This window comes from Roseibacterium elongatum DSM 19469 (assembly GCF_000590925.1).
In the GTDB taxonomy this organism is placed as follows: Bacteria; Pseudomonadota; Alphaproteobacteria; order Rhodobacterales; family Rhodobacteraceae; genus Roseibacterium; species Roseibacterium elongatum.
The window spans coordinates 725001-780213 of record NZ_CP004372.1 but is presented as its reverse complement, the minus strand read 5'-3'; the positions used below and the strand labels follow the sequence as shown (position 1 = coordinate 780213).

The window sequence follows — 55213 nt, the reverse complement described above, 5'->3', positions numbered from 1 at the left end:
CCTGCGCCCCTTGTGGCGGTTGAAGATCACCTTCAGACCGGAGAGACCCTGTTTCAACGGCATTGCCGTGCGTGCCATGGCCCCGATGCCCGGCGCGGTGCCAGCGGCGATATTCGTGGTTTGGGCGAAGGCACCCTGCGCATGGCCCTGGGCGGGATCGAGTCGATGCCCGAGTTCGATTTCGACGATGCCGAGGTCGGCGCATTGGTTGCGTATCTTGCCCGGCTGGCCGAGGCCGACTGAAAAAACGCCCCCGGATGGAGATCCGGGGGCGCCTTGCTGTTAGGGATGTTGCGGGGTCAGCCGACGAGCCCGTTATCGTCGCGGCGCACCGTCACGATGGCCGAACGGGGCAGGCTGCCCTCACCATCGGGGAAGGGCGCATCGGGGTGCTGGATGCCCACGAACATCGTGCGACGATCCGACGACCAGGTCAGGCCGGTCACTTCGCAGCCGTTCGGCCCGGTCAGGAAACGCTCGATCCGGCCCGTCACAGGGTCACCCGCCAGCATCTGGTTGTTGCCCATGCCGGCAAAATCGCCTTCGTTGCTGTCGTCGCCATCGGTCTGAATCCAGATCAGGCCGGTCGAATCGATCTGCATCCCGTCGGGCGAGTTGAACAGGTTGCCCGCGTTGATGTTCGCTGTTCCGGCATAGGGGCCGTCGGCGTGCACCTCGGGGTTGCCGGCCATCACGTAGAGATCCCATGAGAAACCCTCGGCCCCGTGGTCGCCGCCCACCGGGCGCCAGCGCACGATCTGGCCGAAGCGGTTGGTGTCGCGCGGGTTGACGGCGTTGACGCTCATCGGGTCGCCGCCGGCATTGGTGCGCACCGTTCCGTCATCGTTCAACAGGCCGCGACGCGAGTTGTTGGTCAGGCAGCAATACGCCTCGGAAGCGTTCGGGTGAACGGCGATCCACTCGGGGCGGTCCATCGTCGTGGCGCCCACGGCCGAGGCTGCGGTGCGGGTGAACACGGCGATATGGGCCACGTCCATGCCGGTGGTGGCCGGCGTCAGCGGCACCCAGCGCCCGGTCATGTCGTCGTCGAACACGGCGACCGACAGCTCTCCCTCGCTCAGCAGGGTCGAGGTGTCTTCACCGGGGACATAGGCATCGCGGCTGACCCAGCGATACATGAACTCGCCGCGTTCATCGTCGCCCATGTAGACCACCACGCGGCCATCGGCGGCGATGGCATAGGCGGCGTTCTCGTGCTTGAAGCGGCCAAGCGCGGTGTGTTTGACCGGGGTGGCGTCGGGGTTGGCCGGGTCGATCTCGACGACGTAGCCGACGCGATGCGGCTCGTTCGGGTTTGCCGAGGTGTCAAAGCGCGCATCCCACAGGTGGTAATCGTAGCCCCAGCCATCGGCGCCGATGCCGTAGCGGCGGTATCCGGCGGCCACGGTTTCGTCGGCGGGGATGTCGCCGGTGGCGCCGAAGTAGCCGTTGAAGTTTTCCTCGCAGGTCAGGTAGGTGCCCCAGGGCGTGCGGCCCGACCCACAGTTGTTCATCGTCCCCAGCGACGCCATGCCGGTCGGGTCGGCCTCGGTTTGCAGCAGCGGGTGACCGGCGGCGGGGCCGTCAAAGGTCATCGGGCTGTTGTGGTGGATACGGCGGTTGTAGGGGCTGTCGATGACGACGGACCAGCCGGATTCGTCTTCGGCCACTTCCATGACGGTGACGCCCTGCAGGTGCTGCAGGATGCGCACGTCATCGAGGCTGCCGGGGGTGCCGCCGTCGGTGTGGGGCAGGTTCACGTCGCGGTTGGTGTATTCGCTGTTGACGACAAGGATCTCGCGGCCATCGACATTGAACAGTTCCATGCCGTCGGTGTTCTCGCCGAAGACACGCTCGGACATATCGACGCTGACGCCGGCCTGCGGATCCCATGCGCCCTCGGCGTCGGAAAACAGCGGGTCGCCCCAACGCACCAGAACGTCCCAGCTATAGCCCTCGGGGACATGGATGGTGTTGTCGATCTGGGCCGCGATCGGCGCGAAGGGAAAGCGCGACACGGGCTGGGCCATGGCGGTCGTGCCCTTGAGCATGCCGGCGCCCATCACGGCCGCGCCCGAGCCGAAGGCCAGAACGCCGCCCAGGAAGCCGCGGCGCGAGATCGCGCGCTCGACCACGCGGTCGAACTCCTGCACCTCGGGCCGGGGGAAATTGAGTTCGTCCCAATCGTCGGCGGACATTTTGGTGGTGTCGATATCTTTCATCGGAAAGCCTCCTCAGGTCTGGCGTTCGAAGCTGGAGCCCGATGTCTGACCGCGATCTGTAAACCTTTTATGGCGAAGCGCCGTGGTGGGACGCCCGTCTCGGCGAAAAAGTGCAGGCGCCTGCCTGTCGGGCGAAATGCCGGGTTGCGGTGGATGCCACACTGACCGAAAAGTGAGCGACGCGGGACTTGTCCACAGGAACCTGAGCGCTGAAAAGAGAGTTGCTTTTCAGAGCGATTCCAACGTTTGACTAAAGGAGGTGAGGGATGCTGACTCGCCGTCATTTCATCATCACGTCCGCGGCCCTGTTTTCAGGGCCTCTCGCCGCGCCGGTCTGGGCCCAGGACGCTGTCGATTTCGATTTTGACGAACAGGTCGAACGCCCCGATCCTATGGGGGACAATCCCTGGGGTCTGCATCCGCGTTTCATGCCGACGCGTGTGGCGCATCGTGCCGGTCTGCGCCCGGGTGACATCCATGTCGATCCGGTGCCGAAATACCTCTATCACATTGGCGACGATGGCACGGCCATGCGTTACGGCGTGGCGGTCGGACGCTCGGGCCTGCAAAGCCCGGGCAGCTACACGATCCGCCGCAAGGTCGAATGGCCCAGCTGGACGCCGACCGCAAACATGATCGCCCGTGAACCCGACGTTTACGGCCAGTTCGCCGGCGGTGTGCCCGGCGGCCCCGAGAACCCGTTGGGCGCGCGGGCCCTGTACCTCTACCGCGGCAATGTGGACAGCTACCTGCGCATCCACGGCACGCCGCAGCCCTGGTCGATCGGCACCTCGGCCAGCTCGGGCTGTGTTCGGTTGGTGAACGACCATGTCATGCAGCTCTATGAACAGGTCGATTTGGGAACGCGCGTGACGTTGCATTCGCCGCGCTGAGATCGGCCAAATCACCGGACAAGAAAAAAGGACCCCCAATCGGGAGCCTTTTGTGGTCTGGCGGGCCCGCGCCCTGCGCGCAGGCCCGGCGATCCGGGGTCAGCCCGGCATTTTCGTCATGCGCAGATAGGGCAGCTTGGCGTCGATTTCGCCGAACTTGGCCTTGGCAGCCTCATCGTCCAGCGACAGGGCCACGATCACGTCTTGGCCATGCACCCAGTTGGCGGGCGTGGCGATCGGCGTTTGATAGGTCGCCTGCAGCGCATCGAGGGCGCGCAGCACCTCGGCAAAGTTGCGGCCCACCGACATCGGGTAGGACATCATCAACTGCACCTTCTTGTCGGGCGAGACGATGAAGACGACGCGCACACTGGCCGAGTCGGCGGCGGTGCGACCGTCGGGCAGGTAGGCCTCGGCCGGCAGCATATCGAGCGCCTTGGACACCTCCAGCGACTCGTCGGCAATGATCGGAAAGGCCGCGTCCGTGCCGGCATAGCTTTCGATATCGGCCTTCCATTCCTTGTGCTCGGCCACGGCATCGACGGACAGGCCGATGACCTTGGTGTTGCGCTTGGCCCATTCATCGGCCAGCTGCGCGACGGCACCGAACTCGGTCGTGCAGACCGGCGTGAAATCCTTGGGGTGCGAGAACAGGATCATCCACTGGTCGCCGATGTAGTCATGCATCGAGATCGTGCCCTGATCGGTTTCGACGGTAAGATCCGGAAAGGTATCGTTGATACGCAGTGCCACGGTGGGCCTCCTGTTTGTTACCACTGTCAAACGCTAGTATAGGTACGCGATGTGACGGTTGCACGGGGCTCGATCTGGAATCGTTCCAGAAAAGGATGTGCATAATGCCGCACCTGCGAAATCGGCCCGCCCATCCTGCATGCCGGCCGATGCCGAAACGGGCGGTCGCGGTCAACCCGGCTTGCGGCCGGCGCGCGGCGGTGACAGGTTCGCGCCAAGGACAAGGGAGACAAGCATGCCCAACAGCACAGATTTCTACATCAACGGCCAATGGGTCGCGCCGATCCGGCCCAAGGACTTCCCGGTCATCAACCCCGCCACCGAAGAGGTCTGCGCCACGATCAGCCTTGGCGAAGAGGAAGACACGAACGCCGCCGTCGCCGCTGCCTCGGCCGCGTTCGAGGGCTGGGCGGCCACCGATCCGGCCGAGCGGATCGCCGCGGTCGAGCGGTTGCTGGACATCTACAAGCGACGTGCCGAGGATATGGCGCAGGCGATCAGCCTCGAGATGGGGGCCCCCATCGACCTGGCGCGGCAACAGCAGGTGGGCGCGGGCGCATGGCATCTGGACGGGTTCATCAAGGCGGCAAAAGCCTTTGACTGGGACCGCCCCCTGGGCGACTGGGCACCGGGCGAGCGCATCCTGCATGAGCCGATCGGCGTGTGCGCGCTGATCACGCCGTGGAACTGGCCGATGAACCAGATCACGCTCAAGGTCGCGCCGGCCCTTCTGGCTGGCTGCACGATGGTGCTGAAGCCCTCGGAAATCGCGCCACTTTCCGGTCTGCTCTTTGCCGAGATGGTGGACGAGGCCGGGGTGCCCGCGGGGGTGTTCAACCTCGTGAACGGGGACGGGCCCGGCGTGGGCAGCACCCTGTCCGCGCATCCCGAGATCGACATGGTCAGCTTCACCGGCTCGACCCGCGCGGGGCGCCTGATCTCAAAGGCGGCCGCCGACACGATCAAGCGCGTCAGCCTGGAACTGGGTGGCAAGGGTGCCAACATCATCTTTGCCGATGCCAATGAAAAAGCGGTCAAGCAGGGTGTGATCCGTTGTTTCCGCAACACCGGCCAAAGCTGCAATGCGCCCACCCGGATGCTGGTCGAGCGGTCGCGCTATGACGAGGCGGTCGAACAGGCCGCCGAGGCCGCCGCCAAGGTCGAGGTCGGCCCGTCGAGCGAAGAGGGGCGTCATATCGGCCCTGCGGTCAGCGAGACCCAGTATGAAAAGATCCAGGACCTGATCCAGAAAGGCATCGACGAAGGCGCGCGCCTGATCGCGGGCGGAACCGGACGGCCCGAGCATCTGAACCGCGGCTATTTCATCCGCCCCACGGTGTTTGCCGATGTCACCCCGGACATGTCGATCTACCGCGAGGAGATCTTTGGCCCGGTCCTGTCGATCATGCCCTTCGACAGCGAAGAGGATGCCGTGCGCATCGCCAATGACACCGATTACGGCCTGACGAATTACATCCAGACCGGCGACAAGGACAAATTGCGCCGCGTCGCGCGCCGCTTGCGCTCGGGCATGGTCGAGGGCAATGGCAAGGGCTTCGGGCAGGGCAGCCCGTTCGGCGGCTACAAACAGTCGGGCAACGGGCGCGAAGGCGGGGTGTTCGGACTGCACGAGTTCATGGAGGTCAAGGCCGTCAGCGACTGGGACTGAACCCTCGCATTCATGCGGCCCTGTCGGGATGATCCCGCCGGCGGGGCCGTTTCGGAAAAACTCATCGCAGCCGCGCTTAGAACGGCACGGCTGCGCGAAACAGCATGCCCACCCCGCCCTCGGGATGCCGTAGTTTCAGGCTTTCGGCATGGAGCATGAGGCGCGGGAAATCTCGGGCCGGCCCCTCGGCATAGAACGGGTCGCCCAGGATCGGGTGACCGAGTTCCTTCATGTGAACGCGCAGTTGATGTGAGCGTCCCGTCAACGGAAACAGGCGAATGCGGGTGGTGCCATCTTCGTGCCGGACGACGCGCCAATCGGTTTTGGCGGGTTTGCCGTTTTCGAAATCGACATGCTGTTTCGGACGGTTGGGCCAATCCACGATCAGGGGCAGATCGACGGTGCCCGTCTTTTCCGCCACCGCGCCCCAGACGCGCGCATGGTAGGTCTTTTTCACATGCCGCCGCTCGAATTGCAGGCCGAGATGGCGTTGGGCCGCCGGGCTGCGGGCAAAGACCATCACACCGGACGTATCCATATCGAGGCGGTGGACCAGCAACGCCTCGGGGAAGGCCGCCTGCAGGCGCGACATCAGGCAGTCGGACAGGTGCGCGCCCCGACCGGGCACCGACAACAGGCCCGCCGGTTTGTTCACGAGGATCAGCGCCGCATCCTCGTGCAGGATGTCCAGTGGCGTGTCGGGGGGGCTGTAGATGAAATCTGTCATCGCCGCCTATGTGGCGCGCCGGACGTCAAAAGCCAAGGCGCTGCGGCTCAGGTCGTGCCCTCGCGCGCGAGGGCGAACGCGGCCTGCAAGACCTCCATGTCGCCGATATGGTTGGTCAGGATCAGGATGAGTTGTGCGTTGAGTGCATTGGACTGCGCCTCGTCCAGCCCCTCATGGGCAGCCAGCAGGGCAGCATAGAACCCGTCGGGGTCCTCGATGTTCGGGGTCGTGATCAGGCTCATGCGCGCGTCCCCAGCAGTTTCGAGACCTCGGCGCGGATGGCGTTGGCATCGGCGGCGGTCCAGCGGGCCGCCACGATCTGATCCGGCCGGATCAGGTAGACGGCGCTTTCGGCGTCGCCCAGATAGCGCGCCCGCACCTCCGGCGTGCCGGGCAGGTGCAAGCTATCGATACCGTCGAGATCGGCGATGTCCGTATTGATCAGCAACAGGGTCACCTTGCCGCCAAGGCGGTCCATCAGCCAGCCATTGCCCATGGGGGCATCCGGCGCAACGCTGCCCGGGCACGCGCCGACGGGCAGGGTCGGCGCATCGGGTGCATCGGGCATCGGGTAGATGCAGGGCCGCGACAGACGGCCGGAGTTGACCAGCGGACGCGCAAAGGCGACTTTGCCGGCAAGGGCAAGCACCTGATCGCGAAACAGCCGCTCGGCCCCCGCGCGCGGCGTCATGAACCGCGTCGTGCGCGCTGAATTGCGGATGTTTTCATCGGCCCCGAAGGTGCGTTCCCGGTCATAACCTTCCAGCAGCTCGGCCGGGCTGTCCCCCTTGAGTACGGCGGCCAGACGCCAGCCGAGCGCATCGACATCCTGCAGGCCGCCATTGCCCCCACGCGCGCCGAAGGGGCTGACGACATGGGCGCTGTCGCCCACGAAAATCACCCGGTCATGGACAAAGCGCGCAAGGCGGCGGCATTGGAACGTGTAGACGCTGACCCAGTCGAGGCGGAAATCCGCATGGCCGACAACCCGCTCTATGCGCGGGATGACGACCTCGGGTTGACGCTCGGCCTCGGGGTCGGCGTCCCAGCCCAGTTGCAGGTCGATGCGATAGATGTTGTCCGGCTGCTTGTGCAGAAGGGCCGATTGACCGGCGTGAAAGGGCGGCTCGAACCAGAACCACCGCTCGCTCGGGAAATCGGCTGTCATCTCGATATCGGCGATGAGAAAGCGTTCCTCGAACAACTCTCCCTCGAAATCGAGGCCCATCATGCCCCGGATCGGCGACTTTGCCCCGTCACAGGCCAGCAGGTAGTCGGCGACCAGTGCATAGGAGCCGTCCGGGGTGTCGATCTCGACCTGAACGCCATCCTCGGTCTGACCAAGTCCGGTCACCGTGTTCTTGAAACGCAGATCGACAAGGTCATTGGCCCGGCATTCTTCTACAAGAAACTGCTCGACATAGTATTGCTGCAGGTTCACGAAGGCCGGCATCTTGTGCCCGTCTTCCGGCAGAAGATCGAAGTTGAAGATCTCTTCTTCGCCGTGAAATGTGCGCCCGATCTTCCAGGTGACGCCCTTGGCCGCGATGCGCGCGCCCACCCCCAGCCGGTCGAGGATTTCCAGCGACCTTTTCGACCAGCAGATCGCGCGGCTGCCCACGGACACGACATTGTTGTCGTCCAGCACGACCGAGGCGATCCCATGCCCGGCAAGGTCCAGCGCGGCAGCAAGGCCGATCGGCCCCGCCCCCACGATCACGACCGGGTGCCGCGGCTCGGGGCCCTGCAGACCCGGCGGGGGAACATAGGGAAAGGGCTGGTAGTCATAGGGCATCGCTTACCCCTCCTGCACGAAGGCCTGCGTCGCCACCATCACCAGCAAGGCCACGCTGAGAAACAACAGGGTCTTGCGTTCGGATCGATACTCGGGGTCTTTCAGCCATGGACCGGCCTCGCGCAGCGCCTCTCCCATCGGCGGGGTATCGTCGCCTGTCCGTTGCGCGGCGCGCTCGCGCAGCACGGACAGCGTTCGGAGCATCATCCCCGCCCAAAGCAGGACCACCACACCCATCGTTACCCATCGTATCACCTGTCCAGTGCCCATGTTGCCTCCGCTACCTTTTGCGCGATGTCCAAAGTTGCCGTCCCGACCAGATGGCCGACCCTCCAAAGAATGCGCCTGAGATCAACCCGATCTCAAGTGACGCGATGCCGCCGATCCCGTTTGTCGCATAGGCCAGAGCCAACAGGACCAGTCCCGCCAGACTGATGGCCAGGCGCAGCTTGACCTCGCCACGGGTGGGGCCGAACCGGCTCATCCGTGATACTCGTGTGCGCTGGGGTGGCGGTCATGGACGAGGTGGAATTCGTCCAGTTGCGGCGGGGCCACGCCGAGCGATTGCACCTGCACATGCGCCTGTCCCCGATGGTGAATCTGGTGCTGGAACAGGTGCAGCAGCAGGGCGTCCACCCGTTCCTCGACGGGGCCGTCGCGGCGTTCGGTCACCCGATGCTCGCCAAGGGTCGCGTCCGTCAGTCCGTGACAGAACCGCGCCAGCCGCAGATCGGCCGCCCCTTGCAAGGCCCCCAGGGCGGCGGGATTGGTGACCGGATCGCGGTCATACACGCCACGGCCCATCCCGCCCGCTTCCAAGGCATCGAGGTAATAGAGATCGACCTCGTGGATATGGTTCAGCGTCTGGCAGAGCGACGGGAAAAACCCCGGTGCGGGCGCTGTGAAATCGGCCTCGGGCAGGTCCGTCAACGCATGGTACAGGCGCGCATTGGCCCAGGCGTTGTTCAGCGCCATCAGGGCGTAGGGATGGGCCGATTTCGCGCTCACCTTACGGCTCCTTATCCCTGCAGGTCCGCCCACATCTGCGCGTCGCGGTCCGCGGTCCAGATGCGGGGTGTTTCGATGCCGCGTGCCTCGTCATAGGCGCGGGCGACGTTGAAGGGCAGGCAATGCTCGTAGATCGCGAAGTCGCTGAATTTCGGGTCGCAGGCGGCGCGCACGGCGTCCCAGGCCTCCTTGAGCGACCCGCCCCTGGCCGCAACGCGCGCGGCTGGCGCATATGTGCTTTCCACGAAGTCACGGGTCGACGCGATCGCGGCCGACACCATCGCATCGCCGACAAGCGCGTCGCCCCGGCCCGGTGCAATCGCACGCGGCTGGAAGGAAGCGATATTGTCCAGCGTGTCGCCCCATTCGGTCAGATGCCCGTCGCCGCAATAGCAGGCCGAATGATATTCGACGATGTCGCCGGTGAACATCACCTCGTCGTCGGGCACCCAGATCACCGCGTCGCCGGCGGTGTGGGCGCGCCCGAGCTTCATGATATCGACCCGCCGATTGCCCAGATAGACGGTCATCGCCTCGGAAAAGGTGGTGGTGGGGTAGGTCAGGCCGGGGATTTCCTCGTGCCCTTCGAACAGGCGGGGAAAGCGGGCGAACTCGCTGTCCCAGTCTTCCTGCCCCCGTTCGACCACCATGCCGCGGGCGGCGTCCGACATGATGACCTGATCCGCCCCATAGGCCGAGGCACCCAGCACCCGCACGGCGTGATAATGCGTCAGGACAAGGTGGCTGATCGGCTTGTCGGTCACGCTGCGCACGCACTCGATGACCTTGCGGGCCAGCCGTGGTGTCGCCTGCGCCTCGACGATCATGACGCTGTCGTCGCCGATGATGACGCCGGTGTTCGGGTCCCCCTCGGCGGTGAAGGCATAGAGCCCGTCACCGATCTGATCGAAGGAGATCGTCTTCTCGGTCATGTCGCCTGCACTGGCAAAGGCCTTGGCCATGTCTTTTCCTCTTTCCTCGCGTGCGCGTCACATCGCTGGCTGTGTCTGTGGTTGGGGTCGCAGTTCCATGCCGTCATGCCCGATCTCGATCGGGCCATCGAAATGGCCGGCCATGGAGGCGTGCCAATCGGCGTCGCTGATGCCGGGGTCATCGGCGGGCACCAGATGGTGCAAGACCAGCCGCCCGGCGCCCGCAGTCTGCGCAATGCGGGCGGCATCGCGCGCCTCGGTGTGGCTGCGGACGATATGCTCTTTCAGGCGGGCGCCGTTGCCCGTTTTCGCGACCAGACGGTCGACACCGGCCGCGAGCATCGCCTCGTGGATCAGGATATCGGTGCCCTTGGCGAAGTCAGCCAGCGGCGGGAAATGGCAGGTGTCGGACGAAAAGGTGACCGACCAGCGCGCGCTGTCGAACCGCAGCGCGAAACAGTCGGTGACAGGAGGATGATCGACACGCAAGGCGCGCACCGACAGGCCGTTAACGGGCAAGGGTCCCTCGGCATATTCCACAACATGTGCCAGCTTGCGCAGATCGGGTCGGCCTTCATCCTCGATGCGCAGGTCGATGTCATAGGCCAGCGAGGCGCAGAAGCCGTCCCACACCGCCTGCGTGCCCTTGGGGCCGAAGACCGTGACGGGCGTGGCCAAGCCGGTCGTCCAGGCCGTGTGCAGCAGAGGCCCAAGTTCCAGCACATGATCGGAATGCAGATGCGTGATTAAGATCAGGTCGAGCGATTTCAGCGACACGCCCGCCTCGACCAACCCCTTGGTCACGCCCAACCCGCAATCGATCACGCACAGCCGCCCGCCGATCTGCAACAGCGATGCGGTGGGCATCGGTCCACCGGGACGGATCGCGGGGCCGCCCTTGGTGCCCAGCAGAACCAGCCGATCAGTTGCGCCTTCGGTCATGTGATCCCTCGCGTCATTTCTTGCCCGGCGTACCGTCGAACTTTTTCTCCAGCGATGTCCAGCAGTCGATGTAATCGTCCTGCAAGGGCGCCTCGGTCGCAGCAAAGCGGGTCAGGTGCTGGGGAAAGCGGGTTTCGAACATGAAGGACATGGTGTTGTCCAGCTTGTGCGGGGCCAGTTCGGCATTCGACGCCCCCTCGAACGCGTCGCGGTCGGGGCCGTGGGGAAGCATCATGTTGTGCAGGCTCATGCCGCCGGGAACGAAACCTTGGGGCTTGGCGTCGTACTGGCCATAGATATTGCCCATCAGTTCGGACATGATGTTCTTGTGATACCAGGGCGGGCGGAACGTATCCTCGGCCACCATCCAGCGTTCGCGGAACAGCACGAAATCGATATTCGCCGTGCCCGGCACGCCCGAGGGCGCGGTCAGCACGGTAAAGATCGACGGGTCGGGGTGGTCGAAAAGGACGGCGCCGACCGGGCAATAGGTTGTCAGGTCGTATTTCACCGGCGCGTAGTTGCCGTGCCACGCGACCACGTCGAGCGGCGAATGCCCGATCGCGGTGCGGTGGAACTGGCCACACCATTTCACCGTCACAGTGGACGGCACCTCGCGATCCTCGAACGCGGCGACGGGCGTCTTGAAATCGCGCCGGTTGGCCATGCAGTTCGCCCCGATGGGCCCGCGCCCCGGCAGCTCGAACTTTTGGCCGTAATTCTCGCAGACGAAACCGCGCGCAGGGCCGTCGATCACCTCGACCCGATAGAGCAGCCCACGCGGAATGATCGCGATCTCTTGCGGGGCAAGGTCGATGATCCCCAACTCGGTATAGAATCGCAGCCGCCCTTCCTGTGGAACGATCAGGATCTCGCTGTCGGCGGAGTAGAAATAGTCATCCACCATCGAGGCGGTCACCAGGTAGATATGCGAAGCCATGCCGACCTGCGTGTTCACATCGCCCGCGGTGGTCATGGTGCGCATGCCCGTCAGCCACGTCAGCCGTTCGTCCGAATGGGGCACCGGGTCCCAGCGGTACTGACCCAGCGAGATCACGTCAGGGTCGACGCAAGGCGCGGTATTCCAATAGGGCAGGTCGATCTTTTCGAACCGGCGCGAATGCTTGACCGATGGCCGGATGCGATAGCACCAGGTGCGCTCGTTCTGATGGCTGGGCGCGGTAAAGGCCGTGCCCGACAATTGTTCGCCATAAAGGCCGTAGTTGCACTTCTGCGGGCTGTTCATCCCTTGCGGCAGGGCGTCGGGAAGGGCCTCGGTCTCGAAATCGTTGCCAAAGCCCGGCATATAGCCGGGATGTGTGCCCTGGCTGCGTTGATCCTGTACCATCGGGCGCGGCGTGGTCTGGTCAGTCATCTCGGGGCCTCGCGATCATTGTGACGTGTACCGGGCATCTGTTGCCACATGCTCATTGCATATGCAACGATGCATGTGCTTGCAATCGATGACAACCGCGTCAGGGTGAGGCGATATCGCTTCGAGGGCAACATGACGTTTTTGATGAACCCGTGGCGCGGCGCGGCGCTGCCGCCAGGTCTGGCCGCCATTCCGGGGGATGTGGCCGATGATCCGACCGGCGTCGAGACGCTTTTGGCCCGGTGTCCTGCTCATGCCGAAACGCCACTGGTGGCGATGGATCGCCTTGCCGCGGGGATCGGCCTCAGGGCGCTCCACGTCAAGGATGAACGCGCGCGCATGGGGCTTGGCAGCTTCAAGGCCCTTGGGGCCGCCCATGTCATTGCCCGCGACGCCGCCGCCGTGATGGGGAATGACCCGGCCACGGCGCTGGCCGGCCGTACCTATGTCGCGGCCTCGGCGGGCAATCACGGGGTGTCACTGGCGGCCGGCGCCCGCGTGTTCGGGGCGCTGGCGGTGATTTACCTGTCCGAGACGGTGCCACCGGCCTTTGCCGATCATCTGCGGGCCAAGGGGGCCGACGTCGTGATCGAAGGGGCGGATTACGCGGCCTCGATGGACGCGGCGGCGGCGCGCGCGCAGGTCGAGGGATGGACGCTTTTGTCCGATTCCACCTGGGAGGGGTATCAGGTCGGGCATGGCGTCATGGAAGGGTACCTCGTCATGGCGGCCGAGGCGGCGCGCCAGATTCCGTCGCCGCCGACGCATATCTTCCTGCAGGCCGGGGTTGGCGGGTTGGCTGCGGCCTGTGCGGCCCATGCGCGTCGCGTTTGGGGGGAAGCACCCAGGATCACCGTGGTCGAGCCCGAGGCGGCCAGGACGCTGATGGCCTCGATCGCGGCCGGCGCGCCCACCCATGCCGCCGGGCCGGTCAGCATAATGGGCCGCCTCGATTGCAAGGACCCCTCGCACATGGCCCTGAAATCCCTGGCTCAGACCGCCGATGCCTTCATGACGGTGACGGATGCGGAATGCGCGGCGGCCATCGCACGACTGGCCCCCTTTGGCATGGCGACGTCGCCCTCGGGCGGGGCGGGGTTTGCCGGGGTGCTCCATGCGCCGCGGGACCTGTTGGGGCTGGGCCCCGACGCGCGGGTGCTGATCTACCTGTCCGAGGGGCCTGTCGATGCCTGATTTCGCGCCCGAGGAATACGCGCAGCGCGTGGCCCGCGCGCAGGACGGCATGGCACGGGCGGGTATCGACGCCCTGCTGGTGACGACCGAGGCCGAACTGCGCTATTTCACAGGCTTTCGAACAGCGTTCTGGCAAAGCCCGACACGGCCATGGTTTCTGGTTTTGCCCGCCCGTGGGCAGCCCATCGCGATCATTCCCACAATCGGGGTGGCGTTGATGGCCGCAACCGGGCTGACGGATATCCGCCCGTTCGACAGCCCGGCCCCCGATGCACCGCATATCCCGATCCTGCGCCAGGCTCTGGCCGGGGTCGGAACCATCGGAATGCCAATGGGCGCTGAGTCCGCGTTGCGCATGCCGCTGGCCGAATTCGAGGCGCTGCGGGCCTCGCTGCGGGCCGACTGGGTCGATGCCACCCCACTCATCCGGGGATTGCGCATGATCAAGTCGCCGGCCGAGCAACAGGCGCTGCGCGATATCTGCACCATCGGCAGCCGTGCCTTCGCGCGCGCGCCCGAGCTGTTTCACATCGGTCAGCCGTTGGAGGCGGCTTTTCGCGCCTTCCGCATCGCGCTGTTGCAGGACGGGGCCGAGGAGGTGCCCTATCTCGTTGGCGCGGCCGATCAGGGGGGCTATGGGGATGTGATCTCGCCACCCTCGGGCCGTCCCCTCGCCGAAGGTGACATCCTGATGCTGGACACCGGTGCCAGCAAGCTGGGGTATTTCTGCGATTTCGACCGAAACTGGGCCATCGCTCACGCCAGCCCAAGGGCGATGGACGCCCACGCACGGCTTTTCGCAGCGACCGAGGCTGCCCTTGCCGCGCTGCGTCCCGGCATGACCGCGGCGGCGCTTCATGCCGTGATGGCGCAGAGCCTGGGCCATGCCTCGGCGGTCGGGCGCCTGGGGCATGGACTGGGCATGCAACTGACCGAATGGCCCTCACTCGCGCCGCATGATGACACGATCCTGAGACCGGGGATGGTTTTGACGCTGGAACCCAGCCTGGAAATCGCAGCGGGCAAGATGATGGTGCACGAAGAGAACGTGTTGCTGACCGAAGATGGCGTCGAGTTGCTGAGCGCACGCACGCCGCCTGACTTGCCGGTGATCGGATGAGCGACGCCTTGCCATATGAAACCGACGGCGGCGCGGGCACGCGCGGGCGTTTTGGCCTGATCGTGCTCAGCACCGATGAGACGCTGGAGGTCGAGGCGCGCGCCGTGCTGCATCGTCCGGGCCTGGCGCTTTATCATGCGCGTATCCCCGCACATGCCTTGGTCACGCCGGACACCTTGCGCCTGATGGAGGCGCAACTGCCCGACACGGCGGGCCGGCTTCCCGCCGGCCTTGACGCGATCGGCTATGCCTGCACCTCGGGGGCGACGGTCATCGGCCCCGACCGGGTGCGGGAACTGGTGCAATCGCGCCATCCCGCCACGCCGGTCACCAACCCGATCACGGCGGTCATCGCGGCGCTACAGGCCCTGAATGCGCGCCGTATCGCCCTCGTCACGCCCTATGTGGCCGAGGTCAATGCCCCGATCCGCGCGATCCTGCGCGATCACGGAATCGACACGATCACGGTGCGGTCGTTTGAACAGAAAGAGGATTGGACCGTCGCACGGATTTCCGAAGCTTCGACGCTGGCGGCCCTCACACAGGCGGGGCAGAGCGGCGCTGACGCGATCTTTGCCAGTTGCACCAACCTGCGCAGTTTCGGCATTCTTGACGAGGCCGAGCGCGCGACAGGGTTGCCTGTGGTCACGTCGAACCAGGCGTTGTTGTGGCACATGTCGAAAGTGACCGGTGTCACCGCCGATAACGGTGGCCCCGGGCGATTATTCGCGCTGTGACGGGACTGGTCGTCAGATGCCGATAAAGGGCTGTGCGATGCGCGGCAGCAATCCCTGGAATTTCAGCCGTGCATCCGTTGCCACCAGGCAGATGCAATCCTCCCCATCATCGTCGGCAACGGGTGTGTGGTGCGTTTCCTGATCGGCCACCTCGAGATCACCGCGCACGAAATGCCCATCTTCCGAGCTGTAGCCCCCCTGCAAGACCAGGGTCAGCTCCATGCCGCGATGACTGTGTTCGGGCATCGCCTGGCCCGCCGGAATATGGAGCAACCGCACACTCGCCTCGCTGTTGGACTGCAAAACGGACTGTTTGGCGCCCCGGGCGACGTTGCGCCATTTCACGCTGTCCGAATCGCCGCCCACGATCGCCCGCAAGGGCGCAGGGAAAACACCATCCTTCGGCATTGGCTGCGCCTCGCGCGGCGGGGCGGCACCGATCATCGCCAGCGTCTTTTCAAGGCTGTCCTCGGCAACGTCGGCCTTGTCCATATCTTCGAGTACGGCGCCGCCAACGGCCTCGAAACTTGCAAGACGTGCGCGTGCATCGTCGCTGAGCGAGACATGCGTCGAAATCACCACATCGAACGCCTCGGGCAGGGCGCCGGTGGCATAGCCCATCAAAAGGCTATCGGGAACGGTATGGGTCACGTCAATCATCTCGGTGTCAGCTCATCGCGTGGCGCAGTCTTTCGAGGGCCAACCTAATCCGCGACTTGATCGTGCCAAGGGGCAGACCGGTCTCGGCGGCGATCTCGGAATGGGTGAGATCGCCAAAGTAGGCGCGTTCGATCAGACGGCGCTGTTTTTCAGGAAGCTGGCGAATCGCATCCGCCAACCTTGCGCTATCTTGCTGAAGTGCCATCACGTCGGCCTGGTCGGGCTCGGCCTCGGGACCCCAGGGAAGATCCTCGGGCTCGGGGCGGGCGTATTTCCGGATCAGGTCGATCTTGCGGTTGCGCGCAATCGTGAAGATCCAGGTCGCCACCGACGCGCGTGCCGGGTCATACATATGTGCCTTCTGCCACAAGGTGGCCATCACATCCTGCATGCACTCTTCGGCGAGGCTGTCGTCCGCGCCGGACTTGATCAAGAACCCTTTCACGCGCGGGGCGAAATGCCGGAACACGTCGGCAAAGGCCACCTTGTCCTCGTCTTTCGCGATCGCCGTGATGCGGGAAACCCAATATGCTTCGGTCACTTCAACTGTCGCCACCGTTTGGTCACGCCTTTCGCGGCAACGGGCAACCATCGCATCCGCGTCGCGCGCGGCCGAGGCTGTGTCACCTGTCTGGTTGACGTGGTCATTCGATACCAACATACGACTTATACGGTGGTTCTCCTAATCTGGATCACACAAATTTTTCAACCGAAAGGGAATGTCGTTTTTCGGCCATCCGTCTGGCCGGGCTTGATTTTTCTTTGATCCGGGCGGGCACGGGCCGCGTATTCGTCCGGTAAACTGCAAAATAATCGGGATCGGGGATCACCACGTGCCTTTTGAAACAACCACAGCCGCGCCCAAGCGCATCGCCGTCATCGGAGCAGGAATTTCGGGGATGGCCGCGGCCTATCATCTGGCGACGGATCATGCCGTGACGCTGTTCGAGGCCGAAGGCCGGCTGGGCGGGCATGCGCGCACGGTCGTTGCCGGCAGGAATGGCGATCAACCCGTCGATACCGGCTTTATCGTTTTCAACTACGTCAACTATCCGCATCTGACCAAGCTTTTTGCCGAGTTGGACGTGCCGGTCGTCAAGTCGGACATGAGCTTTGCCGCGTCGATCGGCGGCGGACGCGTCGAATATGGCTTGCGCAACCTTCAGGCGCTGTTCGCGCAGAAATCGAACCTGGCGCGGCCGGGCTTTCTGCGGATGATCGGCGATCTGCTGCGATTCAACGCCGAGGCCGAAAAGGTCGCCACCGACTCGACCGTCACCCTGGGCGAGTTGATGGATCAGATGCGTATGGGCCGCTGGTTCCGCGACTATTACCTGACGCCGGTGTCCGGGGCGATCTGGTCGACCCCGAAAGAAGAGATCATGGACTTCCCGGCGCAGGCGCTTGTCCGGTTCTTTCGCAACCACAACCTGTTGCAGGCCTCGGGGCAGCATCAGTGGTGGACGGTGCAGGGCGGCTCGGTTGAATATGTCACGCGCCTCGAGCAGGCGATGCGCCGGCGCGGTGTCGACATTCGCGTCGCCGCCCCGGTGGACAAGGTGCGCCGTCTGCCCGGCGGCATCGAGGTGATCCGCGAGGGCCACCCCGAGGCCTTCGACGAGGTCGTGTTCGCCACCCATTCCGACATTACGCTTGGCCTGCTGGCCGACCCGACGGCCGCGGAAACGGCCGCGCTGGGGGCCGTGCGCTACCAGCCGAACGAGGCCGTGCTGCACGCCGATACGCGCGCGATGCCCACGCGGCGCGCGACGTGGTCGAGCTGGAACTATACCGAACGTCCGGGCCACGAGGGCGGGCCGATCGACCTGACCTACTGGATGAACTGCCTGCAGCCGATCCCCGAAAGCGATCCGCTTTTCGTCACGCTGAACAGCCGCGCACCGATAGATGACAAGCTGATTTACGATACGGTCACTTTCGCGCACCCGGTCTACGATCTGGCGGCGCTGGCCGCTCAGGGCACCATCCGCGAGATGAACGGGGCGAATGCCACCTGGTTCTGCGGGGCGTGGATGAAGAACGGCTTCCACGAAGACGGCTATGCCAGCGCCATGGACGTCGTCGAGGGCATGGCGCAGCGCGACTCGCGCCTGATGGTGGCCTGATGGGCCGCGTCGATCACATCCCCGGCGAGACATTTCACGGCCGCCGTGGGGCCGTCGAGAATGCGTTCAAATACGGGATCGACTACGTTCTTCTCGATGCCGAAGAGGACAGGCCACGCGCGCCCTGGCTGTTCGGGCGCAACCGGGCGGGGTTCTTGTCGTTGCAGGACCGCGATCATGGCGGCCCCGCCAAGCAGGGGCGCGGCGCCGTCTGGGCGCGCGAGGTTCTGGCAAGCCACGGCCTGGCCGACGTGACGGATGGCAAGCTGATGCTTTTGGCGCAGCCGCGCACGTTGGGGCATGTCTTCAATCCGGTCAGCTTCTGGTTGGCCCATGACCGGCCCGGCCGCCTGCGCGCCGTGATCGCCGAGGTGTCCAACACGTTCGGCGATCGGCATTCCTACCTCTGCGCCCATGACGATCACCGGCCGATCACGCGCGAGGATACGCTGCGCGCGACGAAAATCTTTCACGTCTCGCCGTTCCAGCCCATCGAGGGGGGCTATACCTTTCGCTTCGACATCCGCAGCGACCGGGTCGGGGTCTGGATCGACTATGCCACCGGAAACGAAGGGCTTTACGCGACCCTGACCGGCAAGCGCCGGGCGTTGACGACCGGGGCGATCCTGCGGGCCGCGTTGCGGCGGCCGTTCGGGGCGCGTCGGGTGTTTGCATTGATCCACTGGCAGGCGCTGATCCTGTGGTGGAAGGGGGCCCCCTACCGCGACCGGCCCGAACCGCCGGGTCACGAGGTGTCGTGACACGGCAATCTGCACGGGCGCGGGGGCCGAACCTTGCGGGATATGCAACCTTCGCGGCCATGCTGTCGGCGGCGGGGCTGCCCATCTATATCCACGCACCGAAATTCTACGTCGATGAATATGGCGTCGGGCTGACGGCCCTGGCGGGTGTGTTGTTCGGCTTGCGCCTTCTGGATGTGGTGCAGGATCCGGCGCTGGCCTGGGTGGCCAGCCGCCTGCGGGCGCGGCGCGGCCGTGCCGTGGCCGTCGGCGGGGCGGTGCTGGCCGTCTCGATGCTGGCGCTGTTTGCGGTGCCGCCGCCGGTGCCGCCGCTGCTGTGGTTCGCGCTGACGATGACGGGGTTGTTCTCGGCGTTTTCGTTCCTGACCATCTGCCTCTATTCCGAAGGGGTCCAGACCGCCGGCGGATTGGGCGAGGCCGGGCACCTGCGGCTGGCCGCCTGGCGCGAGACCGGGGCCCTCCTGGGGGTGTGTGCGGCCGCGGTCGCGCCGAGCCTGCTGCTTGGCACCCCTGCGCCCTATGCCGGGTTCGCCGCCGGGTTCGCGGCGCTGTGCCTGCTGGCCGTCTGGCTGATGCGGGCGGAATGGGGCCAGGCGGCGGCCATCGCGCCGTCTGGGTTCAGGGCGATCCTGGGTGATGGCATTGCGCGGCGTCTGCTGCTCATCGCGTTGCTGAACGCGGCCCCGGTGGCCGTGTCCTCGACGCTGTTCCTGTTCTATGTCGAAAGCGTGCTTGACGCGCCGGGGTGGGAAGGGCCGCTCTTGATCCTGTTCTTTCTGTCGGCGGCGGTGTCGACCCCGGCCTGGAGCAAGGCGGCCCGCCGGGTGGGGGCGCGGCCCATGCTGATCCTCGGCATGGTGCTGGCCATCGCCAGTTTCTCGACCGTGCTGTTGCTGGAGGCGGGCGACGTGGCCCTGTTTGCCGTTGTCTGCCTTGTGTCCGGTATCGCGATCGGGGCCGATTTCGCCTTGCTGCCCGCCCTCTTTGCCCGGCGCATGGCGCAGGTCGCCCCCGAGGCGGCGGCGGGGTTCGGCCTGTGGTCCTTTGTGCAGAAGGCGACCTTGGCCCTGGCGGCGATCGTCCTGCTGCCCGCGTTGGAGGCGGCTGGCTTTGCGCCCGGCGCGCCCAACGACGCGGCGGCCTTGCAAATGCTCACCTCGCTCTATGCTTTGGTACCATGCGTCTTGAAACTGGGGGCGCTGGGGCTTTTGTCGATGACACGCCTGCCCCCGGACAGGGCGCAAACGGTTTAGCAACAAGGATCAAGCGCGATGCGGGATTGGAATGGCAAACGCTACTGGCTGATTGGCGCGTCCGAGGGGCTGGGCCGGTCCCTGGCCCATCAGATGAGCCGCGCCGGCGTCGACCTGATCGTGTCGGCCCGTTCGGAAGAGCGATTGCAGGAGCTTGTCGCGGAGCTTCCTGGCCGGGCCTCCTACGTTCCGATCGACATCGCCGACCGGGACAATGTGCGCGCCGCCGCCGAAGAGGTGGGAGAGATCGACGGCATCGTCTTTCTGGCCGGGGTCTATTGGCCCATCGCGGCAACCGGGTGGGATGCCGACAAGGTCGAGGCCATGTTCGACATCAACCTGACGGGCGCCGTGCGGGTGCTTGGGCAGGTCGTGCCGCGCTTTGTCGAAAAGGGTGCGGGTCATATCGTTCTGACCGGCAGCCTGTCTGCCTATCGCGGGCTGCCGGGCGCGATAGGCTATTCTGCGTCGAAGGCGGGGCTGTTCAGTCTGGCCGAGTCGCTCCATGGCGATTTGCGGGGAACGCAGATCGAGACCCAGATCATCAACCCGGGCTTCATTCGGACGCGGCTGACCGACAAGAACGATTTCGAGATGCCCGCCATCCTCGAACCCGAGGAGGCCGGACGCGTCTTTTTCGAAAAGATGTCGTCGGGCCGGTTCGCGACGCATTTTCCCTGGGGGTTCGGGATGATCTTTCGTATCAGCCAGTTGATGCCGGATTGGCTGTATTTTCCACTGTTCTTCCGCCGAGGGGGTTAACCGCGTTTGCGGCAGATCAAGGCGACAGGCGGTGGCGACGTCTGATATGAAGGTCGCAAAAGGAGGACGCGCAACATGGAGATTTCCGTTCGCAAGGTGGCCCAGGTCATCGTGATGGGCCGTGAGCTGGACCGTGCCGAGGGCGAGCTGAGAGCGTTCATCGACCGGTTGAACGAGGATGAGGCCGCGGATCTCGTGGCGCTGTTCTGGATCGGCCGGGGATCGTTCGACGCCGAGGATTGGGCCGAGGCGGTGGAGACCGCGCGTGCCGAGGCGACCGTACCGACGGCCGATTACCTGCTGGGCAGCCCGCACTTCTCGGACCATCTCGAGGCGGGTTGCGATGCGATGGGCATCGACATCACCGACGAGGAAGATGGCCTGATGTAGGCCCGTGCCCCGAGGGGTTGCGCCGCGCCTGCGCGCGTCGTCCGGGGGGAGGCGCGGGTTCACGCCCCGTTGGGGCGATCACCTGCGCCTTGTGCCTGCGGCACGCATATTTGAAGGATAAAGATGGGGCGGGTCGGAGTGTCGGCCCGCCATTTTGCAAGGGTGATGGCCGGGTCAGGCCGTGTGATCCACGATTGCCAGATGCTGGGCGAGGGTTCCGACCGTGCCCAGCCATTCCGCGACCAGGGTCGGGTCCGAGGGCGCGGCCTGCACACCGGGGGCGAGGCGCCCGTTCAGGGCGGCATCGACGGCCAGAGAGACCGGGATCGACACGAGGCGCGCCATCGCGCTGCCCCGCTCGTCGCCCCAGGCATCCATGACGTAGGTCTTGTTCCAGACCGTTTCGCCGTCCTTTTCGGCGGTGAGGCCCACGCACATGACGACGCGATCGGCTTCGCCTGCGTCGTAGGCGTTTTCGGCCCAGAAGGTATCGGACATCTCTTGCAGACGGGCATCGCCCTCGGGGCCGGAGAGGGTTTCGATTTCGGCGAAGACATCGGCCCAGGCCGCGCTCCAGCCGTTCAGGCGCAGGGTGCCCCGTACGAACTGATCCACGCGCCAGTCCTCTCCGAACCCGTATTCGGCCATGAAGGGCAGGGAATCGCGGTTGGGATAGACCTCGAAGCTTTCGGGGAGGGCCAGGGGCGCATCATAGCGCGAGACCGCGTTCCATGGACGATCGACATTCCACTCGGCGCCATCCTTGAGAGAGCGCGAGGGCGAGCGCAAGGCTTTGAGCACCCCCAGCGGCGACCAGCTGAACTTGTACCGGAACGGGTTGGGTTGTTTGGGGATGCCGCCGCAATACGAGATGAAGCGATGGGTGTTGGCCGGATCGAATGCCGCGCTGGCGCGGTATTCGGCCATCAGGGCATGGGCCATCAGGTGATCGATGCCGGGGTCGAGCCCCACCTCGTTGACCAGCGCCACGCCTGCCCGTGTCGCCTCGGCGTCGAGCGCCCGCATCTCGGGGGCGATATAACTGGACGAGACGAAATGCGCCCCCTTGGCGATGCAGGCCTTGGCGACCGGTACATGCCAGTCGCCGGGCAGCATCGACACGGCCACATCGCCGGGGTTCAACGCGGCTTGCAACGCGTCCAGGTCGAAGGGCCGGATATCGCCGGTCAGGTCGCCCACGGCCTGTTGCGCCTTTTCGACGGTTCGGTTCCAGACCGTTACCTCGTGCCCGGCCTCGATCAGGCGTCGCAGCCCCGGCACCGCGGACAGGCCCGTTCCGCACCAATGGATCGTCATGGTTCGACTCCTTTTCAAAGAGTTGCGATATGCGTGTCGAAAACTGCTCTGGCGCGGCCCCAGACCCCTTGGTCCAGCGCGTCCAACGTTTTCAGCGACGGCAGCAATTGGCCGGCGTAATCCCGTGCGCTTTCGACAGGCAAAAGCGAGGGCAGGTTGTCGATGGCCATCACGTCCAATGGTGGCGCCTCATGGACCCGCAGCGCCGGGGCATCCCAATCGGTGGCGCGGTCATAGACCTTGATCGGCGAAAAATCCGAGGTCGGATCACAGGCGATGTCGCCGATCACACGCAGGGCGCGCGGGGCCGTTTTCGCCTCGGGCGGGACAAAGACCGGCACGCCCGGCGTGGCGAGGATGCAATTGAGAAAAATCTCGTGCTCGAGGATGTCGGGGAAGGGGCCACCATGGGCCGTTTCCGCCATGTCCCAGCGGGTGACCTGCAGCCCCATCTGGTCGCAGAAATCGCCGGCCCCGGTGCCGACGCGGCCCTTGGCGCCGATGATGATCGCGCGGGGGCGGTGTCCCTCCATCCGGTCGAGGGCAGCGGCGATGGTGTCGCGCAGGGCCTCGGCATCGGGGTAGGTGGCGACGGGGCCGCACAGGCCGCCCTCGGCTTGGGCGATCCAGCACATGGTCGAGATCGCCGCCCCCGCATAGCCCGCCCAGTAGCCAAAGGCCGCCACGCGGCGCCCGTCCTCATCGACGAGATATTCCAGATCGTAGAGCCTGCCGCCCCCGGCCTTGAAGCGTCTCAGCAGATCGCGCCCGGCCGGTTGCCCCTTGTAGGCGTGGCCGAACATGATGTGACGATGCGGCAGGGGGGTGCCATCCTCGGGCAATTCCTTGAGGCCGAAGATGATCGCGTCCCGCGGGGCCTTGCGCCATGTGCCGGGGGGCGCGATTTCGGCCCCGGCAGCACGGTATCCGTCGATGGGAATGGCGCGCACCGGGCTGTCCTCGACCGTCACGCGCATGCCCTGCGCGATCAGGGCGCGGGCGCCGTCAGGGGTCAGGCCGGCGCGTTCCTCGTTCGGGCGTTCCTCGTGGCGAACCCAGAGATGTGTCATCGGTTTTCCCTTTCAGAACTCGGTGCGGGCGTGGATGCGATCGGGCGTATCCAGATGCGGCGTCGCGTTGAAGCCCGACAGGATCATGGCCTGATCCAGAACCATCACGCGGTGGATCGAGCAGTTGCGGATCGGCACCAGCAGATGCGCCATGCGCGCAATGTCGAGGTCCAGCAGGTGACGCACCATCATGCCGATCACACCACCTGACGTCACGCAGAGCACACGCCGCCCGGGGGTCGCGGCAAGGCGCAGCACCTCGGCCACGCGGGCCTCGAAATCGGCGTAGCTTTCGTTGCCCTGGATCTCGGCGCGCTGCCAGGCGTGCATGATGTCGCGGATATGGTGCACGAAATCCTCAGGGCCGTGCATCTCGGTCGCGCCGTTCTTTTCCGCATGGGCGCGCGACAGGTTGAAATAATCCAGTTCATCCAGGCGCAGATCGATCTGCGGCGCCGCGCCCATGTCGCCCACTGCCCTCGGCGGTTTCGCGATGGCGGCGCAGACCGCCCATGAACACCTCGTCGAAAGGAGCATCATGGCTGCGCAGCCATGCGCCCAGCCACGCGGCCTGCTGGTGGCCCAGATCGCTCAGCCGGTCATAGCCCGCCTCGTCATTCGCCGCCGAATTCGCCTGCCCGTGCCGGACCAGAACCAGTTCGCCCACACCAAATCCCTTTTTCAGATCCTGCGCCCCGTGATGGGCGATCGCGCGGCGAAGCGCAAGGCGACCTCAGCCAAGGCCGAGAGCGCCCTTCAAGATCGGCAGAAGGGCCGCCGCGGCAAGGCCCACTACGGCGCCGACGGCAAGCCGCACGAAAGGGCGCCCGAGGCGCGGCGACGCAAGGCTGAGCAGGGCGCAAATCGCGGCATAGAAGGCAAGGGCCGTCACATCCATGGGCTGGACGCTACCACGATCGGGTGCCAATAGCTTGGCAAACCTGCCGACAGGAGGCCAGACATGACCCCGCACGCCGACCGTTTCCTTGCCGATCTTCACACGCTGCGCGCATTCGGCGGCGATGATGCGCCGGGCAGCAAGGGCGTGCGCCGCCGCGCCTTTACCGAGGCCGACCTTGCCGCGCGCGACTGGTTGGCTGAGCAATTCCGCGACGCCGGGCTGACGCCGCATATGGACCCGGCGGGCAACCTGTTCGGCCTGGCGCCGGGCGATCGCAGCCTGCTGATGGGGTCGCATTCCGACACCCAGCCCGAGGGTGGCTGGCTGGACGGGGCCTATGGCGTGATCGCCGCGCTCGAGATCGCCCGCGCCGCGCAAGAGGCCGGTGGCCCGCCCGTCTCTGTCGTCTCGTTCCAGGACGAAGAGGGTCGCTTCGGCGCGCTGACCGGCTCGTCGCTGTGGTCGGGCAAGCTCAGCGAGGCCGATGCCGACAAGCTGGTGGCGACGGACGGCACCACATGGCCCGAGGCCCGCGCCCGGATCTCCGACCGGGCGGGTGACTGGCTGGACCCGGCGCGCTTCACCGGGTTTCTCGAGGCGCATATCGAACAGGGCCCGGTTCTGGACGCGGCCGGTGAGGCCGTGGGCGTCGTGACCGGCATCGTCGGCTTGCGCCAGATCCAGGTCGAGGTGCACGGTCAGCAGAACCACGCGGGTACCACGCCCATGGCGATGCGCCGCGATGCCTTCACCGTCGCGGCCCGGATCACGACGGCCCTGCCGGATCGCTTCGCCAATATCGTGACGCCGCAATCGGTTTGGACCATCGGCCATATCCGCCTGCATCCCGGCGCGCAGTCGGTGGTGCCGGGGCGGGCCGAGTTCTCGCTTCAATGGCGGGATATCGACGCCGACCGGCTGGACCGGATGGAGGGGGCCATCGCGCAACTGTTGCGCGACATGGGCGACGAGACGGGATGCGAGATCACATGGGGCAAGCTGCGCCATGACCTTGCGCCGATGCCGATGGATGCAGGCATGCAAGCGGCGCTATCCGCCGCCGCCGACGAGGTCGCGCCAGGGCGCTGGCGGGCGATGCCCTCGGGCGCGCTGCACGATGCGTCGAACCTTGCGGGGCTGATGCCGGTGGGGATGCTTTTCGTGCCGTCGATCAACGGCGTGTCGCACACGTTCGAGGAAGACACCGGCGAGGATGATCTGGTCACCGGGGTCGAGGTGCTGGCCCGCGCGGTGGAAAGGTTGGGGTGAGGGGGCGGGTGCGCGGGACAATCCTGCCATTTGCGAGTGCCGCCTAAAGCGCAGCCAACGGCCCGAAGCGGACCTCAGCGCTGGTCGATAGATGGCAGCAATCGCCGTCGCGCAGAGGGGGGCGACGGAACGGATGCCTTGGCTCTCCGCCGGGTGTCAACGCGCGGCACACGGGGGGCGATGCCCTCGAGCTTCCCGTGCTACATACGGTAGCCGTATCCGATGATTGATCCATCAAAATACGCCGTGAACGAGCGCCCATCGGACGAGATCGCAATAGAAAATTGGGGGTTAACCCATTGGGTCGAGGTGAACTGAACCAAGTATGTTCCGTCGGCTTGCTGACTCCAGTTTCCGGAAAAGGGTCCTGCCTGCACAACGCCATTCGACAAGAATTGAAATGTGAATTCGTTTTCCGGGACACCTGCCGAATCTTCGAGCCGCCAAGACCCCACTAGTGTGGTGTTTGCCGACACGGACGAACCCGCGCAGGAGAAACCCGACATGTCGGTGCCACACCATGTCATATCCCAGCCGGTTGGAAGGATGCAGAGCGCCCGCCACGTTCTGGTGTCACTGTTTCGGTGGTAGATGCGCGCGTACCCCTCTCCCGGCGCCCCGTACAACGATTCCAAGCCCGAACTATCTCTGAAGCCGAACCCGTTCACACCTCCAAGATCGACAGTGTAGATGCGATTGGAGTGCAGGGTGACGGTGGCCATTCTTATGTCCGTGGGAGGAAGGGATCCCGTGTTGCCAGCATTGCCGGTATAGATGTCGTAAGAGCCAGCGGGAAAAGGCCCACTGCCCCGTCCTGTCGCGCTATCGCAAGTGCTCGATGGAAAAACACCGGCCCGTTGACCGCGGAACTGGTTCGGATCATTGGTGACGGAGACCCATGGGGAATAGATCGTCATTCCAACGGCGCCACCACCCGGAGTGCCGGACAACCCGCCCGTGAAGCCTCCACCGGCCGCGTAACCGCTGCCACCGCCGAAATTGGAGTTCGGGTTGGAGCAGTCCGCGACGTCCGTGCCCGGCGCGCATAGGCCCAAGCCATTGGGCTCATCACAATCACCATCATTGGTATAGGGGCAGGGATTTAGCTGAGCATGCGCCGCGCCCACACTGATAATGCTGGCCAAACAGACATGGAAAACCAGTGCTGTCGCCCAAAAAATCCAGCCAAGCTCACGTTCACACAATTGCATTCCATTCTCGCTTTCATATTGGGTCGCACAGCTAATATGAAATAGTGAGACCTATGGCGTTGATCTTGATCAGTGAAGTCTCGGCCCGGGCCACCTACGGATGCGCGCCGACGTGGCCAGTGCATCTGTTGAGGACAATGGCCGCCCTTTTTAGTAGAACTTGGCACATTGTGGGGTGAAGAACCGGTTTCTGTCCCGTGTGGCCATTCGTGCAAAACGCAACCTCGGTCGCCTTGGGCTCTGAGCAGACATCCCCCTCCCCCTCCCACAAACCCCGTCTCAGCCCCAGCTGACGTTTCCCAGAAAGATATACCCCGCGCCGTAGATCGTCTTGATCAGGCGCGGGTTCTTGGGGTCTTCGCGCAGCTTGGTGCGCAGCCGCGAGATGCGCACATCCATCGCGCGATCAAAGCTTTCGCCCGCCGCGCCGCCAAGGTTTTCCTGCATCTGCTGCCGCGAGATCAGGCGTTTGGGCGCCTCGAGGAACATCCGCAGCACTTCTCCCTCGGCATGGGAAAAGGCGGTTTCCTCGCCGGTGTCGTCCTCAAGGATGTAACGATCGAAATGGGCCGTCCAACCGTTGAACCGCGCCGTCTGGTGGTCGTTGCCTTTGGGCCGCGAGACCCGCAGCCGGGCGCGGATGCGGGCCACGACCTCGGTCGGGTCGAAGGGTTTGATGATGTAGTCATCGGCGCCCAGTTCCAGCCCCGTGACACGGTCCTGCACCTGTGCGCGGCCCGAGATGATGATGATCGCCGCCCCCGATTCCAGCGCCAGCCGATGCACAAGGGCCAGGCCGTCGCGATCCGGCAGGCCCAGATCGACAAGGCAGACATCCGGCGTGGCATGGGCGAGGGCGGCCTCGAACTCGGTGGCGCGGGCGAAACTGGCGGTGCGGAACCCGGCCTCGGTCAGCGCGTCGGACAGCATGGCGCGGATTTGCGGCTCGTCGTCGAGAATGGTGACAAAGGGTTGGCTCATGCAGCGTCCTCGATACTGAGCAGATACAGCAGATGCGGCGCGTCCACCGGCTTGGACAGGACCGGCCAGCGCGCGGCGGCGGCCCTGCGGCGGGCGTCGCTTTCGGGGGCCGATGTCATCAGCGCCAGGCGCAGGCCAGGGTGGCGCGTCGCCAGGCCGGACAAGAGATCGAGCCCGTCCATTTCGCCCAGGCGCAGATCGGACAGCACCCAGTCGATGCCGGGGATCTCGGCCAGGGTCAGCGCCTCTTCGGCGCTGGCGGCCTCGATCACCTGATGGCCCAGGCCGATCAGCAGATCGCGGACACCCGCCCGCAATTCCGCGTCGTCGTCCACCAGCAAGACCAGCATCGGGCGCGCCTCGGCCTTGGCGGGGCGCAGCGGCAGGCGCAACGTGACAACGGCGCCGCCCGCGGGTGCATTGGCCAGCGCCACCTTGCCCCCCGCCAGTTTCGTCAGGTCATAGACCATCGACAGACCCAGCCCCGACCCTTCGTCGCCCTTGGTGGTAAAGAAAGGGGCCGTCGCCTTTTCCAGGGCGATGTCGGAAAAGCCTGGGCCGGTGTCCTGAACGGCGATCTCCAACCAGGTGTCCTGTTGGCTTCGCAGCGTGATCTCGATCCGGCCGGGGCGGTTTCCGATCGCGTCGCGGGCATTCAGCACAAGGTTCAACAGGCTGTCCTGCAAGCTGCCGGCATCCAGCATCAAGGCGGGCGGCGCGATGCGGTTGTCGATGGTCAGCGTGATCTCGGGCGTCAGGGCCGCACGGGCGAGGGGCGCGAAACTGTCGAGGAAATCGCGCAGCACGACCGGCCCGGCCTTGATGTCGCGCGGGCCGGACATGCGCGCGATCTTGTCCAGCAGGGTGCCGCCGCGCCGCGCGGCCATACGCGTCGCGCTGGTCAATTCATGCGCACCATGGGGCAGCGGCATCTTTTCCAGACGACCCTGCAGCCCCAGGATGATCGTCAAGAGATTGGCGAAGTCATGGGCAAGGCCGCTGGTCAGTTGCGCGGCAAGTTCGCGCTTGTGCGTCTGGGCCAGGGCGGCGCGGGTCTGGGCCTCTTCGGTCATGTCGGTCGACAACAGGTAGACCCCTGTGATGGGGCCCTCCGGGTCGGCCCGATCCGGCGTGAAAGCGGTGCGGATGCGCCGGCCCGACCCGGCGTCGTCATATTCCAGAACGCTGGCCTCGCCCGCCAGGGCGGCCTCGAAGGCGGGGCGCAGGCGCGCGCCCGTCACCTCGCCCATCACGTCCAGATAACACAGGCCGACCACATCGCTGCGCCGCCCCGGCATGACCGAGGACAGGCGTCGATTCGTGTAGGTATAGACGCCGTCGGTATCCAGCCGCGCGATATGGGCCGGCGTCATCTCGGTGGTCAGGCGAATGCGCGCCTCCATCTCGGTCAGCTGGCGCTTGGCCTCTTCCAACTGTCCGATCGTGGCCTCCAGCCGCCGATTGGTGCGTGTCAGTTCCTCGGTATGGCTCAGCAGTTGGTCGCTCAACTCCTCCGAGCGGGCACGCAGCAGGGTCTCCTGCCGCTTGGCGGCGGTGATGTCGGTATAGACCGTGACCCACCCGCCCTCGGGCAGGGGGGACCCCTCGACGCTGATCGTGCGGCCGTTCGACCGGCGCCGTTCCATGTAATGGGGCATGAAAGCGCGCGCGGCCTCGACCCGGTCGCGGACGAAGCCGTCGATATCCTCGACCTCGCCATATTCGCCATGCGCGGCCAGCCAGCGCACCGTTTCGTCGAACCGTGCGCCGGGGCTGACAAGGCGTTCGGGCAGGCCGAACATGGTCTGGAACGGCCGGTTGCACACCGCCAGGCGCAGGTCGGCGTCATAGATCGACAGCGCCTGCTGAATCAGGTTCAGACCGGCACGGGTCAAGTGATCGGTCGCGGCCGCAAGCGGCATGGTGTCGTCCTCCCCGGTCCTCATCGCTGGCCCCCTTGGATGCGTTCGTCAAGCTTCCCTCGCGTGCTGTTACAATTCGTTAGGATTGGGAAAAAGTCAGGCAAAACTTGACCGCGAGCAATTTGCTGGCACGGTATAGGCGACGGGAGTCGCTGGCTCGCCCTAACAGGCGACCCCGTAACCGCCGGTGGGGAGATCGGCGAAGGGAGGAACGACTTTGGCTACTCAGACACCGCCCTCGGGCGCACCGCAATCCGTGCCTGCGCTGCTGGCCCGAAACGTTTCGCAATTCGGGTCGAAACCGGCCTATCGCGAAAAGGAATTCGGCATCTGGCAAAGCTGGTCCTGGGCCGAAGCCGCCGAAGAGATCGAGGCGCTGGCCATGGGGTTGCTCGCGCTGGGGCTGGAAAAGGGGGACTACCTCGCGATCATCGGGCGCAACCGTCCGGCGCTCTACTGGTCCTTCGTGGCAGCCCAGAAATGCGGGGCGATCCCGGTCGCGCTGTATCAGGACTCGCCCGCCGAAGAGATGGCCTATGTGCTGGAACACTGTGGCGCGCGCTTTGTCATCTGCGGCGACCAGGAGCAGGTCGACAAGGTGATCGAGGTGCAGGAAACGGTGCATGGCATCGACCAGATCGTCTATGTCGACAAGCGCGGCATGCGCAAATACGACCACACCCACATGAACGCGATGGAGGATGTGCAGGCCGAGGGCCGCGCCGGCCATTACCGTCTCGAGCCGATCATGCGCGAGCGCGAAAGCGCCCTGCGGTATGACGATACCTGCGTGATGCTCTATACCTCGGGCACGACGGGCAAGCCCAAGGGCGTGGTGCTGTCAAACCGCAACATCCTGGAGACGGCCAAGAATTCGTCCGAGTTCGACGATCTCGGCCCCAGCGAAGAGGTGCTGGCCTACCTGCCGATGGCCTGGGTGGGCGACTTCATCTTCTCGATCGGTCAGGCGTACTGGACGGGGTTCTGCGTCAACTGCCCCGAAAGCCCCGAGACCATGCTGACCGACCTGCGCGAAATCGGGCCGACCTATTTCTTTGCCCCGCCGCGCATTTTCGAGAACATGCTGACCAGTGTGATGATCCGCATGGAGGATGCCGGGCGTTTCAAGCGCCGCATGTTCCATTATTTCATGGAACACGCCCGCGGCGTCGGCCCGCGCATGCTGGACGGCAAGTCGGTTGGCGCGATGGATCGCCTGATCTACGCGCTCGGCGACAAGCTGGTCTATGGTCCGTTGAAGAACACCCTGGGCCTGAGCCGCGTGCGCGTCGGCTATACCGCCGGCGAGGCGATCGGCCCCGAAATCTTCGATTTTTACCGCTCGCTGGGGATCAACCTGAAACAGCTTTACGGCCAGACCGAGGCCAGCGTGTTCATCACCCAGCAACCCGACCACGAGGTGCGGCCCGACACGGTCGGCGTGCCGTCGCCCGGTGTCGAGTTGCGGATCGACGAGAATGGCGAAGTCTACTACCGCAGCCCCGGCGTGTTCGTCGAATACTACAAGAACCCCGACTCGACGGCCTCGACCAAGGATGCCGAGGGCTGGGTGGCCACCGGCGATGCGGGCTTCATCGAGGAAGGCACCGGGCATCTGCGCATCATCGACCGCGCCAAGGACGTGGGCAAAATGGCCGATGGCCGCCTGTTCGCGCCGAAATACGTCGAGAACAAGCTGAAATTCTATCCCAATATCCTCGAGGCCGTGGTGTTCGGCAACGGGCGCGAGATGTGCACGGCCTTTATCAACATCGACCTGACGGCGGTGGGCAACTGGGCCGAGCGCAACAACATCGCCTATTCGTCCTATCAGGAACTGGCCGGGCACCCCCGCGTGCTGGAGACCATCCAGCAACATGTCGAGGAAACGAACGAGAGCATCGCGCAGGACGAGATGCTGTCAGGCTGTCAGATCCACAGGTTCCTTGTGCTGCACAAGGAACTGGATGCCGACGATGGCGAATTGACCCGAACCCGCAAGGTGCGGCGCAACATCATCGCCGAGAAATTCGACGATCTCATCGATGCGCTCTATTCCGGCAAGACCGAGCAATACACCGAAACCGAAGTGACCTACGAGGACGGCCGCAAGGGCAAAATCAAGGCGACGCTGCAGTTGCGCGACGCCAAGGTGGTCACGACGGGGCAACCGGCTCAGGTGGCGGCGGAATGACGTGCGGACGCTCAGCTATCGCTGTCGCCCCGCCCGCCATCCCGCAAGGGCGCCGGACATGAGCCTGGCGGCGATTGCCCTGTTTCTGCTCGGGTTTGCCGCGAGTTGGGTGGCCGGACGCTATGTCCGCACCGGCGCCGCGGTCATCCAGGGCGGCGCCATCGGGATTTGCGGGGTTGCGGCGCTGCTTTTCGGGATGCCGGAGCTTTGGGAAGAGAACCTCACTTGGGCGCTGATCGCCCTTTTGATTTACGGCCTGATCGGGGCGCTGATCTTTCGATCCGGGCAAGCGGCCAGGGAGAACGCGGAATGAACGAGGCGATACACCCGCCCATCAATCCTCACGAAGGGTATGTCACCGAAGACGGTCGCACGATCGGCGGTGTGGTGATGGAAATGAAGCATATCACCCTGCGGTTCGGCGGAGTCGAGGCGATCAAGGATATTTCCTTCGACATTCGTGAGGGCGAGATCCGGGCGATCATCGGGCCCAATGGGGCCGGCAAGTCATCGATGCTCAATGTCATCTCGGGCTTCTACAACCCGCAGGAGGGCGAGGTCTGGTACAAGGGGGCGATCCGCAAGCCGATGAAGCCCTATCAGGTGGCCCGGCAAGGCATCGCGCGGACCTTTCAGAACATCGCCCTGTTCGAGGGGATGACGGTTCTGGACAACGTGATGACCGGGCGGCTGAACCACATGAAGGCCAGTTTCCTCGACCAGGGTTTGTGGTGGGGAAAGGCGCAGCGAGAAGAGGTCGAGAACCGCGAAAAAGCCGAGGAAATCATTGACTTTCTCGAGATTCAGGCGATCCGCAAGACGCCCGTTGGGCGGCTGCCCTACGGCCTGAAGAAGCGGGTCGAACTGGCCCGCGCGCTGGCGGCTGAACCGCGCATCCTTTTGCTCGACGAACCCATGGCGGGGATGAATGTCGAGGAGAAGGAGGACATGTCGCGCTTCATCCTGGATGTGAACGACGAGTTCGGCACGACCATCGTGCTGATCGAGCATGACATGGGCGTTGTCATGGACCTGTCGGACCGCGTTGTCGTGATGGATTACGGCAAGAAGATCGGCGACGGCACGCCCGACGAGGTGCGCAACAACCAGGAAGTCATCGATGCCTATCTGGGGGTCAGCCATGACTGATCGCGCCCGGCACGCCACGTCACACCCCGTACACAGCCTGTACACAGCCCGTACATACACCCCGCACGGAGGCCCAGCATGCCCGAGCAACTGATCTTTGCAATGGAGGTCACGCTGAACGGCCTTCTGAACGGCGTGATGTATGCGCTGGTGGCCCTCGGCTTCGTGCTGATCTTCAAGGCCAGCGGTATCTTCAATTATGCCCAGGGGGTCATGGCGCTTTTCGCGGCGATGACGCTGGTGGGCATCCAGCAGGGCCGGGTGCCGTTCGGGCATCTGATCAACGAGATCTTCGGTACCGACATCCATTATTTCGGCTGGGAGGTGCCGGCGCTGTTCGCCATCGCTCTGACGGTCGTGATCATGATCGGCTTTGCGCTGTTCGTGCAGCGGTTCATCTTCAAGCATCTTGTCGGGCAGGAACCGATCATCCTGTTCATGGCGACGATCGGGCTGGCTTATTTCCTCGAAGGGGTGTCGGACCTGATGTGGGGGTCTGAGATCCGCAATCTCGATGTCGGCCTGCCGCAGGGCATCAACGACGCCATCGACAGCGCCACCTTCGAGATCTTCGGATACGGGTTCTTCATCGACAATCTGGACATCTCGGCCGCGATCATCGCCGCGATCCTGGTGGGTGCGCTGGTGGCCTATACCCAATACACCAAGCAGGGCCGCGCGATGCGCGCCGTGGCCGACGATCACCAGGCCGCGCTGTCTGTGGGCATCAAGCTGAACTACGTGTGGGTGCTGGTCTGGTCCCTGGCCGGGATGGTCGCGCTGGTGGCCGGCATCATGTGGGGCTCGAAATCGGGGGTGCAGTTCTCGCTGTCGCTGATCGCGCTCAAGGCGTTGCCGGTGCTGATGCTGGGCGGGTTCACCTCGATCCCCGGGGCCATCGTGGGCGGCCTGATCATCGGGGTGGGCGAGGCCCTGTTCGAGTTCGCGATCGGCCCGATGATCGGCGGCGCGACCGAGAACTGGTTCGCCTATGTCCTCGCGCTTCTGTTCCTCGTGTTCCGGCCGCAGGGCCTGTTCGGCGAGAAGATCATCGAGAGGGTGTGAACGCGTGATGCGGCAATTTGTCAAAATAACTGCTGACGCGCGCGATCTTTCGCGGCAGTCTGTCACGGCGCGATTTGGCGCAGGACAGGGGCCGCGGGCCGATCAGGATGGGATCAGCCGCGGCGTTTTCGGGAGGAAGACGTGCCATGGCATTGGACGAGATCCAGCAGCCGAATATCGGCAAGCCAGACTATGCGAGGGGGGCGTCGTCTGCGGGGCTGAAGCTCTGCGCGATCCTGACGACGGTGGGCTTTGCCATCTTCTGGGTGAGCGCGCTGTTCACCGTCTCGGGTCTGGTCGGCGGAGCGGGCGTGCATTGGAGCATGCCGGTGCTTTGCCTCATCGGACTGGCGGTCGGCATTTACGGCCGGCGCCGGGTGGAGTGCCGCTGACCCCGCGCATCGCGGCCGGGTCCACACAACAGACAATCCGAATGGCACCGGGGCGTTTGACGCGCCGCGATGCCTGTTCGCATGCGAAAATCCGGGGAGGGATGCATGTTCTACCGTGAAGCGGGCGATTTCAAGACGTCCTACACTGCCGACAACCAGACCTTCCCGATCAAGTTCGATCGCTGGGGATACTACCTGGCCCTGATCGTCGGTCTGGGCGTGGTGCCGTTCCTCGTGAACGACTACTGGGCCAACGCCATCCTGCTGCCGTTCCTGATCTATGCGATCGCGGCCATCGGCCTGAACATCCTGACGGGCTATTGCGGGCAGGTCTCGCTGGGCACCGGCGGGTTCATGGCGGTGGGGGCCTATACCTCGTACAAGCTGATGACGGCCTTTCCCTGGATGGACATGGTCACGGTCACGCTGTTGTCGGGGGTCATGACTGCCATCGTGGGCGTGATGTTCGGCCTGCCGTCTCTGCGCATCAAGGGATTCTACCTGGCGGTGGCGACGCTGGCCGCACAGTTCTTTCTGGTGTGGGTGTTCAACAAGGTGCCGTGGTTCTACAACTACTCGGCCTCGGGGCAGATCAACGCGCCCGAGCGGTTCATGTTCGGCCAGCCGGTGACCGGCCCCAACGCCGAGGCCTGGGTGAACTATGTCTTCTGCTTCCTGTTCCTGTTCGTGCTGGCCTGGGTGGCGCGGAACCTGACGCGCGGCAGCCTCGGGCGGCAGTGGATGGCGATCCGCGACATGGATATCGCGGCCGAAATCATCGGGGTGAACCCGCTCAGGGCGAAGCTGTCGGCCTTTGCGGTCAGTTCGTTCTATGTCGGGATCTCCGGCGCGTTGCTGTTCACTGTCTATCTCGGCGCGGTCGAGGTGGGCGAGGCCTACGGCATCCAGAAATCGTTCCTCGTGCTCTTCATGATCATCATCGGGGGGCTGGGGTCGATGTTCGGCAGTTTTGCCGGGGCGGCCTTCATGGTGCTGTTGCCGGTGGTTCTGAAGCTTTTGCTGGTGGACACGCTGGGCTTCGACACCGCGATCTCGGCGCATTTCCAGTTCGTGATCGTGGGCGGGTTGATCATGTTCTTCCTGATCGTCGAGCCGCACGGGCTGGCCCGTCTCTGGGCGCTGATGAAGGAAAAGCTGCGGCTTTGGCCCTTCCCGCACTGATAAGCGGGCGCACCGGATTTCCGCCGCGCGAGGAGGCGCGGCGGCGCAATCACAGAGAAACCCGGGGCCAACCGGGACGGATGAAAAAAATCGGATAAACCCAAGGGAGGACTACCCCGATGAAGACACTGATGACGATGGTTGCCGCGGGCACCATGGCCGCAAGCCCGGCGCTGGCGGACCTGGTGTTCCCCGACCTCAGCTACCGGACCGGCGCCTATGCGGCGGGCGGTATCCCGTTCTCGGACGGCTACCAGGATTATTTCACCCTGCTCAACGAACGTGACGACGGCATCGGCGGCGTGATGACTCGCGTGATCGAATGCGAAACCGCCTATAACACCGAGCGCGGCGTGGAATGCTACGAATCGACCAAGGGCGAGGGCGCGCTTGTCTATCAGCCGCTGTCGACCGGCATCACCTACCAGCTGATCCCGCGCGCCACCGCCGATGGCATCCCGCTGCACACGATGGGCTATGGCCGCACCTCGGCCGCGAACGGCGAGGTGTTCAGCCACGTGTTCAACTACCCCGCGAACTACTGGGACGCGGCGTCGGTGATCATCAACAACCTGCTCGAGGAAAACGACGGCGATCTGAGCGGCCAGACCATCACGCTGCTCTACCACAACTCGGCCTATGGCCGTGAGCCGATCCGCACGCTCGAGATCCTGTCGGAACAGCATGGGTTCGAACTGACCCAGCTGGCCGTGGACCACCCCGGTCAGGAGCAGGGCAACCAGTGGCTGTCGATCCGCCGCGAGCGCCCGGACTACGTCATCATGTGGGGCTGGGGCGTGATGAACCAGGTCGCCATCCAGGAAGCCATCAACATCCGGTACCCGATGGAGAACTTCATCGGCAACTGGTGGGCCGGTGCGGACCACGATGTCGAACAGGCCGGCGAAGCGGCGGCCGGCTATCGCGCGCTGAACATGAACACGCTGGGTGACATGCCGATCTTCGCCGAGATCCAGGAACACGTGATTGACGCGGGGCTTGCCGCCGGTGACGGCACCAACCTGGGCAACGTGCTCTATACCCGTGGCATGTATGCCGCGATGCTGGCCGCCGAGGCCGCCCGCACCGCGCAGGACATCCACGGTGTCGCCGATATCGACGCGTCGATGATGCGCGACGGGATGGAAGCGCTGGAGATGACCAACACCCGCATGGAAGAGCTTGGCATGCCGATGATCGGCCCCGAGTTCTCGGTCAGCTGTGCCGATCACGGCGGGTCGGGCATGGCGACGCTGCAGCAGTGGAACGGCAGCGAGTGGGTCACCCTGACCGACTTCGTCGCGCCCGACGACAGCGTCATCACGCCGCTGGTGATGGAAGATTCGGCCCAATACGCCGAGGAAAACAACATCACGCTGCGCTGTCAGGACAGCTGATCTGACACCGCATCCGGCGGCGGCGCGACCCTGCTGCCGCCGGACCGCAGATTTCAGGACAACCAAAGACGCGAGACCGCCCAGTCGGGCGCGGACCGCGCAAAGCCAAACCGAGGATTGCCGAGATGCTGGATCAGCCGACAGAAGTGCATGGCGACGGGCATGCGCCGGAACTGGCCGAGGCCGAGGACCTGCTGGAAGTCAACAATATCGAGGTGATCTACAATCACGTGATCCTTGTGCTGAAGGGGGTCAGCCTGAAGGTGCCCAAGGGCGGGATCACCGCCCTGTTGGGGGGCAACGGCGCTGGCAAGACCACGACGCTCAAGGCCATTTCCAACCTGCTGCATTCCGAACGCGGCGAGGTGACCAAGGGCAGCATCCAGTATCGCGGCGAAGGTGTCGCGAACCTGTCGCCCTCGGATCTGGTGGATCGCGGCGTGATCCAGGTGATGGAAGGCCGCCACTGTTTCGAACACCTGACGGTCGAGGAAAACCTGCTGACCGGCGCCTATACCCGCAAGGACGGGCGCGGCGCGGTCGATGCCGATCTCGACATGGTCTACGAGTATTTCCCGCGCCTGAAGGAACGCCGCCGCAGTCAGGCGGGCTATACCTCGGGCGGGGAACAGCAGATGTGCGCCATCGGGCGTGCCCTGATGAGCCGGCCCGAGACCATCCTGCTGGACGAGCCGTCGATGGGTCTGGCGCCGCAATTGGTGGAACAGATCTTTGGCATCGTGAAACGCCTGAACGAGGAACAGGGCGTGACCTTCCTGCTGGCCGAGCAGAACACGAATGTGGCGCTGCGCTTTGCCCATTACGGCTACATCCTGGAATCGGGACGTGTGGTGATGGACGGGCCGGCGCGGGACCTGAGGGAAAACCCCGACGTGAAGGAATTCTACCTCGGGATGAGTGACGAGGGGCGCAAGAGCTTTCGCGATGTCCGAAGCTACCGTCGCCGTAAGAGGTGGCTGAGCTGATGCTGGATCAAGACCAACCCCATTTCGACGCGCTCGAGACCCGCAGCGCCGAGGCCCGCGAGGCCGATATCGCCCGCGATCTGCCAGAGCAGGTGGCGCGCGCCCAGGCCCTGCCGGGATATGGCGACAGCTTTGCTGGTGTGGACGCGGGTGCGATCACCGACCGGGCGGTGCTGGCGGCTTTGCCGGTGCTGCGGAAATCGGAACTGGGCCGCGCGCAGGCTGCCGCCAGCCCTTTCGGCGGGTTCACGACGAGACCGGCCAGCGGGTTCGCCCATATCTTCCAGTCGCCGGGGCCGATCTACGAGCCCGGCGATGTCAGCGCCGACTGGTGGCGCATCGGGCGGTTCCTGCATGCGGTGGGTATCGGGGCCGGCGATATCGTGCAGAACTGTTTCGGGTATCACCTGACGCCGGCTGGCATGATCTTCGAATCCGGGGCGCGCGCCGTCGGGGCGGCCGTGCTGCCCGCGGGCGTCGGCCAGACGGAGTTGCAGGTGCGCGCGGCCGCCGATGTTGGATCGACCGCCTATGCGGGCACGCCCGATTACCTGAAGGTGATCCTGGACAAGGCCGACGAAATGGGCGTGAGCTTGGGCATCACCAAGGCCGCCGTGGGCGGCGGCGCGTTGTTCCCAAGCCTGCGCCAGGAATACGCGGATCGCGGCATTCGCTGTCTGCAGAACTATGCCACCGCCGATCTGGGCAATATCGCCTACGAGTCCCCCGCCATGGACGGCATGATCGTGGACGAGGGCGTGATCGTCGAGATCGTGCGCCCCGGCACGGGCGACCCGGTGGCCGAGGGCGAGGTGGGCGAAGTCGTGGTCACGACGTTGAACCCCGATTACCCGCTGATCCGCTTTGCGACCGGTGATCTGTCGGCCGTCCTGTCCGGGGTCAGCCCCTGCGGCCGCACCAACATGCGGATCAAGGGCTGGATGGGCCGGGCCGATCAGACCACCAAGATCAAGGGCATGTTCGTGCGCCCCGAACAGGTGGCCGAGTTCGTGGCCCGCCACCCCGAGGTGGTCCGCGCCCGCGTCGTGGCCACGCGAGAGGGCGAGATGGATGCGATGACCGTGCAGGTCGAGGTTGAGGGCACAGCGCCCGAGCGCTACGCCGACAGCGTCGTCGCCTGCCTGAAGCTGAAGGGCAGGGTCGAGGTCATGGCGCCGGGCAGCCTGCCGAACGACGGCAAGGTGATCGACGATCAGCGCAGCTACGACTGATCCGGCGCGTGTTATCCGGCGGCAGGTCGCTGTCATCGGGTAACACCGACCCGGCATGCTAGGGTCATGGCACTGATTCCCTTGCCGGAGAGATGCCGCATGCGTGCCCGACCTTTCGCCCTTGCCCTGTTGCTGAGCCTGCCGGGGCCGGTGGCCGCCGATACGGCGCTGCTGATCGCCAGTGCCCGTTACGACAACGCCCAGAACCTGCGCGAGACGCGGGTGATGTCGCGCCTGGAGGGTCAGTTGCGCGGGGCCGGGTTCGACGTCATCAGCGTGGGCAATGGCACCGCCGAGGAGTTGCGCGCGGGTCTGTCGCGCCTGCTCGAGGCCGAGGAAGACACGCGCGTGGTGATCGCCGCGACCGGGCATTTTGCGACCGGTGGCGGCGAGACTTGGCTTTTGGGGCGCGAGGCCAATGCCCCCGATTTGGCCGAGGTGTCTGGCGTGGGCCTGCCGCTGTCGATCCTGCAGCAGGTGGCGGCCTCGGCGCCCGGACGGGCCCTTGTGCTGTTGGGGGTCGAGGAACGCCGGATGCCCCTTGGCCGCGGTCTGAACAGGGGTGTCGGGGTCTTGGCCCCGCCGCAGGGGGTGACGGTGATCCGCGGCGCGACGCGCGAGCTGGTCGATCTGATGCAGGACGGTGTCCTGCGCCCCGGCGTGGACCTTGCCGCCGCATTGCGGCGCGCGCGCGGTTTGCAGGTCGCGGGGTTCGTTTCAGGCGCGGTCCCGTTCCTCGATGACGCGCCGGCCAGCGACGACCGCCCGCCGCGCCCGCAGCCCACGCCGCAGCCGTCCCCTGACGAGACCGCCCTATGGGAGGCCGCGCAGGAACTGGACACGCCGGCGGCCTACCGGGCCTATCTGCAACGCTATCCGGACGGGGCCTTTGCCGATCTGGCGCGTCTCAGGGCCGAAGCGCCCCAGCCGACCCCCGAAGAGATCGCGCAAGCCGCCGAAGAGGCCCTGGGCCTCGACCGGGACGGGCGGCGGCAGGTGCAGCGTCACCTGACGATCCTGGGATATGACACGCGCGGCGTGGACGGGATTTTCGGCACCGGCACGCGCACGGCCATTCGCGCGTGGCAAGGGGCGCAAAACGTGGCCGTCACCGGGTATCTCGATGCGCCGCAACTGGCCGCACTGCGCGCGCAGGGCCGGGCGCGCGAGGCCGCCCTGGCCGAGGAGGAGCGTGAACGCCGCGCGGCCGAGGAACGCGCCGATCGCGCCTTTTGGCAGGCCACGGGGCAGGGGCAGACCGTGGAGGGGTTGCGCCGCTATCTCGACCGTTATCCCGAGGGGCTTTTCGCCGACGAGGCCCGCAGTCGGTTGCAATCCATCCTGCAGGTTGACGAGGATGCGGCCTGGCGCCTGACGCAGCAGCGCGACACCGTGTCGGCCTATCGCGCCTATCTGCAGAATTTTCCGAATGGCCGGCGCGCCGATATCGCCCGCAATCGCATCGACGAGCTGGAAAGCGGCCTGAGCGCGCAGGACCGCGCGCGTCTCGAGGCGCAGGAAGCCGCGTTGAATCTGCAACCCGTGACACGCTCGCTGATCGAGCAGCGCCTGCAACGGCTTGGGCTGGAGCCCGGCCGGGTCGATGGCCGGTTCGATGCGCAGACGCGAGCCGCGATCCGGCGCTATCAGCGGGCGCGTGGGCTGCGGGAAACGGGATATCTCGATCAGGTGCTGGTCGTGCGCCTGCTGGCCGAGTCGATCGGGGGCATCCTGCGCTGACCCCGGGGTTTCGTGCGCCGCACAAAAGAAAAAGGCCGCCCAAACGGGCGGCCTTTTTCATGTGATCCGGTCGGTATCTCAGCCCTGGCGGGCCTTGAACCGGCGCTGGGTCTTGTTGATCACATAAACCCGGCCCTTGCGGCGCACGACGCGGCAATCGCGGTGGCGCTGCTTGAGCGAGCGGAGCGAGTTCTTGACCTTCATCAGTCCTCTCCTTCGTCGCGGCGCGGCGATGCGCCTTGAAATCCTTGACCCCCTGCGGGGCCGGCGAACCCCGCCCCCTTTCGACAGGAAGCGGAAAATGGTGGGCGGTACTGGGATCGAACCAGTGACCCCTACGATGTCAACGTAGTGCTCTACCGCTGAGCTAACCGCCCGTTCCCCCTGGCATCTGGACCGAGGACAGGGCAAACCCCGTTCCCCAAGTCGCTGCGCGCCGCGTGGGTGAGCGGTCTATAAAAGGAGTCGAAACGGGGTTCAAGGGCTTTTGGCATCCCTTGAAACGTCGCTATATGGTATCGCGTCAAGAGCCGCGAGGAACCCGGATGCACCCGCCCTATCGCCTTTTTCAGCCCGACATGGCCGTGACGCCGATCATCGTGGCCTCGCCCCATTCGGGGCGGCATTATCCGCCGGCCTTCCTGCGCGCCTCGATGCTGGACGAGCTGGGGATCCGGTCGTCGGAAGATGCCTTCATGGACGAATTGGTGGCCGAGGCCCCCCGGCTTGGCGCACCGCTGCTGGCCGCCGAATATCCGCGTGCCTATCTGGATCTGAACCGCAGCCGCGACGAGTTGGACCCGGCCGTGATCGACGGGGTCAAGCGCATCGTGCAGACGCCGCGCATCACCTCGGGCCTGGGCGTGATCCCGCGGGTGGTGGCCAATGGCCGTGCGATCTATCGCGGCAAGCTGTCGCTGGACGAGGCCGAGGCCCGGTTGAGCGCGATCTGGCAGCCCTATCATGAATGCCTCGACACCCTGATGCGTGAGGCGCACGCGCGGTTCGGGTCGGCTGTCGTGCTGGATTTTCACTCGATGCCGCATGAGGCGCTGGACGGTCTGGCGCGGCCCGGTCGCCGGCGACCCGAGGTTGTTCTGGGCGATCGGTTCGGGGCGTCGGCCCGGCCCGATCTGCTGGATGCGCTGGAGGCCGGGTTCACCGATGCGGGCCTTGTGGTCAGCCGCAACGCGCCGTTTGCCGGGGCCTATGTCACGCAGCGCTACGGGCGTCCGTCGCGGGGCTGGCATGCCGTACAGATAGAGATCGACCGCGCCCTTTACATGAACGAACGCATGGTCCGCCCGAACGGAAATTTCGACGCGGTCAAGCGGATGATCACCGGCGTTCTGGCCCGCGTGATCGGGGCCGAACCCGCACGGATGCCGCTGGCGGCCGAATAGACCGGTCGGGTCGGTTCAGCGCAGCGCGCGCCCCTTGAGGATCGCCTCGGCACCGAAGCGGGCGCGGATCTGGTCGGTGGCGCGTTCCGCCGCGCGGCGGGCGGCCTCTTGCGGGTCGAGCAGATCGCCCTCGCGGTCGGCCTTGTCCGCGGGCATCAGGTCGGAGATGCCGACACCGATCAGGCGATATGGCTTTGGGTGGTCCATCCGGTCGAACAGGCCCCGCGCGGTGCGATAGATGCGATCGGCCGTCTGGGTGCCGTCAGGCAGGCCGACGCGCCGCGTCAGCAGGCGAAAATCGCTGCGTTTGAGTTTCAGCGTGACGGTGCGCCCGGCCAGCCCCTTGGCCTTGGCGCGATCAGACAGTTTCTCGGACAGGCGCCAGATATGGCCATCCAGCAGGCTGACATCTGCGATGTCCTCGGAAAAGGTCGTTTCGTTCGAGATGCTTTTGACCGCGCGGTCGCGCGACACGCGGCGGGTATCCGCGCCGCGCGCAAGGTCATAGAGGCGCAGGCCCTGTGACCCGAAGCGGTCTGCCAGCGCGTCACGCTCCCACCGGCGCAGATCGGCGATGGTGCGGATGCCGGCCTCGGCCAGGGCGCGCTGGCCCGCATCGCCAAGGCCCCAGATCACGCCGACGGGCTTGGGTTCGAGAAAATCGAGCGTTTCGGCGCGCCCGATCACGGAAAAGCCGCGCGGCTTGTCGAGATCCGAGGCCAGTTTGGCCAGGAACTTGTTGTGGCTGAGCCCGACCGAGCCGGTGATGCCCAGTTCCGTCTGCATGCGCTTGACGAGATTGGCCAGCAGGACCGCCGGGGGTTTGCCATGGAGCCGCGCCGTGCCGGTCAGGTCGAGAAATGCCTCGTCCAGCGACAGGGGTTCGATGGCCGGTGTCATATCCTCCATCATCTGGCGGATCTGGCGGCTGACCTCGGAATAGACCTCCATCCGGCCCTTGACGACGACGGCCTCGGGGCAGAGTTGCAGCGCCTTGAACATCGGCATGGCCGAACGCACGCCCTTGATCCGCGCGATGTAGCAGGCGGTGGACACCACACCGCGTTTGCCGCCGCCGATGATGACGGGCTTGTCGCGCAGATCCGGATTGTCGCGTTTCTCGACCGAGGCATAGAAGGCATCGCAATCCATATGCGCGATGGACAGGTCGAACAGTTCGCGGTGGGCGGTGACGCGCGGGCTGCGACAGGCCGGACACCGGGGGCCGGTGTCGAATGTGGTCAGGCAATCGCGGCACAGGGCAGGCATGGGGCCAAGATAGGGCCGCGCGGCGGCAAGGGGAAGCGCGGGCGGACGGGTGGAGTGCGGGAAAACCCGCATCGCTTTCCCATCCGAAAGCGCTTTGCCTCGGGGGGCGTTCGGGGCATTCTCCGCGCCATGAAGCCGGAAGAGACCGATATGGATATTGACATGATCTCTGAACTCGTGGGCGGGAACCTGTTCGTTCTGCTGCTGGCCCTTTTCATCATTCTGTGTGTTTTTCTTGCGATCCGCATCGTGCCGCAATCCGAACAGCATGTGGTCGAGCGGTTCGGCCGGCTGAAGGCGGTTTTGGGGCCGGGCATCAACTTCATCGTGCCATTCCTGGACAAGGTGGCGCACAAGGTGTCGATCCTGGAACGCCAGTTGCCCAATGCCAGCCAGGATGCGATCACCGCCGACAACGTGCTGGTGCAGGTCGAGACCAGCGTGTTCTACCGCATCCTCGAACCGGAAAAGACCGTCTACCGGATCCGCGACGTGGACGGGGCGATTGCCACCACGGTGGCCGGTATCGTGCGGGCCGAGATCGGCAAGATGGAACTGGACGAGGTGCAGTCGAACCGCTCGATGCTGATCGCTACGATCAAGACCAGCGTCGAGGATGCCGTCGACAACTGGGGGATCGAGGTGACGCGCGCCGAGATCCTGGATGTGAACCTGGACCAGGCGACGCGGGACGCGATGCTGCAGCAGTTGAACGCCGAGCGCGAGCGCCGCGCCGCGGTGACGCGGGCCGAAGGGCAGAAGCGGGCGGTCGAACTGCAGGCCGATGGCGACCTTTATGCCGCAAGGCAAGAGGCCGAGGCCCGCCGCGTGCAGGCCGATGCCGAGGCCTACGCCACCGGGGTCGTGGCCGAGGCCATCGCCAAGGGCGGGCTGGAGGCCGTGCAGTACAATGTCGCGCTGGAACAGGTGAAGGGCATCACCCGCATGGCCGAGGGGCAGGGATCGCAGACCATCGTGGTGCCCGCCGACGCCGTCGACGCCTTCGGCAAGGCGTTCCAGATGCTGAAAGGGCGTGGCTCGTGATGGTGTGGGCCGAGTGGTGGGTCTGGGGTGTCGCCGCCATCGCGCTGGCGGTGGGCGAGGTCATCCTGCCAAGTTTCGTCTTGTTGGGCTTTGCCATCGGGGCGGGGGCGGTGGCGCTGATCCTGCTGGTGGGCGGGCCGCTTGCGGTGTGGCTGGGCGCGTCGATCCCGGTCATGGCCCTTGTCTTTGCGGTGATTTCGCTGTTGGCATGGCTGGGGCTGCGCCGTTGGCTGGGCGTATATCGCGGGCAGGTGAAGACCTTTGACCACGATATCAACCGCGACTGATCCGACCAAAAGGCGCGCCCGTGCGGGCGCAAGCTTCTGCCTCGGCGGCAGGCCCTGCGGCCTTTGCCTCAGGCGGGCGCCCTGAGGCTGGCCTTCAGGGCAGGTCGTTCAGCACGGCGCGGGCGGCAGCGGCGGGATCGTCGGCCTGCCAAATGGGGCGACCGATGACGATATGATCGGCCCCGTCGGCGATGGCCCGGGCCGGCGTTGCCACGCGCTTCTGGTCGCCGAGCGCGGCCCCGGCGGGGCGGACACCGGGGGTGACGATCAGGCGCCCGGCGGCCTCGGGCAGGGCGCGGATCGGCGCGGCCTCCTGCGGGGAAGCGATGACGCCGTCAGCCCCGGCCTCGAAGGCGCGGGCGGCGCGTTCGATCACCATTTCGCGCAGGTCGCCGGGGCGCATCATGCCATCGTCGAGATCGCCACGGTCGAGCGAGGTCAGGATCGTGACGCCGAGGATCTTGAGCCCTGTGCCGGCGGCGCCTTGCTTGGCGGCGCGCACCACATGCGGGTCGCCATGCACCGTCAGAAAGTCGAGATCGAACTGGGCAAGGCCGCGCACCGCGGCCTCGATCGTGGCGCTGATATCGAACAGCTTCATGTCGAGGAAGATGCGTTTGCCATGCTCTTGTTTGAGCTCGTTGGCCAGCGCGAGGCCGCCCCCGGTCAGCATGCCGAGGCCGATCTTGTAGAAGCCCACCGCATCCCCGATGCGGCCCGCGAGTTCCAGCCCCGCATGGGCATTCGGCACGTCGAGGGCGACGATCAGGCGGTCATCGGTCATTGAGGGGGGGTGCTCCTGCTTGGGTGTCGCGGTCTTTCGGCCCTCTGCGGCGCTCTGTCAAGGCAAGGCATATCGCCTTGCGGTCATCTTTTCTGATAAGGAACATATCACAGGATCGCGCGTTCCAATCACGTTGGTGTGAGAGCGGAGGTATCCGAAATGTCAGACGAGAAACCCCAAGCCGGGTTTTCGAAACCGGTAAAGGCGGGCATCGCGGCGGTCGTGGGCGGCGCGGTCATCGCGTTTGGTGCGGTCATGGTCACCAGATCCGATCCCGAGGTGGCACAAGCCGATCTTGTGGATGCGGTCGAGGCGATCGGTGTCGATGTGGTCGAAGAGGGTGAGGCCACCGAGACGGCGGCTGCCGAAGGCGAAGCCGCTGAGGGCGAGGCCACCGAGATGGCCGCTGCCGAGGGCGAAGCCACTGAGGGTGACGCCACGGAGACGGCGGCTGCCGAGGGCGAAGCCGCTGAGGGTGAGGGCGAAGCCACTGAGGGTGAAGCCACCGAGACGGCGGCTGCCGAGGGCGAAGCCGCTGAGGGTGACGCCACGGAGACGGCGGCTGCCGAGGGCGAAGTCACTGAGGGTGAAGCCACCGAGACGGCGGCTGCCGAGGGCGAGGCCGCCGAGGGTGAAGCCACCGAGACGGCGGCTGCCGAGGGCGAAGGCCGCTGAGGGTGACGCTACCGAGATGGCGGTTGCCGAGGGTGAAGCCGCTGACGGTGAGGCCACCGAGACGGCGGCTGCCGAGGGCGAAGCCGCTGAGGGTGACGCCACCGAGACGGCGGCTGCCGAGGGCGAGGCCGCTGACGGTGAGGCCACCGAGACGGCGGCTGCCGAGGGCGAGGCCGCCGAGGGTGACGTGACTGACCCCGCGGCTATCGCAGCGGTGGCTGCCGAGTTGGAAAATCTCGATTTGCCCAGCGAGGTCGAGATCTACCTGCTGCGCCGGCTGTCGGAAGCGGCGGGCCGGGCGGCCGAGCAGGCGCAGATCGCGCGTGAGGCCAATGCCGCGGTCGCCGAGGCAGATGACGAAATCAACGCGTTGATGCAGGAACTCATGGAGCTGCGCGAGGCAAGCCCCGAGGCCGAGTGATCCTGCGCGACCCGCGCAAGAAAAGGAAAAGGGCGCCGGGATCGGCGCCCTTTTCGCGTTTGGGTTGATCTTGAACAGGGGGCCCGGCATCGCCATCTGACAGACAAGGCCCCGAAACCCCGTGTGCCGCCTGGCGGGCGCGGATCATCAAGGGGGTGCTTGGATAAAGGAGAGACGTGATGAACTTGGAGAAGTTCACCGATCGTGCCCGCGGTTTCCTTCAGGCCGCGCAGACGATTGCACAGCGCGAGGACCACCAGAAACTGGTCCCCGAGCATCTGTTGAAGGCGCTTCTGGACGATGAACAAGGCATGGCCGCCAACCTGATCCAACGATCGGGCGGGGCGCCGGACCGTGTGCGCGAGGTGCTGGAGGCGACGATGGCCAAGCTGCCCAAGGTGACGGGCGATGGCGCGCAGGTTTACCTCGACAAGCAGACGGCCAAAGTGCTGGACGAGGCCGAAAAGCTGGCCGGGAAGGCCGGCGACAGTTTCGTCGCGGTCGAACGGCTGCTGACGGCGCTGGCCATGGTGAAATCCGGGGCCAAGGACGCGCTGGATGCTGGCGCGGTGAACGCTCAGGCGCTGAATGCCGCGATCAACGATCTGCGCAAGGGGCGCACCGCCGACAGCGCCGGCGCGGAAGACAGTTACGATGCCCTGAAGAAATACGCCCGCGATCTGACCGAGGCCGCGCGCGAAGGCAAGATCGACCCGATCATCGGCCGCGACGAGGAAATCCGCCGCGCGATGCAGGTGCTCAGCCGCCGGACCAAGAACAACCCCGTTCTGATTGGTGAGCCGGGCGTCGGGAAAACGGCGATTGCCGAGGGCTTGGCCCTGCGCATCGTCAATGGCGACGTGCCCGAAAGCCTGCGCAACAAGACGCTGATGGCGCTGGACATGGGCGCGCTGATCGCAGGGGCCAAATACCGTGGCGAGTTCGAGGAACGCCTCAAGGCGATCCTGTCGGAAGTCACCGCGGCGGCCGGTGAGATCATCCTGTTCATCGACGAGATGCACACGCTTGTGGGCGCGGGCAAGACGGATGGCGCGATGGATGCCGCCAACCTGATCAAGCCGGCGCTGGCGCGGGGCGAGTTGCACTGCGTGGGTGCGACGACGCTGGATGAATACCGCAAATACGTCGAGAAGGACGCGGCGCTGGCCCGCCGGTTCCAACCCCTCGTCGTCGAAGAGCCGACGGTCGAAGACACTGTCAGCATCCTGCGCGGCATCAAGGAGAAATACGAGCTGCACCATGGTGTGCGGATCTCGGACGCCGCGCTGGTGGCGGCGGCGACGCTGAGCCATCGCTACATCACCGACCGCTTCCTGCCCGACAAGGCCATCGACCTGATGGACGAGGCCGCCAGCCGCTTGCGGATGGAGGTCGACAGCAAGCCCGAGGAACTCGATGCGCTGGATCGCCAGATCCTGCAGATGCAGATCGAGGCCGAGGCGCTGAAGAAGGAGGACGACCAGGCCAGCAAGGACCGTTTGGAAAAGCTGGAAAAGGAACTGTCCGACCTGCAACAGCAATCCGCCGAGATGACCGCCAAGTGGCAGTCGGAACGTGACAAGCTGGAAAGCGCGCGCGGCCTGAAGGAACAGTTGGACCACGCCCGCGCCGAGTTGGACCAGGCCAAGCGCAAGGGCGATCTGGCCAAGGCCGGCGAGCTGTCCTATGGCGTGATCCCGCAGCTTGAAAAGCAACTGGCCGACGCCGAGGCGCAGGATGACGAGGTGATGGTCGAAGAGGCCGTCCGCCCCGAGCAGATCGCCGCCGTGGTCGAGCGTTGGACGGGCATTCCGATGTCCAAGATGCTGGAAGGCGAGCGCGAAAAGCTGCTGCGCATGGAAGATGAGTTGGGTCGCCGCGTGATTGGTCAGACCGCTGCCGTGACCGCCGTGTCGAACGCGGTGCGCCGGGCGCGCGCCGGTTTGCAGGACGAGAACCGCCCGTTGGGCAGTTTCCTGTTCCTCGGGCCCACGGGTGTCGGCAAGACCGAGTTGACCAAGGCCTTGGCCGAATACCTGTTCGACGACGATCAGGCGATGGTGCGCATCGACATGTCCGAGTTCATGGAGAAACACTCGGTCGCGCGTCTGATCGGCGCGCCTCCGGGCTATGTCGGCTATGACGAGGGCGGCGTGTTGACCGAGGCCGTGCGCCGGCGCCCCTATCAGGTGATCCTGTTCGACGAGGTCGAAAAGGCCCACCCCGAGGTGTTCAACGTGCTGTTGCAGGTGCTCGATGACGGTATCCTGACCGATGGGCAGGGCCGCACGGTCGATTTCAAGCAGACGCTGATCGTGTTGACCTCGAACCTCGGATCGCAGGCGCTGAGCCAGTTGCCCGACGGGTCCGATGCCAGCCAGGCCAAGCGGGACGTGATGGATGCGGTGCGCGCCCATTTCCGGCCCGAGTTCCTGAACCGTCTGGACGACATGATCGTGTTCGACCGCCTGACGCGCGAGGACATGGACGGGATCGTCCGTATCCAGCTGAGGCGTCTGGAACGCCGTCTGGCGCAGCGTAAGATCACGCTGGAGATGGACAAGGCCGCGATGAAGTGGCTGGCCGACGAAGGCTACGACCCGGTGTTTGGCGCGCGTCCACTCAAGCGCGTGATCCAGACCGCGTTGCAGAACCCGCTGGCCGAGATGATCCTGGCCGGTGACGTGAAAGACGGCGATGCGCTGCATGTGGGCGCGGGGGCCGACGGGCTGATTGTGGGTGACCGCGTGTCGGCCTCGAACCGGCCCAAGCCGGATGATGCCGTGGTGCATTGACCCTCGCATGACGCCAAGTTTGGCCCCGGCTGGAAACGGCCGGGGCATTTTCTTTGGGTCGGAATAGAAAAATACTATCGAAAGTCAATTCGTGATAGCATTTATCCCATTTTCGGAAGCCCTATCTCTGGCCCATGGCTCACCCAGGAGATGAAACATGCCCGAGAACAATACCCCACCCCCTGCACATGTGTCTTCGACCGACCGGCTGCGTGCATGGCTGAAATCGGACGTCACCATCAGGTTGCCCGGCTGGGCTGTCGCGCTGGGCGGAGGTTTGGTGCTGGTGCTGATACTCGTCGCGCTGGACTAAACATGCACGTCATGTTGAGTGCCACGCCGCTCGACACTCTGGCGCCTTCGCTGCAGGCACGCACAGCGGAAGGGCATGTCGGAAAGGGTCGAGGGGATCGTGCTGCGGATCGCGGACGAGGATGATTGCATCCCTGCTGATGCAACGGGGCAGACCTTAGGCGATATCGAGCCGGCTTCGATGCCGGCGGGCATGGCTGACCATGCGGGGGACACTGCCCGGATGCGGTTGGAGCCATAGGCGCGGACCGCTTCGGCCGGTGGCCCGATGATCACCTTAGGGCGGTCGTGACGCCATCCGACATGAAAACGCCCCCGGTCATGCCGGGGGCGTTCTTGGGTTGTTGCGATGCGGACGGGTCAGTGCGGAAGCAATACACCGTCGATGATGTGAACCACGCCGTTCGACGCGAAGACATCGGCCGTCGTGACCGAGATGTTGCCGTTCAGATGCACGCCGTTGCGGCCGTTCACGCGGATATGGCCACCCTGCACGGTGGGGATCACGCCATGCTGACCCACGAGGGCCTCGGCGGGATAGTAGTCACCCGAGACGTGGTAGGTGAGCACGTTCGTCAGCGCGTCGGTGTCGGCCAGCAGGCTGTCCAGCACGCCATGGGGCAGGTGCGCGAAGGCCCGGTTCGTCGGGGCGAACACCGTGAAGTTGCCGGGCGCCGACAGCGTGTCGACAAGGCCAGCGGCCTGCACCGCGGTCACGAGGGTCGAAAGATCGGGCGTTGCGGCCGCAAGCTCGACGATGGTCTGCGATCCGGTCACGGCGCGGGCCGGGGCGGTCAGGGCCAGGGGGGCTGCGACCAGTGCTGCGGTCGAGGCGATGAACTGACGACGATCCATGGGGTAGTCTCCGTATTCTGTCTGTCTGGAAAAGAAATGGCCGGGCTGCGTGGCCCGGCCAGATCAGAAGCCGATCACATCGGCGGCATGATCACGCTGTCGATCACGTGGATGACGCCGTTCGACGCCTCGATATCGGCGGCGGTGACGGTCGCGTCGTTAATCATCACGCTGTCGCCGAGGCTGACGGTGATGTCCGAGCCCTGCACGGTTTCGGCCATCATGCCGTCCGACAGGTCACCCGACATGACGGCGCCCGGCACCACGTGGTAGGTCAGGATCGCAACCAGCTGGTCGCGGTTCTCTTCCATCAGCAGCGACTCGACCGTGCCCTCGGGCAGGGCGGCAAAGGCTTCGTCGGTCGGCGCGAAAACGGTGAACGGACCTTCGCCCGAGAGCGTGTCGACCAGACCGGCCGCTTCGACGGCGGCGACGAGCGTGGTGAAGCTGCCGGCGTCGACAGCCGTCTCGACGATGTTCATGCCGCCATGGCTATCCGCAAAGGCGGGGGCGGCGAGGGCGGTGGTCGCTGCGAGGGCGAGGAGGGTATTGCGCATTTGTCGTCTCCTGTGTGGCAATGTGCGAGGCTATCGGTGCCTCGTCGCAACGGCATGTGCGCGCCGCCTGCGACCTTTCAAGGCAGGCGCGATCCCGCTGGCGGCCTTGACGAGGCCGGTTTTGCGCCTAAGCGGTCGCGGTTTGCGTTTTCCAGTCAAACCCGTGTGATATGAGTTGAGCGGACGTGACCGGCTGATCGGTCAAAATGAGCAGGCACGACGGGAGGTTGCGCAAATGGCTTGGTATCTTGAGGCGCTTGCGCTGGCCTTTTGGCTGGTCATCGGGTTCGTGGCCCTGCTTGCGGTCATCGTGTTCCTGATCGACCGGACCCAGACAGGCGATGCCATCCGGCGCAACTACCCGGTGATCGGGCGGTTTCGCGGCCTGTTCACGACCTTGGGCGAATTCTTTCGTCAGTACTTTTTCGCGATGGATCGCGAAGAACTGCCGTTCAACCGGGCACAGCGCGATTGGGTGGCCCATGCCGGGGCCGGTGGGTCGAACACGCGGCCCTTCGGCTCGACCCGCAATATCGACGTGGTCGGCACGCCGCTGTTCACGCCCGACCCGTTTCCGCCGCTGGACGATCAATTCGCCAGTTCCGAGCCCCTGCAGATCGGCCCTTATGCCACGCTGCCCTACGAGGCGAAGAGTTTCTTCAACATCTCGGGGATGAGCTATGGCGCGATCTCGGCCCCGGCGGTGCGCGCCCTCAGCCGGGGCGCGCGGATGGCCGGCATGTGGATGAATACCGGCGAGGGCGGGCTGTCGCCCTATCACCTCGAGGGAGAGGCCGATCTGGTCTACCAGATCGGGACGGCGAAATACGGCGTCCGCGATGCGCATGGCAACCTTGACGACGCCAAGCTGCGCGCGGTGGCCGAACACACCCAGATCAAGATGTTCGAACTGAAACTGGCGCAGGGCGCCAAGCCGGGCAAAGGCGGCATCCTGCCCGCGGCCAAGATCACCGACGAGATCGCCCGGATCCGAGGTCTGCCCAAGGGACAGGACGGGATCAGCCCCAACCGCCACCGCGATGCCGGAAATGTCGGCGAGTTGCTGGACCTGATCGCGCATATTCGCGACGTGACCGGCCGGCCCGTGGGCATCAAGACGGTCATGGGGGACCCTGCCCATTTCGAGGAGTTGTTCGAAGAGATCAACCGGCGCGGTATCGAAAGCGCGCCGGATTTCATCACCCTCGATGGCGGCGAAGGCGGGACGGGCGCCGCGCCCATGCCGCTCATGGATCTGGTGGGCCTGTCCATCCGCGAGGCGTTGCCGCGCCTGACCGATATGCGCAACCGGGCGGGTCTGCGCGATCGTATCCGCATCGTGGCCAGCGGCAAACTGGTCAACCCCGGCGATGTAGCCTGGGCGCTGGCCGCCGGGGCGGATTTCGTGGTGTCGGCGCGCGGCTTCATGTTCCCACTGGGCTGCATCCAGGCGCTGAAATGCCACAAGAACACCTGCCCGACGGGCATCACGACCCATGACGCGCGGCTTCAGGCGGGGCTGGTCGTCTCGCAAAAGGACAGGCGCGTCGCGAATTACGCCAAGGGCATCGTGAAGGAGGTCGAAGTGATCGCGCATTCTGTCGGTGTCCCCGAGCCACGCAAATTGCGCCGTCGCCATGTGCGCCTTGTCCAACCCGATGGCAGTTCGCGCCCCATGGACCGTCTTTCGCCGGGTTGACCGGCCCCCCCGGGCCCGTACACGCGCGCTCAACAGTTTCGTGAGATTGCGTGTCAGGGCTTGGGTCTGCCCCATCTGTTAGGTCAGGTTCGCCGGAACGCGAAGGATCAGACCAAGAGGGGACGCAACCTATGGCCCACCGTTACACATCAGACCTGACCTGGGCAGACGTCACGCCCAAGGCGCTATACCTGAACCGGCGCCAGATCATCGCGGGCGGTGGCGCCCTGGTGGCGGGCGGTCTGGCCGGGGGGGGCCTGCGCGCGCAGCAAGAGGCGTTGGAGCCCAACACCTGGGAAGAGATCACCAGCTACAACAACTATTACGAGTTCGGGACCGGGAAATCCGACCCCGCAGACCACGCGCACCGGCTGACAACCCAGCCTTGGTCGATCCAGATCGACGGCCTGGTGGACAACCCCGGCACCTACACGCTTGAGGACATCCTGTCCGAGGTCGAGATCGAGGAACGCATCTACCGCCTGCGCTGTGTCGAGGCGTGGTCGATGGTCGTGCCGTGGAACGGGTTCGAACTGGCCGATCTGCTGAACCGCGTCGGGGTGCAGGACGGGGCGCGCTACGTCGCCTTTGAAACCGTCATGCGCCCCGAAGAGATGCCGGGCCTGTCCGTGCCGGTTCTCGACTGGCCCTACCGCGAAGGTCTGCGCCTGGACGAGGCGATGCACCCGCTGACCATCATGGCGACCGGGATTTATGGCGAGCCGATCCCGAACCAGAACGGCGCGCCGATCCGTTTGGTGGTGCCCTGGAAATACGGGTTCAAATCCATCAAGTCGATCGTGCGGATCACCCTGACCGCAGACCAGCCTTATGCCAGCTGGAACGCCTCGCAACCCGGCGAATACGGGTTCTATTCCAACGTGAACCCCAATGTGGATCATCCCCGCTGGAGCCAGGCGACCGAGCGTCGTGTGGGTGGGGGCCTGTTTGCGCGGCGCATCCCGACCCTGATGTTCAACGGTTACGCCGACGAGGTTGCCTCTCTCTACGAGGGGATGGATCTGGCCGAGTATTTCTGAGCCATGAGCAGCCTGGCCCGCACCGACCTGATGCAAGCCGTGAACGCCGGCTTGCGCCGTGTGCCACCGGCGCTGGTATACATTGTGGGGCTGGGCTGGGCCGGCTGGTTGTTTTTTCTCGCCGCAACCGGCGGGTTGGGGGTCGAGCCGGTCGAGGCGCTGGAACACCGCTATGGCGAGTTGGCTTTGCAACTGATCGTGCTGGGTTTGGCAGTGACGCCGTTACGGCGCTATCTTGGGGTGAATCTGATGCCGCTGCGCCGCGCGATCGGCGTCGTGGCGTTCTTCTTCGTGCTCGCGCATGTCCTGGTCTGGGCGGTGCTGGATGTTCAGACCCTGCCGGCCGTCTGGGCCGATATTCTCGAACGCCCGTATGTCACGATCGGCATGGCCGGGTTCCTGCTGCTGCTTCCCCTGGCCATGACGTCGAACGACTGGTCGGTGCGCAAGCTGGGGGGCGCCATGTGGCGCAAGCTGCACAGACTGGTCTACCCGGCGGCGTTTCTCGGGGCGCTGCATTTCGTCTGGTTGGCCAAAGGGTTCCAGATCGAGCCGCTCGTCTATCTTTCGGCGATCCTCGGGTTGCTCGCGCTACGCCTTCGTCGTCGGGCGCATGGCCATGCCAAACGCGCAGGGTGACGGCCCGAGTCGCCGCGTTTCACGACCCGGAAAAGACCAAATTGTGGGTAACCGTGTGGAAAAGCGGGCCGTGGCAATCACGCGGTCACAGAAGTGCCGCCTGAGT

Annotated in this window: 58 protein-coding genes and 1 tRNA gene (1 of these 59 running past the window's edge); 33 read left to right on the top strand and 26 right to left on the bottom strand. The window is 65.3% G+C overall.

Translation table 11 applies throughout. The features are described from left to right. Nucleotides 1–243 carry the 3' portion of a c-type cytochrome gene (locus ROSELON_RS03755; RefSeq protein ID WP_025311099.1) on the top strand. Its footprint begins 45 nt before the window's first position, so 243 of the gene's 288 nt are visible here — the last part of the coding sequence; its start codon lies off the left edge, out of view; the stop codon is at nucleotides 241–243. A gap of 56 nt (nucleotides 244–299) precedes the next feature. On the opposite strand, the gene ROSELON_RS03750 is transcribed toward ROSELON_RS03755, so the two are convergent. Then, the gene (locus tag ROSELON_RS03750; RefSeq protein ID WP_025311098.1) at nucleotides 300–2222 is read right to left on the bottom strand and encodes a PhoX family protein; all 1923 of its coding nucleotides are present in this window, start codon (nucleotides 2220–2222) and stop codon (nucleotides 300–302) included. A 266-nt stretch (nucleotides 2223–2488) separates the two neighbouring features. On the opposite strand from ROSELON_RS03750, the gene ROSELON_RS03745 reads away from it, so the two are divergent. Continuing rightward, on the top strand, nucleotides 2489–3115 hold the full coding sequence (locus ROSELON_RS03745) for a L,D-transpeptidase (protein ID WP_025311097.1): 627 nt from the start codon (nucleotides 2489–2491) through the stop codon (nucleotides 3113–3115). A gap of 99 nt (nucleotides 3116–3214) precedes the next feature. Here ROSELON_RS03745 and ROSELON_RS03740 read toward each other — a convergent pair whose 3' ends face one another. Then, nucleotides 3215–3868 carry a peroxiredoxin gene (locus ROSELON_RS03740; protein WP_025311096.1) on the bottom strand — a complete coding sequence of 218 codons (654 nt, stop codon included), beginning with the start codon at nucleotides 3866–3868 and terminating at the stop codon, nucleotides 3215–3217. Between the two features lie 235 nt (nucleotides 3869–4103). Between ROSELON_RS03740 and ROSELON_RS03735 the strand changes: the two genes are divergently transcribed. Continuing rightward, entirely contained in the window at nucleotides 4104–5537 is a 1434-nt protein-coding gene (locus ROSELON_RS03735; protein ID WP_025311095.1) for an aldehyde dehydrogenase family protein, read from the top strand. A 76-nt stretch (nucleotides 5538–5613) separates the two neighbouring features. On the opposite strand, the gene ROSELON_RS03730 is transcribed toward ROSELON_RS03735, so the two are convergent. Genes ROSELON_RS03730 through hmgA form a run of 9 tightly spaced genes read right to left on the bottom strand, consistent with a single transcriptional unit; the run spans nucleotide 5614 to nucleotide 12316 of the window. Beyond that, the gene (locus tag ROSELON_RS03730; RefSeq protein WP_025311094.1) at nucleotides 5614–6264 is read right to left on the bottom strand and encodes an RluA family pseudouridine synthase; all 651 of its coding nucleotides are present in this window, start codon (nucleotides 6262–6264) and stop codon (nucleotides 5614–5616) included. A gap of 47 nt (nucleotides 6265–6311) precedes the next feature. Further along, complete coding sequence (locus ROSELON_RS03725) at nucleotides 6312–6506, bottom strand: DUF2783 domain-containing protein (protein ID WP_025311093.1); 195 nt, start codon at nucleotides 6504–6506, stop codon at nucleotides 6312–6314. Then, the gene (locus tag ROSELON_RS03720) at nucleotides 6503–8059 is read right to left on the bottom strand and encodes an FAD-dependent oxidoreductase (protein WP_025311092.1); all 1557 of its coding nucleotides are present in this window, start codon (nucleotides 8057–8059) and stop codon (nucleotides 6503–6505) included. Before ROSELON_RS03720 ends, ROSELON_RS03725 begins: the two co-directional genes overlap by 4 nt. Nucleotides 8060–8062: 3 nt before the next feature. Further along, nucleotides 8063–8329 (bottom strand): hypothetical protein, encoded by a 267-nt coding sequence (locus tag ROSELON_RS03715; protein ID WP_156945784.1) that lies wholly within the window; start codon nucleotides 8327–8329, stop codon nucleotides 8063–8065. Nucleotides 8330–8339: 10 nt separating this feature from the next. Then, on the bottom strand, nucleotides 8340–8543 hold the full coding sequence (locus ROSELON_RS03710) for a hypothetical protein (protein WP_025311090.1): 204 nt from the start codon (nucleotides 8541–8543) through the stop codon (nucleotides 8340–8342). Then, nucleotides 8540–9067 (bottom strand): DinB family protein, encoded by a 528-nt coding sequence (locus ROSELON_RS03705; RefSeq protein WP_025311089.1) that lies wholly within the window; start codon nucleotides 9065–9067, stop codon nucleotides 8540–8542. The genes ROSELON_RS03710 and ROSELON_RS03705 overlap by 4 nt, the downstream gene beginning before the upstream one ends. 11 nt (nucleotides 9068–9078) lie before the next feature. After that, the gene (locus ROSELON_RS03700) at nucleotides 9079–10029 is read right to left on the bottom strand and encodes an MBL fold metallo-hydrolase (protein ID WP_025311088.1); all 951 of its coding nucleotides are present in this window, start codon (nucleotides 10027–10029) and stop codon (nucleotides 9079–9081) included. A gap of 27 nt (nucleotides 10030–10056) precedes the next feature. Further along, nucleotides 10057–10941: an MBL fold metallo-hydrolase gene (locus tag ROSELON_RS03695; protein WP_025311087.1), complete on the bottom strand. Its 885-nt coding sequence runs from the start codon at nucleotides 10939–10941 to the stop codon at nucleotides 10057–10059. A 13-nt stretch (nucleotides 10942–10954) separates the two neighbouring features. Continuing rightward, the gene (gene hmgA, locus ROSELON_RS03690) at nucleotides 10955–12316 is read right to left on the bottom strand and encodes a homogentisate 1,2-dioxygenase (protein ID WP_025311086.1); all 1362 of its coding nucleotides are present in this window, start codon (nucleotides 12314–12316) and stop codon (nucleotides 10955–10957) included. 132 nt (nucleotides 12317–12448) lie between these two features. Here hmgA and ROSELON_RS03685 point away from each other — a divergent pair, with 132 nt between their 5' ends. The 3 genes from ROSELON_RS03685 to ROSELON_RS03675 are packed head-to-tail and all read left to right on the top strand — an operon-like array spanning nucleotide 12449 to nucleotide 15367. Next, the gene (locus ROSELON_RS03685; protein WP_025311085.1) at nucleotides 12449–13510 is read left to right on the top strand and encodes a pyridoxal-phosphate dependent enzyme; all 1062 of its coding nucleotides are present in this window, start codon (nucleotides 12449–12451) and stop codon (nucleotides 13508–13510) included. Then, entirely contained in the window at nucleotides 13503–14630 is a 1128-nt protein-coding gene (locus tag ROSELON_RS03680) for a M24 family metallopeptidase (protein WP_038650141.1), read from the top strand. Before ROSELON_RS03685 ends, ROSELON_RS03680 begins: the two co-directional genes overlap by 8 nt. Further along, the gene (locus ROSELON_RS03675; protein WP_038650138.1) at nucleotides 14627–15367 is read left to right on the top strand and encodes a maleate cis-trans isomerase family protein; all 741 of its coding nucleotides are present in this window, start codon (nucleotides 14627–14629) and stop codon (nucleotides 15365–15367) included. The genes ROSELON_RS03680 and ROSELON_RS03675 overlap by 4 nt, the downstream gene beginning before the upstream one ends. Before the next feature lie 12 nt (nucleotides 15368–15379). Here ROSELON_RS03675 and ROSELON_RS03670 read toward each other — a convergent pair whose 3' ends face one another. Then, nucleotides 15380–16027: a ChrR family anti-sigma-E factor gene (locus ROSELON_RS03670; protein ID WP_025311082.1), complete on the bottom strand. Its 648-nt coding sequence runs from the start codon at nucleotides 16025–16027 to the stop codon at nucleotides 15380–15382. Nucleotides 16028–16034: 7 nt separating this feature from the next. Further along, the gene (locus ROSELON_RS03665; RefSeq protein ID WP_156945988.1) at nucleotides 16035–16619 is read right to left on the bottom strand and encodes a sigma-70 family RNA polymerase sigma factor; all 585 of its coding nucleotides are present in this window, start codon (nucleotides 16617–16619) and stop codon (nucleotides 16035–16037) included. A 241-nt stretch (nucleotides 16620–16860) separates the two neighbouring features. On the opposite strand from ROSELON_RS03665, the gene ROSELON_RS03660 reads away from it, so the two are divergent. The 5 genes from ROSELON_RS03660 (at nucleotide 16861) to ROSELON_RS03640 (ending at nucleotide 21319) form a co-directional block, all read left to right on the top strand. Further along, on the top strand, nucleotides 16861–18153 hold the full coding sequence (locus tag ROSELON_RS03660; protein WP_025311080.1) for an NAD(P)/FAD-dependent oxidoreductase: 1293 nt from the start codon (nucleotides 16861–16863) through the stop codon (nucleotides 18151–18153). Continuing rightward, complete coding sequence (locus tag ROSELON_RS03655; RefSeq protein WP_025311079.1) at nucleotides 18150–18914, top strand: DUF1365 domain-containing protein; 765 nt, start codon at nucleotides 18150–18152, stop codon at nucleotides 18912–18914. Before ROSELON_RS03660 ends, ROSELON_RS03655 begins: the two co-directional genes overlap by 4 nt. Beyond that, nucleotides 18911–20167: an MFS transporter gene (locus tag ROSELON_RS03650; protein WP_025311078.1), complete on the top strand. Its 1257-nt coding sequence runs from the start codon at nucleotides 18911–18913 to the stop codon at nucleotides 20165–20167. Before ROSELON_RS03655 ends, ROSELON_RS03650 begins: the two co-directional genes overlap by 4 nt. A gap of 18 nt (nucleotides 20168–20185) precedes the next feature. After that, entirely contained in the window at nucleotides 20186–20929 is a 744-nt protein-coding gene (locus ROSELON_RS03645; protein WP_025311077.1) for an SDR family NAD(P)-dependent oxidoreductase, read from the top strand. Between the two features lie 75 nt (nucleotides 20930–21004). Then, entirely contained in the window at nucleotides 21005–21319 is a 315-nt protein-coding gene (locus ROSELON_RS03640; protein ID WP_025311076.1) for a DUF3775 domain-containing protein, read from the top strand. Between the two features lie 174 nt (nucleotides 21320–21493). On the opposite strand, the gene ROSELON_RS03635 is transcribed toward ROSELON_RS03640, so the two are convergent. From ROSELON_RS03635 to ROSELON_RS18920, 4 genes are read right to left on the bottom strand one after another with little or no spacing between them, the layout of a single operon-like run. Then, nucleotides 21494–22636, bottom strand: coding sequence for a saccharopine dehydrogenase family protein (locus ROSELON_RS03635; RefSeq protein WP_025311075.1), 1143 nt, complete (start codon nucleotides 22634–22636; stop codon nucleotides 21494–21496). Between the two features lie 14 nt (nucleotides 22637–22650). Continuing rightward, nucleotides 22651–23706: a saccharopine dehydrogenase gene (locus ROSELON_RS03630; RefSeq protein WP_025311074.1), complete on the bottom strand. Its 1056-nt coding sequence runs from the start codon at nucleotides 23704–23706 to the stop codon at nucleotides 22651–22653. Between the two features lie 12 nt (nucleotides 23707–23718). Further along, a complete protein-coding gene (locus tag ROSELON_RS03625) occupies nucleotides 23719–24171 on the bottom strand; it encodes a histidine phosphatase family protein (protein ID WP_281172853.1) in 453 nt (150 codons plus the stop codon). Continuing rightward, nucleotides 24134–24373 (bottom strand): phosphoglycerate mutase family protein, encoded by a 240-nt coding sequence (locus tag ROSELON_RS18920; protein WP_281172852.1) that lies wholly within the window; start codon nucleotides 24371–24373, stop codon nucleotides 24134–24136. The genes ROSELON_RS03625 and ROSELON_RS18920 overlap by 38 nt, the downstream gene beginning before the upstream one ends. Here ROSELON_RS18920 and ROSELON_RS18090 point away from each other — a divergent pair. Both ROSELON_RS18090 and ROSELON_RS03620 read left to right on the top strand, forming a co-directional pair. Then, complete coding sequence (locus ROSELON_RS18090; protein WP_156945781.1) at nucleotides 24347–24637, top strand: hypothetical protein; 291 nt, start codon at nucleotides 24347–24349, stop codon at nucleotides 24635–24637. The genes ROSELON_RS18920 and ROSELON_RS18090 overlap by 27 nt on opposite strands. Nucleotides 24638–24667: 30 nt before the next feature. Next, complete coding sequence (locus ROSELON_RS03620) at nucleotides 24668–25876, top strand: M20 family metallo-hydrolase (RefSeq protein WP_025311073.1); 1209 nt, start codon at nucleotides 24668–24670, stop codon at nucleotides 25874–25876. 200 nt (nucleotides 25877–26076) lie between these two features. On the opposite strand, the gene ROSELON_RS18085 is transcribed toward ROSELON_RS03620, so the two are convergent. From ROSELON_RS18085 to ROSELON_RS03610, 3 genes are all read right to left on the bottom strand, one after another. Next, a complete protein-coding gene (locus ROSELON_RS18085) occupies nucleotides 26077–27087 on the bottom strand; it encodes a hypothetical protein (protein ID WP_156945778.1) in 1011 nt (336 codons plus the stop codon). 279 nt (nucleotides 27088–27366) lie between these two features. Beyond that, nucleotides 27367–28068, bottom strand: coding sequence for a response regulator transcription factor (locus ROSELON_RS03615; protein WP_025311072.1), 702 nt, complete (start codon nucleotides 28066–28068; stop codon nucleotides 27367–27369). Beyond that, entirely contained in the window at nucleotides 28065–30014 is a 1950-nt protein-coding gene (locus ROSELON_RS03610) for a PAS-domain containing protein (protein WP_245605405.1), read from the bottom strand. The genes ROSELON_RS03615 and ROSELON_RS03610 overlap by 4 nt, the downstream gene beginning before the upstream one ends. A gap of 193 nt (nucleotides 30015–30207) precedes the next feature. Between ROSELON_RS03610 and ROSELON_RS03605 the strand changes: the two genes are divergently transcribed. From ROSELON_RS03605 to ROSELON_RS03560, 10 genes are all read left to right on the top strand, one after another. Next, a complete protein-coding gene (locus tag ROSELON_RS03605) occupies nucleotides 30208–32184 on the top strand; it encodes an AMP-binding protein (protein WP_025311070.1) in 1977 nt (658 codons plus the stop codon). Nucleotides 32185–32242: 58 nt separating this feature from the next. Beyond that, complete coding sequence (locus ROSELON_RS03600; protein WP_025311069.1) at nucleotides 32243–32497, top strand: hypothetical protein; 255 nt, start codon at nucleotides 32243–32245, stop codon at nucleotides 32495–32497. Continuing rightward, nucleotides 32494–33333 carry an ABC transporter ATP-binding protein gene (locus ROSELON_RS03595; protein ID WP_038650131.1) on the top strand — a complete coding sequence of 280 codons (840 nt, stop codon included), beginning with the start codon at nucleotides 32494–32496 and terminating at the stop codon, nucleotides 33331–33333. Before ROSELON_RS03600 ends, ROSELON_RS03595 begins: the two co-directional genes overlap by 4 nt. A gap of 78 nt (nucleotides 33334–33411) precedes the next feature. Then, complete coding sequence (locus ROSELON_RS03590; protein WP_025311067.1) at nucleotides 33412–34398, top strand: branched-chain amino acid ABC transporter permease; 987 nt, start codon at nucleotides 33412–33414, stop codon at nucleotides 34396–34398. 146 nt (nucleotides 34399–34544) lie between these two features. Beyond that, entirely contained in the window at nucleotides 34545–34790 is a 246-nt protein-coding gene (locus tag ROSELON_RS03585) for a hypothetical protein (RefSeq protein ID WP_025311066.1), read from the top strand. Nucleotides 34791–34895: 105 nt separating this feature from the next. Beyond that, a complete protein-coding gene (locus ROSELON_RS03580; protein ID WP_025311065.1) occupies nucleotides 34896–35972 on the top strand; it encodes a branched-chain amino acid ABC transporter permease in 1077 nt (358 codons plus the stop codon). Between the two features lie 119 nt (nucleotides 35973–36091). Next, complete coding sequence (locus tag ROSELON_RS03575; RefSeq protein ID WP_025311064.1) at nucleotides 36092–37369, top strand: ABC transporter substrate-binding protein; 1278 nt, start codon at nucleotides 36092–36094, stop codon at nucleotides 37367–37369. Between the two features lie 125 nt (nucleotides 37370–37494). After that, on the top strand, nucleotides 37495–38355 hold the full coding sequence (locus tag ROSELON_RS03570) for an ABC transporter ATP-binding protein (protein ID WP_025311063.1): 861 nt from the start codon (nucleotides 37495–37497) through the stop codon (nucleotides 38353–38355). Further along, a complete protein-coding gene (locus ROSELON_RS03565) occupies nucleotides 38355–39587 on the top strand; it encodes a phenylacetate--CoA ligase family protein (RefSeq protein WP_025311062.1) in 1233 nt (410 codons plus the stop codon). Before ROSELON_RS03570 ends, ROSELON_RS03565 begins: the two co-directional genes overlap by 1 nt. Before the next feature lie 99 nt (nucleotides 39588–39686). Then, nucleotides 39687–41327 carry a peptidoglycan-binding domain-containing protein gene (locus ROSELON_RS03560; protein WP_025311061.1) on the top strand — a complete coding sequence of 547 codons (1641 nt, stop codon included), beginning with the start codon at nucleotides 39687–39689 and terminating at the stop codon, nucleotides 41325–41327. 78 nt (nucleotides 41328–41405) lie between these two features. On the opposite strand, the gene ykgO is transcribed toward ROSELON_RS03560, so the two are convergent. Together ykgO and ROSELON_RS03550 are read right to left on the bottom strand one after the other, a co-directional pair. Further along, the gene (gene ykgO, locus ROSELON_RS03555) at nucleotides 41406–41531 is read right to left on the bottom strand and encodes a type B 50S ribosomal protein L36 (RefSeq protein WP_012177066.1); all 126 of its coding nucleotides are present in this window, start codon (nucleotides 41529–41531) and stop codon (nucleotides 41406–41408) included. A gap of 98 nt (nucleotides 41532–41629) precedes the next feature. After that, nucleotides 41630–41704, bottom strand: a tRNA-Val gene (locus tag ROSELON_RS03550). A gap of 168 nt (nucleotides 41705–41872) precedes the next feature. On the opposite strand from ROSELON_RS03550, the gene ROSELON_RS03545 reads away from it, so the two are divergent. Next, nucleotides 41873–42730: an N-formylglutamate amidohydrolase gene (locus tag ROSELON_RS03545; RefSeq protein WP_025311060.1), complete on the top strand. Its 858-nt coding sequence runs from the start codon at nucleotides 41873–41875 to the stop codon at nucleotides 42728–42730. Between the two features lie 15 nt (nucleotides 42731–42745). On the opposite strand, the gene ROSELON_RS03540 is transcribed toward ROSELON_RS03545, so the two are convergent. Next, on the bottom strand, nucleotides 42746–43999 hold the full coding sequence (locus ROSELON_RS03540) for a DNA polymerase IV (protein ID WP_025311059.1): 1254 nt from the start codon (nucleotides 43997–43999) through the stop codon (nucleotides 42746–42748). Nucleotides 44000–44161: 162 nt separating this feature from the next. Between ROSELON_RS03540 and ROSELON_RS03535 the strand changes: the two genes are divergently transcribed. Next, complete coding sequence (locus ROSELON_RS03535) at nucleotides 44162–45043, top strand: SPFH domain-containing protein (protein ID WP_407059671.1); 882 nt, start codon at nucleotides 44162–44164, stop codon at nucleotides 45041–45043. Continuing rightward, nucleotides 45043–45330: an NfeD family protein gene (locus tag ROSELON_RS03530; protein WP_038650125.1), complete on the top strand. Its 288-nt coding sequence runs from the start codon at nucleotides 45043–45045 to the stop codon at nucleotides 45328–45330. The genes ROSELON_RS03535 and ROSELON_RS03530 overlap by 1 nt, the downstream gene beginning before the upstream one ends. A 94-nt stretch (nucleotides 45331–45424) precedes the next feature. Here ROSELON_RS03530 and pyrF read toward each other — a convergent pair whose 3' ends face one another. Then, nucleotides 45425–46114, bottom strand: a complete 690-nt coding sequence (gene pyrF, locus ROSELON_RS03525) for an orotidine-5'-phosphate decarboxylase (protein WP_025311056.1) — start codon at nucleotides 46112–46114, stop codon at nucleotides 45425–45427. Nucleotides 46115–46273: 159 nt separating this feature from the next. On the opposite strand from pyrF, the gene ROSELON_RS17350 reads away from it, so the two are divergent. The 4 genes from ROSELON_RS17350 to ROSELON_RS18080 all read left to right on the top strand — a co-directional run bounded on the left by ROSELON_RS17350 (nucleotide 46274) and on the right by ROSELON_RS18080 (nucleotide 50318). Continuing rightward, nucleotides 46274–46789 (top strand): hypothetical protein, encoded by a 516-nt coding sequence (locus ROSELON_RS17350; protein WP_025311055.1) that lies wholly within the window; start codon nucleotides 46274–46276, stop codon nucleotides 46787–46789. 16 nt (nucleotides 46790–46805) lie between these two features. Continuing rightward, nucleotides 46806–47210, top strand: coding sequence for a hypothetical protein (locus ROSELON_RS17345; RefSeq protein ID WP_025311054.1), 405 nt, complete (start codon nucleotides 46806–46808; stop codon nucleotides 47208–47210). 179 nt (nucleotides 47211–47389) lie between these two features. After that, a complete protein-coding gene (clpB, locus tag ROSELON_RS03510) occupies nucleotides 47390–50005 on the top strand; it encodes an ATP-dependent chaperone ClpB (protein WP_025311053.1) in 2616 nt (871 codons plus the stop codon). A gap of 157 nt (nucleotides 50006–50162) precedes the next feature. After that, on the top strand, nucleotides 50163–50318 hold the full coding sequence (locus ROSELON_RS18080) for a hypothetical protein (RefSeq protein ID WP_156945775.1): 156 nt from the start codon (nucleotides 50163–50165) through the stop codon (nucleotides 50316–50318). A 359-nt stretch (nucleotides 50319–50677) separates the two neighbouring features. On the opposite strand, the gene ROSELON_RS03505 is transcribed toward ROSELON_RS18080, so the two are convergent. Then, a complete protein-coding gene (locus tag ROSELON_RS03505) occupies nucleotides 50678–51172 on the bottom strand; it encodes a fasciclin domain-containing protein (protein ID WP_025311052.1) in 495 nt (164 codons plus the stop codon). A gap of 74 nt (nucleotides 51173–51246) precedes the next feature. Continuing rightward, complete coding sequence (locus ROSELON_RS03500; protein ID WP_025311051.1) at nucleotides 51247–51729, bottom strand: fasciclin domain-containing protein; 483 nt, start codon at nucleotides 51727–51729, stop codon at nucleotides 51247–51249. A gap of 235 nt (nucleotides 51730–51964) precedes the next feature. Between ROSELON_RS03500 and ROSELON_RS03495 the strand changes: the two genes are divergently transcribed. The 3 genes from ROSELON_RS03495 (at nucleotide 51965) to msrQ (ending at nucleotide 55107) form a co-directional block, all read left to right on the top strand. Further along, entirely contained in the window at nucleotides 51965–53428 is a 1464-nt protein-coding gene (locus ROSELON_RS03495) for an FMN-binding glutamate synthase family protein (protein ID WP_025311050.1), read from the top strand. Nucleotides 53429–53559: 131 nt separating this feature from the next. Beyond that, nucleotides 53560–54468, top strand: coding sequence for a protein-methionine-sulfoxide reductase catalytic subunit MsrP (msrP, locus tag ROSELON_RS03490; protein ID WP_025311049.1), 909 nt, complete (start codon nucleotides 53560–53562; stop codon nucleotides 54466–54468). Nucleotides 54469–54471: 3 nt separating this feature from the next. Further along, nucleotides 54472–55107, top strand: a complete 636-nt coding sequence (msrQ, locus tag ROSELON_RS03485; RefSeq protein WP_038650122.1) for a protein-methionine-sulfoxide reductase heme-binding subunit MsrQ — start codon at nucleotides 54472–54474, stop codon at nucleotides 55105–55107. Nucleotides 55108–55213: the final 106 nt, after the last annotated feature.

Bases quoted from the DNA above. Each gene is read 5' to 3' on its own strand.
- ROSELON_RS03725 (WP_025311093.1), bottom strand. From the start codon at position 6,506: ATGAGCCTGATCACGACCCCGAACATCGAGGACCCCGACGGGTTCTAT.
- ROSELON_RS03530 (WP_038650125.1), top strand. From the start codon at position 45,043: ATGGTGTGGGCCGAGTGGTGGGTCTGGGGTGTCGCCGCCATCGCGCTG.
- ROSELON_RS03645 (WP_025311077.1), top strand. From the start codon at position 20,186: ATGCGGGATTGGAATGGCAAACGCTACTGGCTGATTGGCGCGTCCGAG.
- ROSELON_RS03685 (WP_025311085.1), top strand. From the start codon at position 12,449: ATGACGTTTTTGATGAACCCGTGGCGCGGCGCGGCGCTGCCGCCAGGT.
- ROSELON_RS03715 (WP_156945784.1), bottom strand. From the start codon at position 8,329: ATGGGCACTGGACAGGTGATACGATGGGTAACGATGGGTGTGGTGGTC.
- ROSELON_RS03610 (WP_245605405.1), bottom strand. From the start codon at position 30,014: ATGAGGACCGGGGAGGACGACACCATGCCGCTTGCGGCCGCGACCGAT.
- ROSELON_RS03670 (WP_025311082.1), bottom strand. From the start codon at position 16,027: ATGATTGACGTGACCCATACCGTTCCCGATAGCCTTTTGATGGGCTAT.
- ROSELON_RS03600 (WP_025311069.1), top strand. From the start codon at position 32,243: ATGAGCCTGGCGGCGATTGCCCTGTTTCTGCTCGGGTTTGCCGCGAGT.
- ROSELON_RS17350 (WP_025311055.1), top strand. From the start codon at position 46,274: ATGTCAGACGAGAAACCCCAAGCCGGGTTTTCGAAACCGGTAAAGGCG.
- ROSELON_RS03640 (WP_025311076.1), top strand. From the start codon at position 21,005: ATGGAGATTTCCGTTCGCAAGGTGGCCCAGGTCATCGTGATGGGCCGT.
- ROSELON_RS03710 (WP_025311090.1), bottom strand. From the start codon at position 8,543: ATGAGCCGGTTCGGCCCCACCCGTGGCGAGGTCAAGCTGCGCCTGGCC.
- ROSELON_RS03700 (WP_025311088.1), bottom strand. From the start codon at position 10,029: ATGGCCAAGGCCTTTGCCAGTGCAGGCGACATGACCGAGAAGACGATC.
- ROSELON_RS03580 (WP_025311065.1), top strand. From the start codon at position 34,896: ATGTTCTACCGTGAAGCGGGCGATTTCAAGACGTCCTACACTGCCGAC.
- ROSELON_RS03505 (WP_025311052.1), bottom strand. From the start codon at position 51,172: ATGGATCGTCGTCAGTTCATCGCCTCGACCGCAGCACTGGTCGCAGCC.
- ROSELON_RS03570 (WP_025311063.1), top strand. From the start codon at position 37,495: ATGCTGGATCAGCCGACAGAAGTGCATGGCGACGGGCATGCGCCGGAA.
- ROSELON_RS03665 (WP_156945988.1), bottom strand. From the start codon at position 16,619: ATGGTTGCCCGTTGCCGCGAAAGGCGTGACCAAACGGTGGCGACAGTT.
- ykgO (WP_012177066.1), bottom strand. From the start codon at position 41,531: ATGAAGGTCAAGAACTCGCTCCGCTCGCTCAAGCAGCGCCACCGCGAT.
- ROSELON_RS03560 (WP_025311061.1), top strand. From the start codon at position 39,687: ATGCGTGCCCGACCTTTCGCCCTTGCCCTGTTGCTGAGCCTGCCGGGG.
- ROSELON_RS03730 (WP_025311094.1), bottom strand. From the start codon at position 6,264: ATGACAGATTTCATCTACAGCCCCCCCGACACGCCACTGGACATCCTG.
- ROSELON_RS03745 (WP_025311097.1), top strand. From the start codon at position 2,489: ATGCTGACTCGCCGTCATTTCATCATCACGTCCGCGGCCCTGTTTTCA.
- ROSELON_RS03565 (WP_025311062.1), top strand. From the start codon at position 38,355: ATGCTGGATCAAGACCAACCCCATTTCGACGCGCTCGAGACCCGCAGC.
- msrP (WP_025311049.1), top strand. From the start codon at position 53,560: ATGGCCCACCGTTACACATCAGACCTGACCTGGGCAGACGTCACGCCC.
- ROSELON_RS18085 (WP_156945778.1), bottom strand. From the start codon at position 27,087: ATGCAATTGTGTGAACGTGAGCTTGGCTGGATTTTTTGGGCGACAGCA.
- clpB (WP_025311053.1), top strand. From the start codon at position 47,390: ATGAACTTGGAGAAGTTCACCGATCGTGCCCGCGGTTTCCTTCAGGCC.
- ROSELON_RS17345 (WP_025311054.1), top strand. From the start codon at position 46,806: ATGGCGGTTGCCGAGGGTGAAGCCGCTGACGGTGAGGCCACCGAGACG.
- ROSELON_RS03540 (WP_025311059.1), bottom strand. From the start codon at position 43,999: ATGCCTGCCCTGTGCCGCGATTGCCTGACCACATTCGACACCGGCCCC.
- ROSELON_RS03615 (WP_025311072.1), bottom strand. From the start codon at position 28,068: ATGAGCCAACCCTTTGTCACCATTCTCGACGACGAGCCGCAAATCCGC.
- ROSELON_RS03495 (WP_025311050.1), top strand. From the start codon at position 51,965: ATGGCTTGGTATCTTGAGGCGCTTGCGCTGGCCTTTTGGCTGGTCATC.
- pyrF (WP_025311056.1), bottom strand. From the start codon at position 46,114: ATGACCGATGACCGCCTGATCGTCGCCCTCGACGTGCCGAATGCCCAT.
- ROSELON_RS03620 (WP_025311073.1), top strand. From the start codon at position 24,668: ATGACCCCGCACGCCGACCGTTTCCTTGCCGATCTTCACACGCTGCGC.
- ROSELON_RS03595 (WP_038650131.1), top strand. From the start codon at position 32,494: ATGAACGAGGCGATACACCCGCCCATCAATCCTCACGAAGGGTATGTC.
- msrQ (WP_038650122.1), top strand. From the start codon at position 54,472: ATGAGCAGCCTGGCCCGCACCGACCTGATGCAAGCCGTGAACGCCGGC.
- ROSELON_RS03575 (WP_025311064.1), top strand. From the start codon at position 36,092: ATGAAGACACTGATGACGATGGTTGCCGCGGGCACCATGGCCGCAAGC.
- ROSELON_RS03680 (WP_038650141.1), top strand. From the start codon at position 13,503: ATGCCTGATTTCGCGCCCGAGGAATACGCGCAGCGCGTGGCCCGCGCG.
- ROSELON_RS03695 (WP_025311087.1), bottom strand. From the start codon at position 10,941: ATGACCGAAGGCGCAACTGATCGGCTGGTTCTGCTGGGCACCAAGGGC.
- ROSELON_RS03675 (WP_038650138.1), top strand. From the start codon at position 14,627: ATGAGCGACGCCTTGCCATATGAAACCGACGGCGGCGCGGGCACGCGC.
- hmgA (WP_025311086.1), bottom strand. From the start codon at position 12,316: ATGACTGACCAGACCACGCCGCGCCCGATGGTACAGGATCAACGCAGC.
- ROSELON_RS03630 (WP_025311074.1), bottom strand. From the start codon at position 23,706: ATGACACATCTCTGGGTTCGCCACGAGGAACGCCCGAACGAGGAACGC.
- ROSELON_RS03500 (WP_025311051.1), bottom strand. From the start codon at position 51,729: ATGCGCAATACCCTCCTCGCCCTCGCAGCGACCACCGCCCTCGCCGCC.
- ROSELON_RS03535 (WP_407059671.1), top strand. From the start codon at position 44,162: ATGATCTCTGAACTCGTGGGCGGGAACCTGTTCGTTCTGCTGCTGGCC.
- ROSELON_RS03625 (WP_281172853.1), bottom strand. From the start codon at position 24,171: ATGGGCGCGGCGCCGCAGATCGATCTGCGCCTGGATGAACTGGATTAT.
- ROSELON_RS03590 (WP_025311067.1), top strand. From the start codon at position 33,412: ATGCCCGAGCAACTGATCTTTGCAATGGAGGTCACGCTGAACGGCCTT.
- ROSELON_RS03545 (WP_025311060.1), top strand. From the start codon at position 41,873: ATGCACCCGCCCTATCGCCTTTTTCAGCCCGACATGGCCGTGACGCCG.
- ROSELON_RS03735 (WP_025311095.1), top strand. From the start codon at position 4,104: ATGCCCAACAGCACAGATTTCTACATCAACGGCCAATGGGTCGCGCCG.
- ROSELON_RS03750 (WP_025311098.1), bottom strand. From the start codon at position 2,222: ATGAAAGATATCGACACCACCAAAATGTCCGCCGACGATTGGGACGAA.
- ROSELON_RS03585 (WP_025311066.1), top strand. From the start codon at position 34,545: ATGGCATTGGACGAGATCCAGCAGCCGAATATCGGCAAGCCAGACTAT.
- ROSELON_RS03720 (WP_025311092.1), bottom strand. From the start codon at position 8,059: ATGCCCTATGACTACCAGCCCTTTCCCTATGTTCCCCCGCCGGGTCTG.
- ROSELON_RS18080 (WP_156945775.1), top strand. From the start codon at position 50,163: ATGCCCGAGAACAATACCCCACCCCCTGCACATGTGTCTTCGACCGAC.
- ROSELON_RS03635 (WP_025311075.1), bottom strand. From the start codon at position 22,636: ATGACGATCCATTGGTGCGGAACGGGCCTGTCCGCGGTGCCGGGGCTG.